53 protein-coding genes and 1 tRNA gene (1 of these 54 running past the window's edge) are annotated in these 56,512 nt (G+C 67.6%); 28 read left to right on the forward strand and 26 right to left on the reverse strand.

Going from position 1 to position 56,512, the window contains the following annotated elements; translation table 11 throughout:
* Positions 1-44: 44 nt before the first annotated feature.
* Together ACFWNN_RS25470 and ACFWNN_RS25475 are read right to left on the reverse strand one after the other, a co-directional pair.
* Positions 45-782: an FkbM family methyltransferase gene (locus ACFWNN_RS25470; RefSeq protein WP_382442427.1), complete on the reverse strand. Its 738-nt coding sequence runs from the start codon at positions 780-782 to the stop codon at positions 45-47.
* A gap of 10 nt (positions 783-792) precedes the next feature.
* Entirely contained in the window at positions 793-1,467 is a 675-nt protein-coding gene (locus ACFWNN_RS25475) for a hypothetical protein (protein ID WP_382442428.1), read from the reverse strand.
* A gap of 335 nt (positions 1,468-1,802) precedes the next feature.
* On the opposite strand from ACFWNN_RS25475, the gene ACFWNN_RS25480 reads away from it, so the two are divergent.
* Both ACFWNN_RS25480 and ACFWNN_RS25485 read left to right on the forward strand, forming a co-directional pair.
* Positions 1,803-1,878 (forward strand) — tRNA-Arg (locus ACFWNN_RS25480).
* Positions 1,879-2,073: 195 nt separating this feature from the next.
* Positions 2,074-2,646, forward strand: a complete 573-nt coding sequence (locus tag ACFWNN_RS25485) for a hypothetical protein (protein ID WP_360046916.1) — start codon at positions 2,074-2,076, stop codon at positions 2,644-2,646.
* Positions 2,647-2,704: 58 nt separating this feature from the next.
* Here ACFWNN_RS25485 and ACFWNN_RS25490 read toward each other — a convergent pair whose 3' ends face one another.
* The 8 genes from ACFWNN_RS25490 to ACFWNN_RS25525 all read right to left on the reverse strand — a co-directional run bounded on the left by ACFWNN_RS25490 (position 2,705) and on the right by ACFWNN_RS25525 (position 8,970).
* Positions 2,705-4,102 (reverse strand): tyrosine-type recombinase/integrase, encoded by a 1,398-nt coding sequence (locus ACFWNN_RS25490; protein ID WP_382442429.1) that lies wholly within the window; start codon positions 4,100-4,102, stop codon positions 2,705-2,707.
* Positions 4,099-4,275 (reverse strand): AlpA family transcriptional regulator, encoded by a 177-nt coding sequence (locus tag ACFWNN_RS25495; RefSeq protein ID WP_285642564.1) that lies wholly within the window; start codon positions 4,273-4,275, stop codon positions 4,099-4,101. The genes ACFWNN_RS25490 and ACFWNN_RS25495 overlap by 4 nt, the downstream gene beginning before the upstream one ends.
* Before the next feature lie 45 nt (positions 4,276-4,320).
* Positions 4,321-5,895 carry a replication initiator gene (locus ACFWNN_RS25500; RefSeq protein WP_382442553.1) on the reverse strand — a complete coding sequence of 525 codons (1,575 nt, stop codon included), beginning with the start codon at positions 5,893-5,895 and terminating at the stop codon, positions 4,321-4,323.
* A gap of 26 nt (positions 5,896-5,921) precedes the next feature.
* Positions 5,922-7,292: an FtsK/SpoIIIE domain-containing protein gene (locus ACFWNN_RS25505; protein WP_382442430.1), complete on the reverse strand. Its 1,371-nt coding sequence runs from the start codon at positions 7,290-7,292 to the stop codon at positions 5,922-5,924.
* A 511-nt stretch (positions 7,293-7,803) separates the two neighbouring features.
* Positions 7,804-8,064 carry an AMED_5909 family protein gene (locus ACFWNN_RS25510; RefSeq protein ID WP_382442431.1) on the reverse strand — a complete coding sequence of 87 codons (261 nt, stop codon included), beginning with the start codon at positions 8,062-8,064 and terminating at the stop codon, positions 7,804-7,806.
* Positions 8,051-8,311, reverse strand: a complete 261-nt coding sequence (locus ACFWNN_RS25515) for a hypothetical protein (RefSeq protein ID WP_285642567.1) — start codon at positions 8,309-8,311, stop codon at positions 8,051-8,053. Before ACFWNN_RS25515 ends, ACFWNN_RS25510 begins: the two co-directional genes overlap by 14 nt.
* Positions 8,311-8,511 (reverse strand): hypothetical protein, encoded by a 201-nt coding sequence (locus ACFWNN_RS25520; protein ID WP_090066052.1) that lies wholly within the window; start codon positions 8,509-8,511, stop codon positions 8,311-8,313. The genes ACFWNN_RS25515 and ACFWNN_RS25520 overlap by 1 nt, the downstream gene beginning before the upstream one ends.
* 3 nt (positions 8,512-8,514) lie before the next feature.
* Positions 8,515-8,970 carry a hypothetical protein gene (locus ACFWNN_RS25525; RefSeq protein WP_382442432.1) on the reverse strand — a complete coding sequence of 152 codons (456 nt, stop codon included), beginning with the start codon at positions 8,968-8,970 and terminating at the stop codon, positions 8,515-8,517.
* A 158-nt stretch (positions 8,971-9,128) separates the two neighbouring features.
* Between ACFWNN_RS25525 and ACFWNN_RS25530 the strand changes: the two genes are divergently transcribed.
* Positions 9,129-9,872 (forward strand): DUF5919 domain-containing protein, encoded by a 744-nt coding sequence (locus ACFWNN_RS25530; protein ID WP_382442433.1) that lies wholly within the window; start codon positions 9,129-9,131, stop codon positions 9,870-9,872.
* A gap of 10 nt (positions 9,873-9,882) precedes the next feature.
* The gene (locus ACFWNN_RS25535) at positions 9,883-10,356 is read left to right on the forward strand and encodes an NUDIX hydrolase (protein WP_382442434.1); all 474 of its coding nucleotides are present in this window, start codon (positions 9,883-9,885) and stop codon (positions 10,354-10,356) included.
* On the opposite strand, the gene ACFWNN_RS25540 is transcribed toward ACFWNN_RS25535, so the two are convergent.
* From ACFWNN_RS25540 to ACFWNN_RS25560, 5 genes are all read right to left on the reverse strand, one after another.
* Positions 10,341-10,907 (reverse strand): HD domain-containing protein, encoded by a 567-nt coding sequence (locus ACFWNN_RS25540; protein WP_382442435.1) that lies wholly within the window; start codon positions 10,905-10,907, stop codon positions 10,341-10,343. The two genes, ACFWNN_RS25535 and ACFWNN_RS25540, sit on opposite strands and share 16 nt — an antisense overlap.
* A 32-nt stretch (positions 10,908-10,939) precedes the next feature.
* Entirely contained in the window at positions 10,940-11,827 is an 888-nt protein-coding gene (locus ACFWNN_RS25545) for a hypothetical protein (protein WP_382442436.1), read from the reverse strand.
* Between the two features lie 105 nt (positions 11,828-11,932).
* Complete coding sequence (locus ACFWNN_RS25550) at positions 11,933-13,216, reverse strand: pentapeptide repeat-containing protein (RefSeq protein ID WP_382442437.1); 1,284 nt, start codon at positions 13,214-13,216, stop codon at positions 11,933-11,935.
* 737 nt (positions 13,217-13,953) lie between these two features.
* Positions 13,954-14,433 carry a hypothetical protein gene (locus tag ACFWNN_RS25555; RefSeq protein WP_382442438.1) on the reverse strand — a complete coding sequence of 160 codons (480 nt, stop codon included), beginning with the start codon at positions 14,431-14,433 and terminating at the stop codon, positions 13,954-13,956.
* A gap of 19 nt (positions 14,434-14,452) precedes the next feature.
* A complete protein-coding gene (locus tag ACFWNN_RS25560; protein WP_382442439.1) occupies positions 14,453-14,992 on the reverse strand; it encodes a GNAT family N-acetyltransferase in 540 nt (179 codons plus the stop codon).
* On the opposite strand from ACFWNN_RS25560, the gene ACFWNN_RS25565 reads away from it, so the two are divergent.
* The 4 genes from ACFWNN_RS25565 (at position 14,991) to ACFWNN_RS25580 (ending at position 21,840) form a co-directional block, all read left to right on the forward strand.
* Positions 14,991-15,932 carry a nucleoside hydrolase gene (locus ACFWNN_RS25565; protein ID WP_382442440.1) on the forward strand — a complete coding sequence of 314 codons (942 nt, stop codon included), beginning with the start codon at positions 14,991-14,993 and terminating at the stop codon, positions 15,930-15,932. The two genes, ACFWNN_RS25560 and ACFWNN_RS25565, sit on opposite strands and share 2 nt — an antisense overlap.
* A 46-nt stretch (positions 15,933-15,978) precedes the next feature.
* A complete protein-coding gene (locus ACFWNN_RS25570; RefSeq protein ID WP_382442441.1) occupies positions 15,979-16,878 on the forward strand; it encodes an LCP family protein in 900 nt (299 codons plus the stop codon).
* Between the two features lie 260 nt (positions 16,879-17,138).
* A complete protein-coding gene (locus ACFWNN_RS25575; protein ID WP_382442442.1) occupies positions 17,139-20,933 on the forward strand; it encodes a hypothetical protein in 3,795 nt (1,264 codons plus the stop codon).
* A 409-nt stretch (positions 20,934-21,342) separates the two neighbouring features.
* Positions 21,343-21,840, forward strand: a complete 498-nt coding sequence (locus ACFWNN_RS25580; RefSeq protein WP_382442443.1) for a DUF2165 domain-containing protein — start codon at positions 21,343-21,345, stop codon at positions 21,838-21,840.
* On the opposite strand, the gene ACFWNN_RS25585 is transcribed toward ACFWNN_RS25580, so the two are convergent.
* The 3 genes from ACFWNN_RS25585 to ACFWNN_RS25595 all read right to left on the reverse strand — a co-directional run bounded on the left by ACFWNN_RS25585 (position 21,815) and on the right by ACFWNN_RS25595 (position 27,629).
* On the reverse strand, positions 21,815-23,860 hold the full coding sequence (locus tag ACFWNN_RS25585; protein WP_382442444.1) for a diguanylate cyclase domain-containing protein: 2,046 nt from the start codon (positions 23,858-23,860) through the stop codon (positions 21,815-21,817). The two genes, ACFWNN_RS25580 and ACFWNN_RS25585, sit on opposite strands and share 26 nt — an antisense overlap.
* A 227-nt stretch (positions 23,861-24,087) precedes the next feature.
* Positions 24,088-26,403 (reverse strand): LuxR C-terminal-related transcriptional regulator, encoded by a 2,316-nt coding sequence (locus ACFWNN_RS25590; protein ID WP_382442445.1) that lies wholly within the window; start codon positions 26,401-26,403, stop codon positions 24,088-24,090.
* A 2-nt stretch (positions 26,404-26,405) separates the two neighbouring features.
* Positions 26,406-27,629 carry an Hsp70 family protein gene (locus tag ACFWNN_RS25595; RefSeq protein ID WP_382442446.1) on the reverse strand — a complete coding sequence of 408 codons (1,224 nt, stop codon included), beginning with the start codon at positions 27,627-27,629 and terminating at the stop codon, positions 26,406-26,408.
* Positions 27,630-27,849: 220 nt separating this feature from the next.
* Between ACFWNN_RS25595 and ACFWNN_RS25600 the strand changes: the two genes are divergently transcribed.
* The 5 genes from ACFWNN_RS25600 (at position 27,850) to ACFWNN_RS25620 (ending at position 34,586) form a co-directional block, all read left to right on the forward strand.
* On the forward strand, positions 27,850-28,749 hold the full coding sequence (locus tag ACFWNN_RS25600; RefSeq protein ID WP_382442447.1) for an IniB N-terminal domain-containing protein: 900 nt from the start codon (positions 27,850-27,852) through the stop codon (positions 28,747-28,749).
* Between the two features lie 204 nt (positions 28,750-28,953).
* A complete protein-coding gene (locus tag ACFWNN_RS25605) occupies positions 28,954-30,765 on the forward strand; it encodes a dynamin family protein (protein ID WP_382442448.1) in 1,812 nt (603 codons plus the stop codon).
* Entirely contained in the window at positions 30,762-32,156 is a 1,395-nt protein-coding gene (locus tag ACFWNN_RS25610; RefSeq protein ID WP_382442449.1) for a hypothetical protein, read from the forward strand. The genes ACFWNN_RS25605 and ACFWNN_RS25610 overlap by 4 nt, the downstream gene beginning before the upstream one ends.
* Positions 32,157-32,171: 15 nt before the next feature.
* Positions 32,172-33,446: a PhzF family phenazine biosynthesis isomerase gene (locus ACFWNN_RS25615; RefSeq protein WP_382442450.1), complete on the forward strand. Its 1,275-nt coding sequence runs from the start codon at positions 32,172-32,174 to the stop codon at positions 33,444-33,446.
* A gap of 189 nt (positions 33,447-33,635) precedes the next feature.
* Positions 33,636-34,586: a LysR substrate-binding domain-containing protein gene (locus ACFWNN_RS25620; RefSeq protein ID WP_382442451.1), complete on the forward strand. Its 951-nt coding sequence runs from the start codon at positions 33,636-33,638 to the stop codon at positions 34,584-34,586.
* A gap of 420 nt (positions 34,587-35,006) precedes the next feature.
* On the opposite strand, the gene ACFWNN_RS25625 is transcribed toward ACFWNN_RS25620, so the two are convergent.
* Entirely contained in the window at positions 35,007-35,765 is a 759-nt protein-coding gene (locus ACFWNN_RS25625) for an NmrA family NAD(P)-binding protein (protein WP_382442452.1), read from the reverse strand.
* 74 nt (positions 35,766-35,839) lie between these two features.
* Here ACFWNN_RS25625 and ACFWNN_RS25630 point away from each other — a divergent pair, with 74 nt between their 5' ends.
* From ACFWNN_RS25630 to ACFWNN_RS25680, 11 genes are all read left to right on the forward strand, one after another.
* Complete coding sequence (locus ACFWNN_RS25630) at positions 35,840-36,184, forward strand: winged helix-turn-helix transcriptional regulator (RefSeq protein WP_382442453.1); 345 nt, start codon at positions 35,840-35,842, stop codon at positions 36,182-36,184.
* A gap of 496 nt (positions 36,185-36,680) precedes the next feature.
* On the forward strand, positions 36,681-37,397 hold the full coding sequence (locus ACFWNN_RS25635) for a gamma-glutamylcyclotransferase (RefSeq protein WP_382442454.1): 717 nt from the start codon (positions 36,681-36,683) through the stop codon (positions 37,395-37,397).
* A 66-nt stretch (positions 37,398-37,463) separates the two neighbouring features.
* Positions 37,464-38,066, forward strand: coding sequence for a DUF4232 domain-containing protein (locus ACFWNN_RS25640; protein WP_382442455.1), 603 nt, complete (start codon positions 37,464-37,466; stop codon positions 38,064-38,066).
* Complete coding sequence (locus ACFWNN_RS25645) at positions 38,067-38,543, forward strand: alpha/beta hydrolase (protein WP_382442456.1); 477 nt, start codon at positions 38,067-38,069, stop codon at positions 38,541-38,543. It abuts the gene before it with no gap.
* Positions 38,544-38,559: 16 nt separating this feature from the next.
* A complete protein-coding gene (locus ACFWNN_RS25650; RefSeq protein WP_382442457.1) occupies positions 38,560-38,991 on the forward strand; it encodes a hypothetical protein in 432 nt (143 codons plus the stop codon).
* A 239-nt stretch (positions 38,992-39,230) separates the two neighbouring features.
* Entirely contained in the window at positions 39,231-39,491 is a 261-nt protein-coding gene (locus tag ACFWNN_RS25655) for a hypothetical protein (RefSeq protein ID WP_382442458.1), read from the forward strand.
* Entirely contained in the window at positions 39,491-39,742 is a 252-nt protein-coding gene (locus tag ACFWNN_RS25660; RefSeq protein ID WP_382442459.1) for a hypothetical protein, read from the forward strand. Before ACFWNN_RS25655 ends, ACFWNN_RS25660 begins: the two co-directional genes overlap by 1 nt.
* On the forward strand, positions 39,742-42,558 hold the full coding sequence (locus ACFWNN_RS25665) for an FtsK/SpoIIIE domain-containing protein (protein WP_382442460.1): 2,817 nt from the start codon (positions 39,742-39,744) through the stop codon (positions 42,556-42,558). Before ACFWNN_RS25660 ends, ACFWNN_RS25665 begins: the two co-directional genes overlap by 1 nt.
* Complete coding sequence (locus ACFWNN_RS25670) at positions 42,558-43,001, forward strand: hypothetical protein (protein WP_382442461.1); 444 nt, start codon at positions 42,558-42,560, stop codon at positions 42,999-43,001. The genes ACFWNN_RS25665 and ACFWNN_RS25670 overlap by 1 nt, the downstream gene beginning before the upstream one ends.
* On the forward strand, positions 43,002-43,715 hold the full coding sequence (locus tag ACFWNN_RS25675; RefSeq protein WP_382442462.1) for a GNAT family N-acetyltransferase: 714 nt from the start codon (positions 43,002-43,004) through the stop codon (positions 43,713-43,715). It abuts the gene before it with no gap.
* 80 nt (positions 43,716-43,795) lie between these two features.
* On the forward strand, positions 43,796-44,803 hold the full coding sequence (locus ACFWNN_RS25680; protein WP_382442463.1) for an NADP-dependent oxidoreductase: 1,008 nt from the start codon (positions 43,796-43,798) through the stop codon (positions 44,801-44,803).
* 84 nt (positions 44,804-44,887) lie between these two features.
* On the opposite strand, the gene ACFWNN_RS25685 is transcribed toward ACFWNN_RS25680, so the two are convergent.
* On the reverse strand, positions 44,888-46,450 hold the full coding sequence (locus ACFWNN_RS25685; RefSeq protein WP_382442464.1) for an FAD-binding oxidoreductase: 1,563 nt from the start codon (positions 46,448-46,450) through the stop codon (positions 44,888-44,890).
* On the opposite strand from ACFWNN_RS25685, the gene ACFWNN_RS25690 reads away from it, so the two are divergent.
* Both ACFWNN_RS25690 and ACFWNN_RS25695 read left to right on the forward strand, forming a co-directional pair.
* On the forward strand, positions 46,449-47,024 hold the full coding sequence (locus tag ACFWNN_RS25690) for a TetR/AcrR family transcriptional regulator (protein WP_382442465.1): 576 nt from the start codon (positions 46,449-46,451) through the stop codon (positions 47,022-47,024). The two genes, ACFWNN_RS25685 and ACFWNN_RS25690, sit on opposite strands and share 2 nt — an antisense overlap.
* Positions 47,021-48,406 carry a glycerol-3-phosphate dehydrogenase/oxidase gene (locus ACFWNN_RS25695; RefSeq protein WP_382442466.1) on the forward strand — a complete coding sequence of 462 codons (1,386 nt, stop codon included), beginning with the start codon at positions 47,021-47,023 and terminating at the stop codon, positions 48,404-48,406. The genes ACFWNN_RS25690 and ACFWNN_RS25695 overlap by 4 nt, the downstream gene beginning before the upstream one ends.
* Before the next feature lie 60 nt (positions 48,407-48,466).
* Here ACFWNN_RS25695 and ACFWNN_RS25700 read toward each other — a convergent pair whose 3' ends face one another.
* The 3 genes from ACFWNN_RS25700 to ACFWNN_RS25710 are packed head-to-tail and all read right to left on the reverse strand — an operon-like array spanning position 48,467 to position 50,920.
* Positions 48,467-50,143, reverse strand: coding sequence for a WXG100 family type VII secretion target (locus ACFWNN_RS25700; protein WP_382442467.1), 1,677 nt, complete (start codon positions 50,141-50,143; stop codon positions 48,467-48,469).
* The gene (locus tag ACFWNN_RS25705) at positions 50,143-50,448 is read right to left on the reverse strand and encodes a hypothetical protein (RefSeq protein WP_382442468.1); all 306 of its coding nucleotides are present in this window, start codon (positions 50,446-50,448) and stop codon (positions 50,143-50,145) included. Before ACFWNN_RS25705 ends, ACFWNN_RS25700 begins: the two co-directional genes overlap by 1 nt.
* 19 nt (positions 50,449-50,467) lie before the next feature.
* Complete coding sequence (locus ACFWNN_RS25710) at positions 50,468-50,920, reverse strand: YbaB/EbfC family nucleoid-associated protein (RefSeq protein WP_382442554.1); 453 nt, start codon at positions 50,918-50,920, stop codon at positions 50,468-50,470.
* 129 nt (positions 50,921-51,049) lie between these two features.
* On the opposite strand from ACFWNN_RS25710, the gene ACFWNN_RS25715 reads away from it, so the two are divergent.
* Both ACFWNN_RS25715 and ACFWNN_RS25720 read left to right on the forward strand, forming a co-directional pair.
* Positions 51,050-51,958, forward strand: coding sequence for an ABC transporter ATP-binding protein (locus ACFWNN_RS25715; protein ID WP_382442469.1), 909 nt, complete (start codon positions 51,050-51,052; stop codon positions 51,956-51,958).
* Entirely contained in the window at positions 51,955-53,139 is a 1,185-nt protein-coding gene (locus ACFWNN_RS25720) for an ABC transporter permease (protein ID WP_382442470.1), read from the forward strand. Before ACFWNN_RS25715 ends, ACFWNN_RS25720 begins: the two co-directional genes overlap by 4 nt.
* Here ACFWNN_RS25720 and ACFWNN_RS25725 read toward each other — a convergent pair.
* The 3 genes from ACFWNN_RS25725 to ACFWNN_RS25735 all read right to left on the reverse strand — a co-directional run.
* Entirely contained in the window at positions 53,129-54,373 is a 1,245-nt protein-coding gene (locus tag ACFWNN_RS25725; protein WP_382442471.1) for a cryptochrome/photolyase family protein, read from the reverse strand. The genes ACFWNN_RS25720 and ACFWNN_RS25725 overlap by 11 nt on opposite strands.
* A gap of 192 nt (positions 54,374-54,565) precedes the next feature.
* Positions 54,566-55,879 (reverse strand): citrate synthase, encoded by a 1,314-nt coding sequence (locus ACFWNN_RS25730; protein ID WP_382442472.1) that lies wholly within the window; start codon positions 55,877-55,879, stop codon positions 54,566-54,568.
* 225 nt (positions 55,880-56,104) lie between these two features.
* On the reverse strand, positions 56,105-56,512 hold the final stretch of the coding sequence (locus ACFWNN_RS25735) for a carbohydrate kinase (protein WP_382442473.1). 525 nt of this gene lie beyond the right edge of the window; only the last 408 of its 933 coding nucleotides appear in the window; its start codon lies off the right edge, out of view; the stop codon is at positions 56,105-56,107.

Genomic DNA, 56,512 nt, shown 5'->3' on the forward strand with positions numbered 1-56,512 from the left:
GAGGACGCCGATCCACCCCCAGGGGTCGGCGTCCTCTACTTATTTCAGGCCCTGAACAGGTAGTTCCTGACCTCGTCGCCGATGTTGTGCGTCGGCACCCACTCGCTGCCGTGCCACGTGCTCATCCGGTACCCGCGGCCGGTCAGGAAGTCAGCGACGTCCTTCGCCTGGTACCCGAAGCGCTCCACGTGCCGTTCCTCGATCTCCAGCAGGAACGCGGGCTTGAGCCGTGCGATCGTCTCGACGGCCCCTTCGAGCACCTTCAGCTCGGCCCCCTCGACATCGGCCTTCACGAAGTCGAGCTTCATGATCCCCTGCTCCTCGACGAAGTGGTCGAGCGTGTCCGTCTTGACCAGAACGTCCAGGTGCTGGTCGAACTCCTCGTTGGACCCCAGCCCGTTCGCCCCGACCGTGAGGAACGACCGCCCGGTGACCGGACTCCCGTGCCGCACAGGCACGGACATGACCTCACGCCCCTGCTTCTCCGCCCCCAGCGCAACCGAGTGCCGCCGGATGTTGGCCCCTTCGCGCGGCCGCAGGACGTACGAAAGGGCAGGGTGCGCGAACACGAGGGGCTCCACGCTGTGCACAGTCCCAAGTGGACCAACCAGTCTGGACAGCGTCACCGTGTACAGCCCCAGCGCGGCCCCGACGTCGACGCAGACGTCTCCAGGCTTGACGACCTTGCGGAGCCCGATGAGTTCCGCCTCGGCGTAGGGCGTGAGCCGGGCCAGCGCCCGCAACCCGGCAACAACCGCGGCACTGCGAAGTTGGGTCAACACCCCAGTCAGCCTAGACGTGCCCGTTCGCATGCCGTTCGCCCGCAGGCAACCCGACCTGATCAGCGAACTCAGCAGCAACCCGGGCCCCGCCGTAAACCCCGAGAGCCTTCACCAAATGCTGCTTGAGGTCCCTCTGATGAGCGTCCTCGAGCTCAGGCATGGCCCGCTCCACACTGCTGACCAACGACTCGGCCCAATGCGTCTGCGGCTCCCGCTGAGCGATCCGAACCAGCTCAGCGAGGTGATCGGCCAGCTTCACGGCCTCCTCGACCTGGTACCCGTTGCGCTGCAACCACCAGATCGTCGCCGTCCCCACATCCGTCAGCACCTCGTCCCGCAGGTACCGGATCTCGGCCCGCTCAACGTCCCGCTCAGCCAACTTGAACGTGGAGTTCCTCAACAACTCGATGTGCTTCTTGGCCATCTCCAGGTCGTCGTCGTTGACACTGACCTTGACCTGCTCGGCCCGAGCCCACACATGAGTCCCAGGCACTTGCCGCTCAGTGGCGAGCTCGTCCCCCAACTGCACCTGCAGAGCAGCGTGATGCACCAACATCGCCTTGCCGCTGATCTCCTTGGCCCGCTGCAAAACGTGATGGATGGCAGCACTCCGAGGCGAGTTGTGCCGCAGCCCGGTAGCCAGATCCAGCCGCCACACCACAGTGAGCTTCAACTGGAAGTCCAACCCGTAAACCGCACTAGCCAACGGCGTCTCGAACTCCTGCTGATGACTGCTGGCCGGCGGCACGAACGTGAAGTCGTCAGCCCGCTTGGGCACCCGCCGCCGCCACCAAGCCTTGAGGGCACCCAGGGGTCCAGGACGGAAGTCAGGCCAAGGTCTGCTCACACGCCCTCCCTACCTGACGTTTGTGCCCGGCAGAAGGTGGCCTGCCTCACTTCCCTCCAACGGCCGCACCCCCACACCGCCCCCTCTCACAGTGCGTGAGCGGCCCTCGCGCAGGCGGTTGGCGGGGGCGCTGGTCAACTCGGTAGCGCCACCCCGCTAGACTGCTCACGCCAGCCCTAGTAGCTCAGGGGATAGAGCATCGGTTTCCTAAACCGTGTGTCGCAGGTTCGAATCCTGCCTGGGGCACCACCTTTCGCCGGGTGAAATCAAGCTCTGACCAGCGGCAACGCGGTCGGAGCTTGATCTTTTTGGTCAGTCACCGTCGGGCGGAATCTGCCCCTGTTTGCCGCCGTCTGCGAAACCACCGCGAAACCGTTTTGGGGTGCTGGGACCGCTGAGGCGCGCCTTCACCACTGAGGCTCCGGACCGCCTTACTGTCCGCCCATGAACCTGCTGACCCTGGTGGGTCCCACGATCGCCTCCGTGGTGGCGCTCACGATCGCTGTCATCGGTTGGAGGAAGCAGACCCGCCGCGACGAGAAGGAACGAACGGACCGGCTCAAGTCGCAGAAAGCCGAGCTCCTGGCCGAACTGCTTGAGCTGTGCATTGCTAACAGCGGTCTGCCCGTCGGCCGAGACGTCGCCAGGGCGAAGGCCATCCTGCTCAGGCTTCCAGGCAACATCGCGACAGTTCTCCGTCAGGCCCTCAACCTTCGGTACACGATGCACGTACCGCTCGACGAGGCCACGGCAGTACGTATGAAGTCGACAGGCCCACACGACGCGAACGACAAGTGGGAGATCTTTGACGCGGCGTCGGCACTGACTCGCGGATCCTTCAGCGCACGACGCGAGTGGATCGAAGCTGAAATCGTCTATGACATCGCCGGGCTGATGGGCGACGACCAAGACGCCGTCCTCGCGGCTTTGAAGAAGGACGTTCGCGACTTGAGCACCGCGCTTCGCGTCAACATGCGGGACCAGCAAGCAGCCACCAAGAACGAGTCGTCTGAATGACTGCAACGCGTTCAAGCCCCCTGGCGTGCTCAACCAGGGGGCTACTCGAACCGCGCAGCTACGCCGCTTCAAACAATCGCTCGATCGTCGCGTTGACCGTCTCGCGCTGCCCATCGATGCACTTTGCGTAGATCTTGAGCAGCACCTCAACCGAATGTCCTGCCCGCTCCGCGACCTCCGTCGCAGGCACCCCTCCGTTGAGCCAGAGCGACACGGCAGCGTGCCGCAGGTCGTAGGGCCGAGCAGCCAGCGGCGAGGCCACCTGAGCCGAGGTGAGTCCGTACGGTCGCGCGTCCTGCCACACCCTGTAGTACGTCGAAGACGACACCACCCCACCCTTCGGTGTCCAGAAGAGCCGACCATCTGACGCGACTCCGAACCGGTCGACATGGTTCCGAATCCGCCGCACCAGCACCGGCGGGATGGGCACAGGCCGCACATCCTTCGCGCCCCGATGCTTCAGCCCGCGTTGGTCGTGCACCTCCCCCGAGTCCGTCCACCGCTTCCCCGCCGACGGCCGAGACTCGCCGAGCATCAGCAGCCCCCAACCCTCATCGGGAAGGGTGCAGTCGTCCAGCTTGAGCCCGAGCCCTTCAGCCGGCCGCGCCGCTGCGTAGTAGCAGGTGGCAAAGAACGCTTCGAGGTGCGCGCCTCGATCAGCGTTGCGCCGCCCGACGTACGACACGGCCGTAAGCAGTTCCTCGATCTGCCGAGGATTGGCCACCACACGCGGGTCAACCTGCTCCACAAGCTTCGCGACCTTGCGCTTGATCCGATTCAACGGGTTGTCCGGGATCAACTCCCGCTCGACCGCCAACGCCAGCAGGTTGAACAGCACCGCCCGCTTCCGCGAATACACGGTTGCAGCCGCGGACTTCCCATCAAGCTTCGTCGCCAGCGCGTCCAGGACCTCCCGAACCGACACCGCGTACGTCATGTCGTACAACGGCCGTGAGTACCGAACCAGCCAGTCCACGACCTCCTGCTGTTCGCGGTCGAGCTGATCGTCACGAGTCGTCGACGGCAACAGGTGACGCGTCAGCACCCCACGTAGCTCCCTCAACTCCGGCCGGCCAGGTCCGTTCTTCACGAACGCAGCACACGCAGTCGCCAGCGCATCCACCGTGCTGCTTCGCGTCTTCGCAGCCGAGTCCGGCCACTTCATGTCCACGTAGGACTGTGCGAACTCCAAGAACGAGAAGGAGTTCTTCCGCTTCAGCTCCGACAGCGGAAGCCCAGTCTCCACATCGAACTCTTCACCGAGCCGCGCCGCCTTCATCAGGTCGGAACGCCGGTTGATCGCCTGCGCCTTGTTCGCGAACCACTCCGAGTGGCTCTTCTTCTCCGTCACCCACCGGACGCCCCACGGCTTCGGCCGCTTCTTCCCCTTGGCCGTCTTCTTCTTCGTCCAGTCGGCGATCTCCCAGAAGGTGACCTTCAGCGTCGTCTCGCTCATGCGGCCCGCCCGTAGAGGTCGTCCATCCAGTCCAGGAAGTCCGAGCGCCGACACCGCAGCTCCCCGTTAGGGAGCGGGAAGCAACGAGGCCCCTTCCCCGTCTGCCGCCACTTGTAGAACGTGTCCCGAGAGACGTCCCCGCCGAGCGCCTCCAGCATCTCCGGAACAGACATCAGTTCAGCTATCTCACGCGCCTTGCCGTTCATGATTCCCCCCGTTTACGCAGCTTGATGAGTTGCCGAACTATCTGGCGGTCCGGCAGATGCGAGCAGCGCGGCCGTGTATTCGGCCTTCCACCTGCGCCGCTCAGCGACAGCGCTCAAGAGCAGGTGCGCCCGTGGCGGCACGTTCGGATCACCGGGCTGGACGTTGTTCCAGACGACGCGCTGCGCCTGGTCCTCGGGCTTGATCCCGACGTCCGCGAGCAGTTGCCGAACAAACGTCTTCCGGTCGTGCTTGTGGTCTGCGAGCGACTTACCCGACCACTTCCGCGACACGAGCACCCGCCGACCAGCCACCCCAAGCGTGGTTCGCTTGTGCGCCTTGCCTTTGCACTTCCCAGGCACCGTGGACAACCGAGCCCCACGAGGCTGGACGCCGTACAGCAGCCACACCGCGCACTGCGGTGAGCAAGGCGTCACGGCCAGCTCCGCGCACAGTCGTTCGGCGTGGTCCTCCTGCCGCGCGGTCTGGGCGTCGAAGCACTCGTTGATGCTCTTGGTGAGGTACTTCGTCAGGTAGCCGATGTGGCGGCCAGCCTCTTGAGTGCCACCGAGGATGCCCTTGGAGTGCACCTGCACGCCGAAGCGCGCCACATGAGCCGGACGCTCGACCTCATCCAGGGCTTCTTCCCAGGTAGGCAAGGCCCTTCGAGTCTGCGGGTCCACGAAGCCCTTGACCCGCACATCCCAGGACGGCAGCTGGTCGCCGCTGTACTTGATCTCATCGTGCGCAGGCCACCAGACCTGGTGGTAGGTGGCCTCGGTGACCGCTTTCAGCTCCGCACGCGAGATCGAGCCCCGGACCGCCGCGTGCCAGTGCGGAGCAAGCCGACGCTGTGGCTCAACCGCCGAGAAGTACTGGACCTCCCAACCCACACAGCGCCTGAGGTTCTGCACGAACCGATCGAGTAGCGCGGCGAAGTGCACCGCATCCCGTGCCGCACGGCGGTAGTCGTACCGCGAGGGATCGACAGGCGTGCCGTCGCTGCGAACCTTGCCGTAGGTGTCGAGCGTCAGCGTGAGGAACGTCGAGGGCTGGTACTTGCCCCCGAAGACCTTGCCCACGGTGCGCTTGCTGACCGGCCGCCGAGGCAGGTTGGGCGCATCCTGCCGACGCCTGGTCGACCGCTTTCGCACGCCCTTGAGCGGGACTTCCAGCGAAGGGAGCGAACCGCGGACTCCGAGTTGCCGAAGTTCGGCGTCGACCTCCGCGACCTCTTCCCGCACCTCCTCCGCACCCACTTCATCGCCCTCACCGAGGGCCAGGCGGAAGGCCTTCACCAGGTCAGCCCGGTACTCAGTCAGCTCCCGCTGTTCGTCGCTCGGAGCGTCCGGAGTGAAGTCCGGTTCCTCGGTCAGGTGCCATCCCTCGCGACACTGCGCCATCCGCAGACGCCGGTTCTTCTCAGCGCAGGTCGGACAGACACTCGCGACCGTTGAGCCGCACGGGACGGGCACGATGTCCACGCGCCCGGTGTCGAGGTCGATCCGCTCCTTAGCCAATGGCCGGACACAGACGCCGTGTTCCTCAGCCACGGCCCGCACAACGTCGAGCGCGGCTGGCTGCTTCATCCGCTCCGATCGAGTCAGGTACTCAGTCACGCCGCAGCCCTCCCGTCCGTCAGCTCGGGGAACTCGTGCACGGTGGCCGGAGCGAGGTACGCACCCAGCTCGACCAGGTCCGCGTCTGTGACGTTGAAGGCCCGCGCACGCTCGGGTTCGCGCTGCCCGTCCTCCTTGCCCCAGGCCACACCCGGCGTGTTCTCGCTGATCTCGTGAGCAGCCGCACCGCGTTGCCGAACGCCGTCGCCCAGGACCATGTCCACCTGCACCGGCTCATCGAGGCGCAGTGCGACACGGGTCGTGAACAGGTGCCGAAAGCCGACGATCTCCTTGCGCGGGTCCTGGACCAGGCCGACGACGGCGTAACCAGGAGCACGCCCTTGAGAGGTGATCGTCTGGATAGCCCGCGTCGCCCGTTCGCGAAGGTTCCGGTCCGGCTGGTAGGCGATCAGGTCCGCCAGTTCGTCCACGACCAGGACCGTGAAGGGCTCCCCCGTGCTTCGCGCCCACAGTCGCCGAACACCCCGGTAACGGGTGGCCCGCTCCTTCACCTCTGCGGCGATTTCTTCAAGCAGGGCAACAGCTTCAGGACCGTTGTCGTAGACGACCTTCTCGAACGCGTCCGGACACTGCCCCAGCTCCATACCGCCCTTGGGGTCGATCCCGACCAGGCGGACCAAGCCGGCTTTGATGGCCGGAGCGAGCTGCCACACGATCGACCACAACACCGAGCCCTTGCCGGCACCAGGAACGCCGACCACGAGGACCTGCGACCCGAGCAGCCTTAACCGCCAGGGCTTCCCCGTCTCCGTACGACCGACGACCACACGCTTGAGGTCGACCTCTCCGGGGTCGGCGAGCTGCGGCACCGCGACCGGACGCGCCAGCGGGTCAGCGTGGATGAAGTCGAGCTCAAGCACGCGAGGCTTCAGCACCCGCACCCGACAGGACCGAGCGTTGAACGAGTGCGCCAGGTTGTCTCGCCGCAACTCCCACTGCTCAGGAGACTGCGCCGGGATCATCCGCACGCGCACCTTGTCCCGCCAGCCCTCCGACCGAATGCGGCGCAGCTTCGGGAGGTACTCCTTCCCGCGGACTTCCTTCGTCAGCTCCGCAAGCCGCACCACGGTCCGCCACTGCGGCACGTACACGGTGAGCCGCCGCCACTCAGTCAGCACGCGGTACCAGCCATGCCGGAGGAACGAGTCCCGGTCGAGGCCGTACCAGACCGCCAAGACACACATGAGCGACAGCAACGCGAGCACCAGCGGCGAGAGCCCGAACCGGTGATAGGCGACGTAGCCGCCGAGGCCGGCCGTGACCGCAACCGGGTACCGAACGGCCAGAACGACCAACCGCACGACCAGGCGGACCGCGAACCACAGCAGGGCAGCGGGCGCGAGCACGAGCTTGACCCAGCCGGGAAGCCATACCCACCAAGGAACCTGCGGACGTGCACCCTCGAACGGTGCGGGATCAACCCAACGGTTTCCCTTCATCGCGCACCGCCAGCGCACTTCGGGCACTGGAAGACGCTCCCCACGCTCGGGATGCGTCCAACAGGCTGGAAAGCCCCCGAAGCGCCGGTGTGCTGCGCCCGACAGGTCAGGCATTCGAAGCCCCGAGCCTGCGCCGCCGTGAGTTCCATCGTCTCCAGTGAGCCGCCATCGAGCATCACGGCATAGCTGGAAACGGTCTGCCTGGTGGAGATCATCTGATCCCCGTCTAGCGCACGAATGCGCTCAGGCTCTACGCTCATCGTTGTTCACTCCTGAGTTGGGTGGACAACGCAGGAGCGGCGAGGTTGGTAGCCGGGTTCCGCTCCTGCGTCTCACGTTCTCTTTGCACCGCAACAAGACGTGCGGCATCGCCACGTGACCCAGCCGAGTCACGCGCTCTGTCCAATAAGGACTTCTGCTACTTCTTCGCCGTCTTGGTGACCTTGATCGCCTCCCCCTTCTCGCGCTCACGGTTCGCCCAGTACATGGCCTCGTGGTGGTGGCTGCGATCGGTCTCAGCGACGCGGGCGTAGATGGCGGCGGACCGGAGGTAGTAGTCCTTCAGCACGGCGGGCGCGGACTTGGGATTGGGGAGGAGCTTGCTCAGCACGTCATGTGCCTCGCTCAGCGTCCGAGCCTGCTCAGCAAGGCCCCAGTGCATCGCCTCAACCGCGGACATCAGGATCTCCCTCCGCCAGGGCGTGCCGGCCTTCCTGACTGCCGAGGTGATCCGCCAGCTTGGAAGCTTCACGCGACAACTCCCGGCAGAACCGCATCAGCACGTCCGAACCGCCGGGGAAAGGCGGGAGCTGGATCGCGATGTTGACCGGGTCGAGGTAGATGGCCAGCGCCGGAACCTCGGGCGTCACCCGGATCATGGCCGCGCCCGCGTCTTGCCCAGGCGTACAGGTGGCGTTGAACCCCATCACTGACCACCCCGCGCCGCATCAAGGGCCGTCTGTCCCTCAGCAACCGCCTCAGCAAGCCGGGGCAGCGCTTCCGCGTCGACCACCAGGACGGCTGGGAACGCGTTGCCCAACCGGAACTCGACCCGTCCGGCGAAGACGAGCGGTTCCACCCGAATCGGCAGGTTCGCCGTCAGGTGCAGGCGCATCAAATCGGGCACGGATCACGCCGCCTTGGGTGCGGGCTTGGCCGCGACGATGGCCTTCATGCCGGTGGCCCGCAGGCTGTAGCCCAGCTTCGCCCGGCAGCGGTGACGCTCACCGACGTGGCCACCACGGCAGCCCTTGTCATCGATCCACGGCGTCACCGTCAGACCCTCGAACATCGCCGGGCGGATGTCCGTACCCGGAATCGCCTCCGGCGGGACCGGCTGGTGAGGTGCCGAAATCTTGACCGTGACCGCAGCGTCCGCCTTGCGCTCCGCAGCCTGGTCGATCACCAGGACCGACCACACGAGCTGACCGGTCTCCTTGTCCTTCTCCTGTTCGGCGAGGAGGCCCTTGGCGCGCTCCTCAGCCGACTGGAACTTGAGGACGGGCTCGACGCCCATCACGAGCGCGCCCCTCGGGAACACGAAGTCGTGACCCGCCGGGAACCTGCTCCCACCTGTGATCGCCATCGTCGTTCTCCTGACGTTTGTGCCGGTCGGGGCCGCTCCCCGACATCTCGACACCTACGACTTTCGACGAATCGAGAGGACGTCAACACCACACAACAGGACAACTACAGACGTCTCGGCTACATTGAAGTCGTCCCTAGTTGTACGGAGAGTGGGTCATGCCGAACCAACGCCTACGGGATGCGTTGCTGCGCAACACTTTGGGCCTCGATGAGGTGGCTAAGGCAACCGGCGTAGACCCGAAGACCGTCGAACGGTGGATCACGCAGGACCGGACGCCGTACCCGCGCCACCGGCACGCCATCGCCGCGATGGTCCGCGAGACCGAGACCTACCTCTGGCCAGACGCAGTCGCGCCAGAGAAGAAGAAAGAGATCAACGAGTCCGAGGTCGTCCAGGTCTACGCGCACCGCCACGCGGTATCGCACGACATCTGGGGACACCTGATCGAGCAGTCGAAGATCAGCATCTCGATCCTGGTCTACGCCGGCATGTTCCTGGTGGACAACCCAGCCTTGATCAAGACGCTTCGCCAGAAGGCGGAGAGCGGCGTCAGGATCCGGCTGTTGCTCGGGGACCCGGCAAGCCGAGAGGTCGCGCGCCGAAGCGAAGAGGAGGGTATCGGCAAGGCAACGCTTGGCGCGAAGATCCGGAACGCCCTCGCGATCTACAAGCCGTTGGCCGAGGTGCCCGGCGTGGAGATCCGGATTCACGGCACGACGCTCTACAACTCGATCTACCGCTTCGATGACGAGATGCTTGTGAACACGCACGTGCACGGCTTCATGGCAGCTCACGCCCCGGTCCTGCACCTTCGACGGCTGTCCGGCGGCGACCTGTTCGAGACGTACGCCGAGAGCTTCCAGGGCGTCTGGGATGGCGCGAAGCCGCCGAAGTGGTAGGCAGGTAGGCATGGCTCGCACTGATCACTACAACGATCCGAACGCACCGAAGGCGACCAACATCGTCGTGGCGGTGACGGCGTTCGTGCAGGACGAGCAAGGCCGGCTGTTGATGATCCGGCGGACCGACAACGACCTGTACTCGATCCCCGGCGGAGCCCAGGACGTCGGCGAGACCATCGGCCACACGGTCGTCCGGGAGATCAAGGAAGAGACCGGGATCGACGTCGAGCCCGTCGACATCATCGGCGTGTACTCGGACCCCGCGCACGTCATCGCCTACACGGACGGCGAGGTGCGACAGCAGTTCTCCATCTGCTTCCGTGCGCGGCTGCTCGGCGGCGAACTGCGCACGAGCGACGAGTCCAGCGAAGTTCACTGGGTGAGCCGCGGAAACCTCGACTCGCTCAACATCCATCAATCCATCCGGCTACGGATCGAGCACGGGTTCGAGGAACGCTCAACGCCCTACTTCGCGGTGTAGTCGGATCGCGCCGCGCGTAGCCGTTCCTCGGTTCGCTCGACTGCGCTGACCAACTCAGGCTTGGCCTGACGGATAAAGAAAGTCACCAGATCCTCTGGGCCGTAGCGTTTCTGGATCTCTTCGATCCGATCATGCACGTTGGTGGGTTGACCATCGGGCGTGGTCGTCATATCGGCCCACCAAAGAGCGTCTCGCAGTGGTGTCTTCTCATCCTGCCACTCAGCCAACGCTGCAGACATTCCTCGGAGCTCAGCTTCTCTATACGCACACGAGTGATGCGCCACAAGTGCACACAGCCGGCCTGGAATCCCCTGGTCACGTAGGTATCGCGCTCCATCAAGCGGATGAAAACCTGTACATGCCAGCGAACGTGCGTATCCAATATCATGCAAGACCGCCGCTGCCACCAACATCTCAAGATCACTCTCAGGAAGAAGCAGGCTCAACGTGCGCGCCTTGTCAGCAACTCCTTGAACATGCGCCCAACGTCGAGGCAGTTCGTCCCGCAGCAGACCGCACGCCATGCGGAACGGCCATTCGATCAAATCCACACATCTACTATAGTCATCCAAAGCCGACAAACTCAAGAACCCGATGAGCGACGAAAACTATCCTTTACGCCTCGAAGACCTTCGTTACTGAATGTGAGCGAGTCCGCCAGGTAGTCAACAACCGACCGTACTCGCTGCTCATACCAGTCGCGCAAATGATCGATATGAACAACGTCGATTCGGAACCTTCCGCTGACGTTCTCAGAAGATAGTGTTCGCTCCAAGGTCACCTGACCAACTTCCTTGACCTCGGGATCACCATTCGCCGAAACAGCATATATCTGCGAAGATACCACGAGCACCGGAAAAATCACCTGCATTTCCCTACTGCTTCCAAGATAGCCTTGCTCTTGTCGGTCATCAAACCTCGTCTTAAGGAAGTTCGACGCCTTAGCAAGAGGATAAGTTACATCATTAAAAATGTCACCACTCGCAGCATCCCATCCCCCCGACTTCTTATTTAGTTTCACTAGCTGAACAGCTCTCGGCAAGGCCTCGGCTCGCACTCTTTGATAGCCCTGAAAGAACGTTTCCTCATCGCGATTCGCGAGTGCCATGCCCTCATCATCTATACCCAAGTGAAACCGCATCGCCTGCGTCAACGATAGGTCATCAGAAGTCAAAAACCACCGTCGCGCCCCCCAGGGTTTCGTTAGAGCCACCCAGGGCCACTGATAGTTTTTACACTCACCAAGAATATACCATGAGATTTCAAATGTTCGGTATTTCTGATCATGGTCGTATACTGAACCAACCTTGAAGAGGTCTATCTCACGACTCGTACCAAGATCAGGATCTTTAAAAGCCCATCCAGTCTCAGTATCTTCAAGGATGTTCGCCGCCTTCTGCTCAAACAGAAAACCCGTCGAAGAAAGCGCGGAGATGATCTGATCAGCTGACGGCACAGGCGGATTACCCATAGGGTTCTTCCCTTTACTCTTACAAAAATCCATGGCACCAAAGGCGAGCGACCCGCAGGGAAGAATCCAGAGAACCTACCCAACCGAACGCCACTAAAGCTACATTTAGCTACCTTCAGATTTCGACCCGTCGCGAAGCAGCACGATCCGCTCCCCATTGGAGGAAAGCTCCTCACGCCAGCCGGCCGGCCAAAACCGGTCGTTATCATCCGAGATGCTAGCAGACGCCCGAGTTAGATCCACCCTGGTCAACTGAGCTAGATCAACATCGTCTCCAAAGCTCGAACTTCGCATGTTGAAGTTACGCTTGTTAGTGGCTCCCGTAAATTCTGCAGTCCTGGCAAATTTTGCATCATCCCACTCCGAGTCACCCCTAAACACAGCCGAGCTAAAGTATGCGCTACCTTTAAAATCAGTTCGCTCAAACCAACTAGAAACATCAAACTTCGCGTGCTCAAACGAAGCATACGACCTAAAAACACAATCGTCGAAACTGGCGACACCCCGAAATCGGGTACCGCGAAAATCGCACGACCCCACAAAAGCCACGCCATCAAAATCCACCGCAGGAAGGACGCAGCCAGATAGATCAAAGTTTATCAGTGTCGCACCAGACAGACGAACTTCCTCAACCTCCCATCGCTCCTTTACGCCTATTCCACCACCCTGAAAATCCTCCTCCGGTTTCAGATGTTCACGTATCAGCCCCTGGGCTGTGCGACGGACTTCTATCTCCTCGCGTACTTCTACAGCAAGCTCGACATTAACTTCAGAGCGATTCTTCGCAAACGTCCTAATGTAAGACTCCATCGACTCAATGGGGCCATTCAAGGGCATGCGAAGGTAAGCGCATATGACATTGAATACAATTGAGCGGAACCCGGGATCATCGTCTGCAAGCCGCTCTAACGTATAGAGAGCACCTAAGCGAACCGGCGCTTTATCGCTACCCAACTGCTCAACAGCGCTATTGTACATTTCATTCACGCGACGCTGAGAAGCATCTTTTTCCGAATTCGAAGCTAAGCGTTCTTGATGCTTCTCGGTCGTATCAGCCACGCGTTCCTGATGCAACCTAGTGACTTCGGCAACTTGAACCTGAAGCTGATAAGTTTGCTCCCTATTGAGAATATCTCGCTCGGTTGACCTTTGTCTCCTAATTGCAAGCCAGAGCGCCACAGCCCCTCCGGCTCCAATCCCGAAACTCAAAGCTGTACGAACTGCATCAAGTTTCGCTTTCGCAGATTCTGTATCAAGCGAAATTCCTGGCCACCAAAGGACGCACACAAGCGCCGCTACGGTCACCAGCAACGTGCCTGCAACTAGCGCAATCTCAGCTCGAACGCCGAGCGCCGTGGTCTTGGATTTCTCCGCGGCAGGTTGAGTCATACTCGAAGTATCGGCAGCAAGACTTCGAACGTTAGTACGGTACGACTGCCGAATTCGGCTCTACAGGATCAAGGCCGCCGTTGGCGGCGCGCTCCGCGCGTACGGCAAACACCTTCCATCCCGGCACTCCCGGCATCCGCTTCGCTGCGCCGGTCGGCCGGGCGGCGCAGCGCGCCGTCCTCCGGCCTTGCCCCACCGACGAGCTCGACCCATAGAGCCACGCCGGCCAGCAGCTCCCCACGAGCGCCGTCAGGGTCACCGCGGACTTGCCGGTCCTGGCGCTCGACTGCCGCGACGGCTGCGCCGCCTTGCCACCGATCATGAGCACGCGTCGACGGGGCTCCATGCCGACAAGGAGACTGCACGCCGACAGCCCGACCTCCGAGCATGACGAACGGCCGGCATCGACGCGTCAAGGCTGGAGGACGTACCTTGACTCGACGGCACCGGCCGCGTGCAGGCTGAGGATCGGGCTGATGGCCGGGAAGTGGCAGGACGCGAACCGCGAAACCATCGCGAAATGCGGAACCCAAGCGCCACAACGGAAGCAGCCGAAGCCGCAGGTCAGCAGGTACAACGAGCGTTAGCCCTGTCGTCCCTTCCTAAACCGTGTGTCGCAGGTTCGAATCCTGCCTGGGGCACCACCTTTCGCCGGGTGAAATCAAGCTCTGACCAGCGGTAACGCGGTCGGAGCTTGATCTTTTTGGCGAGGTCGCCGTTCGCTGAGCCCGGGGAGGTCAGGCGCCTGAGCGGACGTGGGCGATGTAGGGCTCGTAGGGCGTCAGGTCTTGGTGTGGTTCGTAGGTGCTGAGGTAGTAGTAGTCGGCGATTATGTTCGCTTGCTGTTCGGTGTTGAAGTCGGCGAACGTCTTGTCGCGCAGGCCTTCTGCTCCGCCGTAGTTGTAGAGGTTCTTGTTGAAGAAGCCCGCCATGGCGGTGGGGAGCAGGCTCAGGATGCTGCGGCCGTGCTGGTACTGGTAGGCGTGGGTCAGTTCGTGGACCAGCCAGCGTTCGAAACGTGCCTGGTGTTGTGGGGTGGTCAGGACGCCCTTGGGGAAGGTGACCAGTTTGGGGAGGGTTCTGGCCACGCCGAAGCTGCCCAGCAGGCCGCCTTCGGCGAGGGTCAGGGCGCTGAGGTCCAGGGCGTCGCCGAACACCTTCTGGGCTATGGAGATCTCGGTGGACTCCAGGTTGCGGCGGAAGGCTGCTCGGAACATCTTCACGCTCCCGGCTCGGCTACTGGTGTGATGGTAGGCCGGTGGTACTGACGCCAGTAGTGCCCTGGGTCAGGCGGTAGCGCAGTTCCGAAAGCTCGGCGCCGCCGATGGTCTCGGTCCTCACGAAGCCATCGGTGTGGAAGCCGAAGCGTTCGTAGAAGCGGCGGGCGCGTGGGTTGTCTTCGAACACCCACAGGCCCACGTCGGTCTTGCCCGCCAAAGCTGCTGACGCCAGGGCGTAGCCGAGGCCTGTGTCGTAGGCGGTGGCCAGGACGTAGATCGCGTGCAGCTCGTGTTCGGCGTCCGGTTCGCGGGACGGGCCCACGCAGGCGAAGCCGACCACCTGGTCGTCGGCGAGGCCCACCCAGACGCCGCCGCGCGGGATGTCGCGTTCCCACATCTGTGTGCTGCGCTCGACTGAGCGGCCGTCGAGCACGGCGTCCGGGACCAGGCCTCGGTAGGCGTCTTTCCAGGCTTGGACGTGCACGAACGCCACGGCTGGGGCGTCGGCGGGAACTGCTGGACGTACCGTCACGGCATCCCCCAAGATCGAAGACATGCGGATCATCGTCGACGCGGACCCCGGCATCGATGATGCCCTCGCTTTGTACTACCTGCGTGCGCAGGCCGACACCGAAATAGTCGCCATCGGCACCGTTCACGGGAACGTGCCGGTCCACCAAGCCACCGCGAACGCCCTCAGGCTCGTCGAACGTCTTGGCATCGACGTGCCGGTGGCGATGGGCGCCGCGAAACCGCTGGCCCAGCCGCTCAGGACGGCCGAGGACGTGCACGGTCACGACGGGCTGGGCGGGCATGCCGGCGCGGAGCCCAAGACCGCCCGCTCACACGAGAGCGCCGCCGAGCAGCTCGTGAACCTGGCGCGCAGGAACCCCGGGGAGCTCGGCCTGCTCGCCATCGGGCCGCTCACCAACGTCGCGCTGGCGCTGCAGATCGAGCCGCGGTTGCCGGAACTGCTCGGCGATGTCGTCGTCATGGGTGGCGCGCTGAACGTGCCTGGGAACATCACCTCGCAGGCCGAGGCCAACTTCTGGCACGACCCGGAGGCCGCCGACCTCGTGCTCGCGGCGGGGTTCGAGAACCTCACGATCGTCGGCCTCGACGTCACCATGGCGAGCCACGCGCCGCAGGAGTGGCTGGACGCGCTCCCGCAGGACTGCTATCCGCGGCGGATCCTCGGCTTCTACGCCGACTTCTACGGCAGCTTCCTCGGCAAGAAGGGGTTCGTGCCGCACGACCCGCTGGCGGCCGCGATCCTCGTCGAACCCGGGCTCGCCACCTACCAAGAAGACCGGTTCGCGATCGAGCTCACCGGGCGGTACACGCGGGGCAAGATCGTTGCCGACCAACGGTTCCTCGCACCGGACAGCCCGTTCGGCCGTGACATCGCCCCCGAACGCACGAAGGTCAGGTACGCCACGACGGCCGACCACGCCACCTTCCTCGACCAGCTGAGGTGCGCTGTGACACAACCATGACAATTCGCCTACGGGAACCGAACAAACGCCGGGGACCGTGGAGGACATGAACGTCCACTTGAAACGATGGCTCGTGGTCTCGGGGGCCGCCGTGGTCATCGCGACGGGCGTCGTGGTCGGGGGCAGCTACTGGCGGCTCGAGAGCAATCTCAAGACCGTCGATCTCGCGAAGGAGATCACCCACCCCAGGCCTCCGTCGACGCCGGGCCGCCCCCTCAACATCCTCCTCATCGGCAAGGACGACGGCCGGTCCGACACCGCCATGGTCGTCCAGCTGAACGCGAAGGGCGACACGGCCCGCGTGATCAGCATCCCGCGCGACACGATGGTGCCGAGGCCCCAGTGCGGGGCCAACCCGCCGGCCTCGCTCGCCATGTTCAACAGCGCCTTCTCCACGGGCGGCCCCGCCTGCACGGTGGCGACGGTCGAGCAGATGAGCGGCATGCGGATCGACCACTTCGTGCAGATCGACTTCAACGGGTTCCGCGACGTCATCGACAAGCTCGGCGGCATCGACGTCACCATGCCCGAGGCGATCGACGACGAGAAGAGCGGCCTGCACGTCCCGGCCGGGCCGACGAAACTCGACGGAACGCAGGCGCTCGCATTCGTGCGCACCCGCTACAGCATCGGTGACGGCAGCGATCTGAACCGCATCAAGAACCAGCAGCTGTTCATGCGCGCGTTGAGCGAGAAACTCGCGAACGAGAACTGGCTCGGCAGCCCGCAGAAAACACTGGAACTCGCCGACATCATGACGAAGTCCATCGTCACGGACTCCGAAATCGGGTCGATCGCGAAACTGGCCGATCTCGCGGGCAAGCTCACCGCGTTGAAACCGGACGCGATCACCTACGTGACGCTGCCGACCGAGACCTACCTGCCCGACCCGAACCGGGTCCAGCCGAAGCAACCGGAGGCGGACGCGCTCTGGCAGGCGGCGTGACCTAGCAGGCAGCGCCCTGCCAGTCGTCCGGAACCTGCCCTGCTGACCACGGCTGAGGAGACCCCCAGCGCTCCTCAGCCGTGGACGCTCTGCCCCAGTCGATCACTGCCACTCCCACGGTCTCCCGCCGGTTGAAAGCATGTCCGGTCGAGGTTGTCAGACCACCTCGTTATGGTGGGTCTTCGACCGCCTGTCCGGTGCGTGCGCCGCAGCTCAGACGTGCGGTCGGAGTTTTCCGGTCCGGACGAGGAGGAGGCTGCTTGGGACCCCGTGGCGTCTTCGCGGAGCGGTTCGCGCTGCTCTACGCGGAGGCTGGCGACCCTCCGCTGAAACGAGTCACGGAGTCGGTCGCGCGTGCCCGCCGGACGGACGAACGGGGCCGGCCGCTGCGAGTGCCCGCGCAACGGGTGAGCGACTGGCGGCGCGGGCGGAACGTGCCCGCGCGGTTCAGCGGCCTGAGCGCCGTCCTCGAGGTGCTGATCGGCGAGGCCCGCAAGCGCAGGCCGCAGCCGGCGATCGACGGCCTGTACGAGGTCGACGCGTGGAGCGCGCTCTGGGAAGAGGCGCTCGCGAGCCCCGTCACCGACCCCGGGCCGCCGCCGCAGGAGGACAACGCCGTCTGCCCGTACATGGGCCTCAGCGCGTTCGGGCCGGACGACGCGAATTGGTTCTTCGGCCGTGAACGGGCGACGAACGCGCTTCTCGAAAAACTGAACGACAACGGCATCACAATGCTCGTCGGCGCGTCCGGTGCCGGTAAGTCGAGTTTGCTGAAAGCGGGCGTGCTGCCCCGGCTGAACAAAGAAGCGATCGTCATTTCGCCGGGCACCGATCCGTTGAAGGAGCTCACGCTCCAGGTGCCGGACCTGGTCCCCGCGCTGGAGGACGCCGACACCTTCGCGCAGGAGGTGCGGGTCGCGGTCGGCGACCGGGTGGTGATCGTCGACCAGTTCGAGGAGGCGTTCACCCTCGGCGGCGACGAGGACCGGCTGCGGATCTTCGTGCAGGCCCTGCACGCGGCGGCGGCGAAGACGGCGGTCGTGCTCGGCGTCCGGGCCGACTTCTACGCGCGCTGCCTCGACTTCCCCGAGCTCTCCGAGGCCCTGCAGACCAGGCAGATGGTGCTCGGCGCGATGTCCGCGGCCGAGCTGCGCGACGCCGTGACGAACCCGGCCAAGGCCGCGGGCCTGCAGCTGGAGGCCGGGCTGGTCGAGGTGATGCTGCGCGACCTCGGCACGCACAACCGCCGCGGCAAGGACGCCTACGACGCGGGCGCGCTCCCCCTGCTCGGCCACGCGCTGCTGGTCACGTGGCAGCGCAGGCAGGCGGGCAGGCTCACGATCGCGGGCTACCGGGCGGCGGGCGGCATCCAGGGCGCCGTCGCGGCGACCGCCGAACGTGCCTGGTCCGACCTCGACGAACCGGCCCGCGCCGCCGCACGCCAGCTGCTCCTGCGCCTGGTCAGGGTGGGTGACGACACGCAGGACACGCGCCGCAGGTCCAGCCGCCACAGCCTGCTGGAGGCCAGCGCCAACCTGTCCGCCACGGAACGCGCGCTCGAAGTTCTCACGCACGCCCGCCTGATCACCGCGGACGCCGGCTCGGTGGAGATCACGCACGAGGCGTTGCTCCAGGCGTGGCCGCGGCTGCGCGGCTGGATCGACGAGGACCGCGCGGGCAACCTCACTCGCCAGCGGCTAGAGGAGGACGCGGCGACGTGGTCCGAACACGGCCACGACTCGTCGTTGCTCTACCGCGGCGCACGGCTGGAGGGCGTGCGTCAGCAGCAGGACGTCACCACGGTCGCCAAGGAGTTCGTGCGGACGTCCGAGCGTCAGCACCGCAAGAGCGTGTGGCTGCGGCGCAGTGCCGTGTCGCTCGTGGTGGTGTTCGCGCTGATCGCCGCGACGGCCGCGGTCATCGCCGTGCGGCAGCGCAACGACGCGGTGTTCCGGCAGGTCGTGGCCGAGGCGGACCGGCTCACCGACACCGACCCGTCGGTCGCCGCCCAGCTGCTGCTGGCCGCTCATCGGATGCGGCCGGACGACCTGGACGTCGGGTCGAAGCTGCTCGCCAACCAGCAGACGCCGCTGGCCGTGCCGCTGGTGGGGCACACCGGGGCGGTCTACCTGACCTCGTTCACCCGGGACGGCGAGGTGCTCGCCACCGCGAGCTACGACCGGACCGCCCGGTTGTGGGACGTGCGGGACCGGTCTCGTCCTCAGCCCCTCGCGGTGATCCCCGGACACGACGGGTGGCTCAGTTCGGCGGTGTTCTCACCTGACGACCGGCTGCTCGCCACCACCGGTGAGGATCGGACCATCCGGCTCTGGGACGTCAGTGATCAGGCTCATCCGCGGCACGTCTCGACGGTCGACACCGGGAACGGGATCACCTACCTGCTGGAGTTCAGTCCGGACGGGCGGACGTTGGCCGCGGCCAACGACGACAAGACCGCCCGGTTGTGGGACGTGTCCGATCCGGCTGGCCTGAAGCCTCTCGGTGAGCCGTTGACCGGTGCCACCGCTGCGGTTCGGACGCTCGCGTTCAGTCCGGACGGGCGGACGCTCGCCGCTTCCGGTGACGACCGCACGATCCGGTTGTACGACGTCGCTTCTCGTGCGTTGATCGGCAAGCCGATGGTCGGGCACACCGACGGGCTGCACTCGGTGGCGTTCAGTCCGGACGGATCGTTGCTCGCGTCCGGGAGTGACGACTCGACCGTGCGGTTGTGGGATCCGGCTGCCCAGCAACCCGTCGGTGACGCACTGGTCGGGCACACCGGTGGGGTGTGGTCGGTCAAGTTCAGCCCCAACGGTCAGGTGCTCGCCTCCGGGTCGGCCGACGGGACCGTTCGGTTGTGGAACCTGAGCGATCCGGCCGCGCCTTCTTCTGTCGGCAGACCGTTGACGGCTCCCAGTGGCGGGGTGTTCGCGGTGGGGTTCACGCCGGACGGGCGTACGCTCGCGACCGGGGCCGGTGAGAACGCCGTGCGGTTGTGGTCGTTGCCGCAGAACATGGTTCTGGTTCGGTCGACGAACCTGGTGCAGCCTGTTTTCAGCGCGGACGGCGGGCTGCTGGTGGCCGGGGACGGGGTGCGGACTGCCCGGTTGTGGAGCATGCGGGACGGTGTCGTGTCTCTGGGGACGGTCGAGGTCGGGCCTGATCGCGGGACTATCCGGCCCAAGTTGCGGCCGGACGGGAAGGTGCTCGCCACCGCCAACGGGCTGACGGATCAGTCGGTGCGGTTGTGGGACCTGAGCAATCCTGCCGCGGTCACTCCGCTTGGGGCACCGCTCGTGCTCGGCACGCGGTTCAGTTCCACCGTCGGGTTCTCGCCGGACGGGCGGATCATGGTCACCGGCAACGACGACAAGTCGGTGCGGTTGTGGGACGTCAGCGATCCGGCCCGTCCGAAAGCGCTCGGCTCGCCGTTGGTCGGGCATCGGGAGTACGTGAACGACGTCGCGTTCAGTCCGGACGGGAAGACGTTGGCCACGGCCAGTTCCGACCGGACGTTCCGGTTGTGGGACGTCAGCGATCCGGCTGCCGGCCGGCCGATCGGGCAGCCGGTCGCGGGGAACCTGGAGCCGGTGCAGCGGGTGCTGTTCACGCCTGACGGGAACACGGTGATCACCGGGGGGACGGACAGGACGATCCGGATCTTCGACGTTCGGGATCGGGAGCGGCCTCGGGCTTTGAGCGTGCTGCGGGGGCACGGGCAGCAGGTCAGCTCGTTGTCGATCACGTCTGACGGGAAGACGTTGGCCAGTGGTAGCGCGGACAAGACTTTTCGGTTGTGGGACATCAGCAACCCGGCTGAGGCTGCGCCTCTTGGGCAGCAGATGGCGTTGGCTTCCGGGGGTGAGCCGTCTGTCCACTTTCGACCTGACAGCCGGGTGTTGCTGACCAACGGTGGGGATGGGGTTTTGCGGCTTTGGGACATTGATGTGGAGCATGAGGTTGCTCGGATTTGTGGGGCTACTCGGGGGGCGTTGACTGAGGAGTTGTGGCAGTCGCGGTTGCCTCAGGTCGAGTTTCGTTCTCCTTGCTGACGGTTGGTCGCGGGTCGGGTCACCTTTGTTGTGTGGTTGCGTTTGGTGCAAAGACTTTGACGAGCGTGGTCCAGTCATCGCCGCTGCGCGACGATAGAGATTGGGGCTTGACTTCGGGGCCCTTGCGAGGCGCTCATCGGCCGGAAAAGGCCGGGCTGAAAAGCGCCCGGCCGAGCTCGAGAAGCTAGCACCTCGCACCCAAAGTCAAGCCCCAATCTCAAGCGTGCGTGGCTGAGTTTGTGCAGGCACGTCACGACACCGCTTTGACGATCCGCGCGCTCTGTCGGGCTCGCCTTCGGCTTCGCGAGTGGAGTGGCTTCGCGGGTGTTGTGGGGCTTCGCGTTGGGGGCGGGTGGCTTCGCGGGTAACTGGTCTCACTCGGTGCGGTCTGTCCGTTACTGTCCGCAGCATGCGTCTTCTTGCTCGGGTCGGCAGCTTGCGCGCGGTCGTGGCGGTGACCGTTGGGTTCGTCGCCCTCAACATGATTCTGGTGGTCCTCGGCAACGTCACGGACTACGGCACCAACGAGGCGTTCGTGAAGCACGTGCTCGCCATGGACACCACGTTCGGCGAGGGGTTGAAGTGGCGGGCCATCACCAGCTCTGCTGTGGTGACGGTCGTCTACGTCGCGATCATCCTCTGGGAGGCGGTGTCTGCTGTGCTGCTCACCGCCGGGACGATCGCGTACGTCCGCGACAAGGAGGACAGTGCGCGGAAGTTCGCTTCTGCTGGGTTGATGATGATCGTGGCGTTGTTCTTGGGCGGGTTCATCACCATTGGTGGTGAGTGGTTCGCCATGTGGCAGTCGAAGGACTGGAACGGGATCAGTGCCGCGTTGCGGATGGTGACCGTTGCCGGGTTCGCGTTGGTGCTGGTGCACCTCAGGCCTGGGAAGGCCACTCCGTAGTCGGTTCCACGCAGAAGGCCGGGCCCACGCCCGCGTCTGCTCCCAGTTCGGTCCACCAGTCGTGTTGCTCGGCGTCCTCGATCGCGTCGATGACCACGAGGCCGCCTGCCTCGTGGACGAAGCCGATGAGGTCGCTGAGCACGTGGGAGACCAGGTCGTCCGGTTTTTGGCAGCGGCCCTTCATGCGCACTGCCCGGACTCCCAGGGAGCGGACCAGTTCGATTTCGGCCGTGGAGCCCTGGAAGTCCCTTGCGCCGATGTGGATTCCCATGTCGGACAGGAGGTCCAGGTTGTCGGCTGCCTCGCTGTCCTCGGAGGCGAGGACGTGGACCGGGAAGCCCAGGAGCAGGCGGCCTGCCTGCAGGCCGGTGTCGGCCAGGATTCGGCGGACGTCTCGGACGAGGTCCGGGCTGTTGGCCATGCTCTCGGTCAGGCAGACGGCGAGCATTTCGTCGTGGGCGCGCGCTGTTTCGGCTGCTGTGCGGAGCATCCACTCGCCCAGCGGGAGCATCAGGCCGGTGTGTTCGGCCATGGAGACGCACTTCTCGTGCGGGATCAGGCCCGCGTCTCGGTGGCGCCAGTTCAGTTCGGCCTCGACGCAGATGCGGGCCGTGCCGTCCAGGCGCATGACCGGGTTGAAGACGACCTCGATCTCGCCGCTCTCCCAGGCTCCTGGCATGACGGCGGCCAGGGCGAACTCCTCCTGTTCGCGCTTGTCCTGGGTGGCGTCGTGCAGGCCCCACTGGCGGCGGCCGCTGCGCTTCGCCCTTCTCAGGGTCATGTCGGAGGCGCGCAGGACTTCGGCCGGGTGGTCTCCCGGGTGCAGGCGCGGGAGGACGCCGATGGTGGCGGAGACCGCCACGCCCTGGTCGTTGAAGTAGACCGGTTCGGCCAGTTCGTGTTCGATCGTCCGGATCGTGGTGTCCACGTCCGGGGTTTCCGGGCCGTTCTCGACCAGGACGGCGAACTCGTCGCCCTCCAGGCGGGCGACCATCGCCTTTTCGCCGGCGAAGACGGAGCTGAGGCGTTCGGCCACCAGTTTGAGGACCTTGTCGCCGATCTCCCTGCCCAGGCCGTCGGTGATCACGGCGAACGCGTCGAGGTCCAGGTGGTAGAGGGTCACGCCGTGCTCGATGTCGCTGTGCAGGAGCGATTCGAGCCTGGTGGTGAGGTACTGGCGGTTGGGGAGGCCGGTCAGGGCGTCGTGCAGCGACTGGTACTGGAGGCGGCCGCCCAGGAGGGTCAGCTGGCTGTCGTCGTCGATCATCACCACGTAGTGGCGAGGGTTGTCGTCGGCGTCCTTCTGGACGGTGGCCGCGAGGAGGACGCGGAAGTGCTCGCCGTCCCGGTCGATGAGGCGGGGGCGTTCTTCCACTCGGCGCATCCGGCCGTAGCGCAGGCCCGCCAGGGCGTCGTTGATCAGCGGGAGGTCCGCCGGCGCGATGAGGTCGGTCAGGGTCATGCCGTCCACGTCCTCGCGGCGCAGGATGGTGCACAGCGCTTCGTTGGCGCGCACCAGGTCGCCGTCGAGGCTGACCATGGCGATGCCGGTGGACGAGTGGGCGAAGATGTCCTCGAAGCGTTCCTCGCTGGCCTGGAGGTCCAGCTGGACCGCTCGGTTCGCGCGGAGGAGCGCCTGGCTGACGCTTTCCTGCTGTTCCAGGACGAACGCCTGGATCGCGGCCGTGTAGGCGGAGGAGACGGCGCCGATCACCAGGGCCGCGGACGAGGCGTCGGCGCCTTCCTGCACCACGAACTCGGCCAGTACCTCGATGGAGACGGTCAGGCTTTCGGCGCCCACGCAGTGGATCTCCACCAGGCGCCTGCCCACGAGGGAGGCGACGGCCGGTTCCTCGGTGAGGGCCTCGGCCACGACGTTGAGGAGCTCGTGCAGTTCGTCGGTCAGCTTCGCGGCCGACAACGGGATGTACGCGGTGCGGCTGACCTTGTGCGCCCAGTCGCGCGCCAGCTCGTCACGGCCCCGTGGGCGTGACGGTCTCGCGTCGTCCTGGCTCGGCAAATCGATCCACCTGACCTGCTCGGCGAGCAACGGTGGGGAAGCCTACAGCCAGCAACCCTCACCGTCCCCTTGCACGGCCTCGTTCCCCCCAACGGGGGCATAGCCACCTCGTAGCGTTACAAGTTCCTTGCGCTCGATCGGACCAATTTTCTCATGACCACGCCAAACCCTCACCTCTCCATCGAGGGAAAGGCGGTCAGCGGAGGGTTGGCGACGGTGAGCGGGCGTCAGGAACCGATGATGTGCCGCAGCTGCGCCAGGAGGTCCGAGCGCGAGGTGGAGCCGAGGCGCTGCCGCATCCGCGCCATGTGGTGCTCGACGGTCTTGGCCGAGATGAAGAGGCGGTCGCCGACCTGCTTGTAGGTCATGCCCTCCAGCACGAGCTGCGCGACCTCGCGTTCGCGGTCGCTCAGCTTGCCCGCGTCCTCCGCCACCGGAACGACATCGGCCTCGGCGGCGCGGCGTGCGGACACCGGACGGCCCTGCAGCAGACGGGCGCAGTCGAGCAGCCGGACCATCGCCTGGCGGTCGGCCGTGCGGATCGCCGCCTGGCCCGCGAGACGCGACGCGTCCCACCACAGGCCCACGGCGTGCAGGCTGCGCGCGGCCTCCTCGACGCGGTCGGCGTCGACCTCGCCCGCCACGACGTCCAGCCAGCACTCGGCCGCGGCGGACAGGATCGCGCAGTACCGGCTGCGGTCGCGCACGGCGCTCAACGCGCCGGCGTGTTCCTCGGCGGCCGCGGTGTTCTCGTCGATGATCGCCGCGTGCAGCAGGCTCCAGTGCAGCTGCGTCGACCACAACGGCGGATTTCCCAGCGACCGCAACAGGGCCGAGGCCTGGGCGAGGTGCGGGGCCAGGCGTTCCTGGTCGCGCAACCGGGCCGCGGCCGCGGCGAACTCCCCCAGCGGCAGGAGGCTGAACAGGTCGACGGGATGCCGCAGCACGGCCTCGCAGGCCTGCTCCCACGTGCGCCGCAACGTGGCGAGGTCGCTGTTGCGCCGGGCCACGCCGACCTCCAGCGCCACCGCGAAGATCCAGTCCCGCGGCTCGAACGCGCCGCGCACCGACATCAACGTCTCGCGCGCCACGGCCAGGTTCCCGCGCAGCATGTGCAGCCACGCCTGCAACAACCGGTGCCGCACCGACATCAGCACGCCGCCGGTCCCGGTCTCCACGGCCCGGTCCAGCACGGACTCGGCCACGTTCGGCTCGCCGCAGTGCACCGCGACCAACGCGGCCAGCGCGGCGGGGCTGTCCGGCAGCAGGACCGCTCCCCCGGCCGGTTCGAGCATCGACGAAGCACGCACCAAAGTGGACAGTGCGGTGGTCTCGGCCCCGACGACGGACTGGCGAACGCCCTGCAACATCAGGGATGCCGACCCGCCGAGCATCGTCGGCGGCTGCGGCGGCGTCTCCTCGAACAGGTGCCCGGTGCCGATCAGCCCGATCCCGGCGAACGCCGACGCGTACGGCGTCGCGGCCCACCGGAACAGCTCGGTGCTGCGCGCCAGCTGGCCGCGGTGGGCCAGCGCGACCGCCGCCACCTCGGCCGCGGTCCGCCGATGCGGTGAGTCCGGAACGCTGATGACCTGGTCGGCGAGCCGCAACGCGCCGTCGAGGTCGCCCGCCATCGCGGCCGCCGTCGCCCACGAGGCCGCGGTCTCGGCGGACGGCGTGCCGCCCCCGGTCGAGGCCTTGAACAACCGCGCGGCCAGCGCGGGATCGGACGGCAACGCCTCGCGCGCGGCCGCGACGAAGATCGGCCCGCCGATCCCGGTGTCCAGCAACGGCCGGACCAGGTCGAGCACCGGCCCGCCACGTTCCAGTTGCAGCCGCGCCAGCTTCTGCCGCACCGCGATCCGCCGCTCGGCCCTGGTCAACGCCCCGACCGCGCGGTGCGCGAGCGGCAGCAGCGTGCCGTCCTCGGCCAGCAACCCGGTCGCCCTGGCGGCCTCGATGATGTCGCTGACCTCGTCGAAGTCCTTGTCCAGCAACGCCGACAGCAGGTCCAGCCGCTGGGCCGCACCGGCCTCGGCGGCCAGCAGGAACTTCTGCAGGTCGGCGTCCAGCCAGTCGAGCTCGGCGCGGAACGCGGCGAGCACGTCGGCGGAAACCTCGGACACGGCCCCAAGGCGTTCCACGAACAGAGGAACGCCACCGGTCTGCGCGAACACGAAGTCCGCCACGGGTTTGGGAGCGTTCAGCACCTCGCGGACCTGGTCGCGTGTCAACGGCGCCAACGGCACCACAACAGCACCCCGGCTCAACTCGGCCAGCGCCGCGCGACGCGGCCAAGGCCGATAGGCCAGCACCAACAGCGGTTCGGCAGCAAGCGCGCGCAGAGCGGAATCGTCCAGCAGGTGCGCGTCGTCAACCACGCGCACGGCGGTGTTGGTGATCTCCGAAAGCAGCGCTGTCTTGCCGTAACCACCAGGCGCCGCAACGACAACGCGCAGGCTTGTGCCCGGTTCCGCGTCGTTGATCCGGTCGAGCACACCTCGCACGGAGGCGTCCAGCACCAACCTGGCTCGCGTGGTCACGCTCAACGGCCGTCCTCATCGTCATCTCGGGATCGGGAGCTGGAGCTCGAACGGCGCCCGACGGGCTTGAGCACGTTCGTCACGCGCTTCACCCGCCTCGGCGGCAGCTCCAGCGGGGACACGTCCACCGGCGGGCGGGGCGGTGGAGCGGAGAACTCGTCGTCGTCGGGGCTCGGCACCTCGCCGACGGGGAAGCGCAGCGAAGCTTCACGGGTGTGGACCAGGACCGACGTGTCGAACGGTTCGGGTTCGACCTCGGGTCCCAGCAGGACGAGCCGCGCCGCGACGGCGAGGCCCTTGGCGACGGAGTGCTCGGGCGCGGCCTCGGCCAGCACCCGGCAGTCGACGGTGGACGACAACGCGTCGCCGATCACCGTCATCCGGCAGCCGCCGCCGACCAGCAGCACGGCGTCGGGCTGCACCGCCCCGACCGCGCGGACGAACGTGCCGACCAGGTGCTCGACGGCGGGACGGACCTCGTCGACGAACTCGTCGCGCCCGATCTCCACCCCGCTGACCACCACGGACTGACCGGACGGCCCGAACGCCCGCTTCGCCGCCTCGCACTCGGCGGCCGACACGAGGGCGTCCTTGCCCGCTCGTCCGCGGACGAGCCCGAGCAGCAGGTCGTCGAAGTCGGCGCCGGTGTGGTGGTCGACCCCGTCGACGTGGGTGACCAGCTCGAACGTCCGGTTCTGCGCGCGCTTGACCACGGAGGCGGAGAACGCGTGGCTGCCCAGCGAGAACACCGCGAGCGACGCGTTCGGCGTCACGCGGGCCCGCACGGCGTGGTTCTCCGCGGCCGCCAACGGCTCGGACACGAGCGTCACGTCGTTCAGCCCGACGGCCCGAAAAGCGGTGTAGAGCTGGCCCCGGCGATAGGGGCCCCACCCGGCCGGGTGGCTCACGGCGAGGTGACGGGGCTGTTCACCCTCCCGGGCGACGACCTCGCCGACCACCCACATGACGAGCAACGCGGTGAGCTCCTCGGCCGGGCACAGCTCGGGACCCAGCGAGAACGGCACCGCGTCGCCGACTCGGCGGGCGAAGCCGGAGGCGCTCCAGCCGGGCACGCCGCGCTCGCCCACCGAGAACGTTCCCGCGTCCGTGAGCTGCAACAACGACGGCACCACCAGGACGATCTCGGCATCCCTGGCGCCGTCGAGGCGGCACACGGCAGCCGTCGTGCGGGTGGTCCCGACATCGACTCCGAGTACGTACGCCAAAGCTCTTCCTCACCTGTTCGCAGCAGCGACCAGTACCTACACGGGTGAACAAGAGACGCTCAAGCGCGGCCCCTAATCCCCTAGGGGGTCAACGAGCGTCACCCGTCTGGGGAACGGGGATTGACTGGGAGTGATCCCCGATGCTGCGCGAGCACGGCTCTCATAGCTTTCAGCTCGCACACCCCAACTGATACGACGTGCCTCTACAGGAGCTCCTTCGATGACCCAGCCCAGCAACCTCCACGACTTCGTGCTCAACCTCCTGAGCGACCCGAGCCTCAAGGCCGCGTTCGCGAACGACGCCCAGGGCACCCTGGAGCAGGCTGGCCTGGCTGACATCACCGCGCTCGACGTGCAGGAAGTCATCCCGCTGGTGCTGGACCTGGTCCCCGCCGTCGACGGTCTGCCCACCGTCGAGAGCCTGGACCTGAACCTGCCGGCCGACGACCTGCTCGCCGAAGGCCCGCTCGGCGCCATCAGCCAGCTGCAGGCGGTCGCGTCGCAGCTGACCTCGTCGGGCGTGAGCCTCAGCGACCTCCACACCTCGTCGGCCGGCGTGCTCGCCGCGGACGCGGACGGCCTGAACCTGCTGATCGCCAACAAGGCCCTCGGCGACTTCACCACGGCCGGTCTCGGCCTGGGCGGCGACTTCTCCGCCGTCAGCGACGTGACCTCGGTCCTCGACCAGACCGCGTCCCCGCTGACCGGCACGGTCCTCGACGTGGCCGACACCGCCACCGCGACCGTGGACGCGCCTCTCGACGGCGTGACCTCGACGGTCCCCGGCCTCGACGGCGTCCTCGGCCAGCTCGGCGGCGTGACGGGCCTCGCCCACGACGCGCTCGGCGTGCTGGGCGGCTCCGACGCCAACCTCGGCGTCGTCAACGTCAGCGGCCTCGGCGACCTCGCCAACGGCAACCTGGACGTCCAGTCCCACGACACCATCACGCAGGTCACCAGCACCGCGACCGGCGTCGTCGACACCGCCACGGGCCTCACCGGCACCGCGACCGGCCTGGTCGGCGACCACTCCCCGGTCGGCGGCGTCCTCGGCACCGTCACCGACGTGACCCACAACGTCCCGGTCGTCGGCGACCTGGACCTGGGCCTGCTCGGCTGAGCCACCCTCCCCGACGCGGACCGGCCCTGTCTTCCGGACAGGGCCGGTTCGTCGTCTCAGCCGTTTCGCAGCCTGACAAAACGTTGAAAACGGTTCACGTCTTGCTCGGTGAGCAACGTCACCGTCCTCCCGAACTGCCCCATCCGCCCGAACGAAACCGGTATTGCGTTCGAGGCTTTCACCCAAGGGGGTGAACACGGCACTATGAGTCAGGTGATGGCACCGCCCTGGCTCGACGTGCTCGACGAGACGATCGGGGCCTGCGTCACGCACCGGAGGCCCGATCTGGAGGCCCGGCTGCGCGAAAAGCGGGCACAGCAACTCGACCCCAAGTTGCGCGTTCTCGTCGTCGGCGAGTCCAAACAAGGCAAGAGCCAGCTCGTGAACGCGTTGCTCAACGCACCTGTGTGCGCGGTGGGCGACGACATCACGACGACTGTGCCGACCTTCGTCCAGCACGCCGACACGCCGTCGGCGGCTCTGGTCCGCAACGCCTCGGCGGGCGGATCGATCTTCCACACCCCGACCGAGCGCATCGCCGTGCCGATCGACCAGGTGACGAAACAGGCGACCGCGCAGCACGTCGTGCGGGCCGAGATCGGCATCCCGCGCGCGTTGCTCGACAGCGGCCTGGTCCTGATCGACACCCCCGGCGTCGGCGACACCCGGTCCGCGCACACCGCCAGCACGTTCGCGACGCTCATGCAGGCGGACGCGGTGCTGATGGTGTCCGACGCGACCGGCGAGCTGACGTCGGCGGAGATGACGCTGCTCAAGAAGGTCATGGAGGCCTGCCCGAACGTCACGGTGGTCGTCACCAAGATCGACCTCGTGCCGTCGTGGCGCAGCGTCGTGGAACGCAACCGGGCGTTGCTCGCCCGCGCCGGCGTCCGCGCGAAGCTCATCCCGGTGTCCTCCGCGCTGCGGTTGCGGGCGGCGAAGACCGGCGACCAGCGCCTCAACACCGAGTCCGGGTTCCCCGAGCTGGTGACGTGCGTGCAGAGCGACATCGTGGCGAGCGCCGACCTCCTGGCCCGGCGTGCCGTGGCCATGGTCGCGTCGTCGGCGATCACGCAGCTGGTGACGCCGTTGCGCGAGGAGCTGACGGCCCACGACTCGTCCCACACCGTCGCCACGATCTCGACGTTGCAGGAGGCCCAGCGGCGCGTGGACGAGCTGCGGCGGCGGTCTGCGCGCTGGCAGAACGTCCTCAACGACGAGATGGCCGACCTGATCTCCGACGTCGAGTACGACCTGCGCGACCGGACCCGCAAGATCCTGCGCGAGGTCGACAAGACCTACGACGAGGCCGATCCCGCGATCGGCTGGGACAAGTTCGAGCAGTGGCTGGAGGACAACCTCAACGAGGCCGCCACCACGAACTTCTCCTGGCTGATGGAACGCGCGGAGTGGGTCGCGGCCAAGGTGGCGCGGAACTTCCCCGTCTACCGCGAGGACCTGATCCCCGGGTCGGTGCTGCCGGACGACCTGCTGGAGCCCGCGAGCAGGCTGGAGAAGCCGAAGATCGAGCCGTTCTCGGTGCCGCAGAAGCTCTTCACGGGTCTGCGCGGCTCGTACGGCGGTGTGCTGATGTTCGGTCTGGTCACGTCGCTGGCGGGCATGCCGCTGATCAACGTGATCTCGCTGGGCGCCGGCGCGCTGTTCGGCGGGAAGTCCATTCTGGACGAGTCCGACCAGCGGCTGAAGCGCCGCCAGGCCGCCGCGAAGGCCGCCGCGCAACGGCACGTGGACGACTTCTTCATGAAGTTCTCCAAGGACGTCCGCGACTCCGGCCGGCACATCCAGCGGTCGCTGCGCAACCACTTCAGCAGCCTCGCCGAGGAGCTGCAGGAGACGTTGCTGGAGTCGGCCCGCAGCGCCAAGCGCGCGGTGCAGGACGACCAGACCGAACGCGAGCGCCGGCTGCGCGAGGGGCGCAAGGAGCTCGACCGGCTCGTCCTGCTGTACAAGAGGGTTCAGGCACTCGGGGGTCCCGCTATGGAGCTCACCGCGTGACATTGGACCGCGTCGTCTGGTCGATGCTTCAGGAGGCGCTCGGCGTCTACCGCGACAGCCCGCGCGCCACGGCCTGGTTGCGCTCGCACGTCGAGCGCTACACCGAGCCGGTGCGGATCGCGGTCGCCGGGCGGTCGCGGATCGGCAAGTCCACCGTGGTCAACGCCCTGATCGGCGACGAGTTCACGCCGCAGGGCGCGTTCGTCTGGTACCGCGGCGGTGCGGAACCGCGGGCGCACGTGTTCGCCGGGCCCGGCCGTCCGCACGAGGTCGCGATCGGGCGGCGCGGCAGCCGCAACCACGTGGAGACCGGGCAGTTCGACCGCTCCGACCGGGTCGTCGTGGACTGGCCGGCGCGGACGTTGCGGGACGTCGTGCTGATCGACACGCCCGCCGAGGCGACGCCGGAGCAGGTGCTCGGGGACGCCGACGCGTTGCTGTACCTGATGCGGCACGTGCAGGACGAGGACCTGAAGTTCCTGCAGTCCGCCAACGACCACCCGATCGCGCGGACCGCCGCCGTGCACACGGTCGCGGTGCTGGCGCGGGCCGACGAGATCGGCGCGGGGCGGATCGACGCGCTGTCGTCGGCCAAGCAGATCGCTCGCCGCTACCGGCGTGATCCGGCCGTGCAACCGTTGTGCCAGAACGTGGTGTCGGTCGCCGGGCTGCTGGCGGTGGCCGCGAAGACGTTGCGGGAGGACGAGTTCGCGGCGCTGCGGGTGTTGTCGTCGCTGGGGCGCGAAGAGCTGGAGGACCACCTGCTGTCGGCGGACCGGTTCGTCGGGGAGCAGTTCCCGGTGGTCATGGAACCCGCTGTGCGGCAGGCGTTGCTGGAGCGGTTCGGGATCTTCGGCGTCCGGCTGATCACCGCGTTGATCAGGCAGGGCTTCGACTCGCAGGTGAAGCTGACCGGGCAACTGGTGCAGCGCAGCGGGCTCGGCGAGCTGCGGGACTCGATCGCGGTCCACTTCGTCGAACGGCGCGAGGTGCTGAAGGCGCGGTCCGCGTTGCTGGCGCTGGACGTGCTGTTCCGGATGGAACCGCGGCAGAACTCCCGCAAGCTGATGGCCGACCTGGAACGGGTCGTGGCCTCCGCGCACGACTTCCGCGAGCTGCGGCTGGTGGCGGCGCTGCAGTCCGGCCGCACGAAGCTGCCCGCCGAGCTGCAGACCGAGGCGTTGCGACTGGTCGGCGCCGAGGGCGTCGCGCCCGCCGCCCGGCTCGGGTTCGAGTACGAGGCCGACGCCGGTGAGCTGCGGGAGGCGTTGCTGGACGCCCTGCTGCGGTGGCAGGCGCAGGCGGCGGACGTGCACGCCTCGTTCGACCACCGGAAGGCCGCCCAGATCGTGGTGCGCACCTGTGAGGGTCTGCTGCCGCAGTTCTCCTGAGGCACGATGGATCACATGGAACTCGTGCGCTGGGAGGACTCGCACTTCGGCTACATGCTCCGGTGGGCCTCCGATCCGCGGATGACCGCGTTCGTCGGCAACGGGATGCCCTGGACCCCTGACTACGTGTCGTTGCGGCACGCGCAGGCGTTGGAGCACTGGGAGGTGCACGGGTTCGGGCTGCACGTCGTGGTCGTGGACGAGGTGGTGGTCGGGCTCGCGCAGATGCTCGACGGGGATCTCGGGGAGATCGAGATCGGGTACTGGATCGACCCCGCGTGGTGGGGGCGCGGGATCGCGACCCTCGTCGCCGGCGAGCTGCGGGACAAGGCGCTGGCGATCGCCGACCGGGTGGTGGCGGGGACCGATGCCCGGAACGCCGCTTCTCAGCGGGTGCTGGAGAAGGCCGGGCTGCGGTACTTCACCAGCAAGGTCATCGATGGAAGGCTTCAGCACTGCTTCGCGTTGCAGCGGGGTATGAGCGACAAGGGTGTCCTGCGGTACAGCGCTTTCACGTCCGATCCCGCCGGTGGGAATCCGGCAGGGGTGGTGCTGGACGCGTCCGAGCTGAGCGACGTCGAGATGCTCGGGATCGCCGAGCGCGTCGGGTACTCGGAGACGGCGTTCGTGCTGCCGCGCGGTCCTCGGGAGTTCGGCGTCCGGTACTTCAGCCCGAAGGCCGAGGTGCCGTTCTGCGGGCACGCGACGATCGCGACCGCCGTCGCACTGGCGGAGCGTCTCGGGGACGGGCCCTTCGTGTTCCACACTCCCGCCGGGGAGATCCGCGTGTCCGCCGCCGACGGGACGGCCACGTTGACGAGCGTGCCGACCAGCAGTGCTCCTGCCGATCCCCTGCTGGTGTCCGCTGCTCTGGACGCGTTGGGGTACAAGGAGATCGGGGACCTGCCGGTGCACGTCGCGTTCGGCGGGGCTCGGCATCTGGTGGTGCCGTTGCGGGACCGTGAGCAGTTGCGATCGTTGTCGTACGACTTCGACGCGTTGCGCGACCTGATGCTGGCGCACGACCTGACGACCGTGCACCTGTTCTGGCGCGAGTCAGCCGCGTTGGTGCACGCGCGCGACCCGTTCCCCGTGGGCGGGGTGGTCGAGGACGCGGCGACCGGTGCTGCCGCGGCGGCGTTCGGCGGGTACTTGAGGGATCTCGAAGGGCCGCAGCGGTTCGTGATCTCGCAGGGCGAGGACATGGGGCGGCCGTCACGGCTGGAGGTCGACGCGACGAGCGAGGACCGCCGGGTGTCGGTGACGGGTGCGGCCGTGGTCATCCCGTAGCGCGTTGGGCTCGACGCCGCTGCCCCGCAGCGCAGGGTACGAGGCAGCAGCGTCGAACCGAGGGGTGCGCACCCTCCCGCACCGGACCCGTTGAGCGCTGCCGCAAGCGCCGGGCCGGAAGATCGATCGAAGCCACTATGCCCCGATCGAAGGGTGGTGGCGCATTCAGAAGGGGGATACAAGGTCTTTATGCCCGAGCTGGAGCTTCGCCACCTCCGTGCGGTACGGACCATCGCCGAGGAAGGCAGCGTCACCAAGGCCGCCACGCGCCTAGGCCTCACCCAACCAGCGCTGTCCGCGCAACTGCGGACGGTGGAACGACTCGTCGGAGGCCAGCTGTTCGACCGGACCCGCAGCGGCTGCGTCCCCACCGACCTGGGCCGGCGCGTGCTGGGGACGGCGCGGCTGGTGCTGGACGAGATGGCCCAGCTGATGTCGACCACGCAGGCCGTGGACCGGCGCGGGCCCTTGATCTTCGGGTGCATCCCGATCCTCTACTTCGCCTCGCTCGTGACGGAGCTGCGCACGTTGAACGCCGACGTGCGGGCCGAGGTGCGCCCGTCGTCCGCCGAGATCGTGGACATGCTGGAGGGCGGGCAGGTCCACGTCGCGTTGTTCGAGTTCTTCGACGGGATGCACGCCCGTGACCTGGCCGGGATCGAGCTGCGCAAGCTCGTGACGGAGCCTGCCTTTGTGGCGTTGCCGGAGACCGATCCCTTGGCGGCGTTCGACGAGGTGGACCTCGGGTTGCTGGCGGACCGGGACTGGGTCACGCCGCCCAAGCAGCAGATCGGGTCGCGGACGCAGATGTTCCAGGTGTGCGCCGATGCCGGGTTCGTGCCTCGGCTGACGCATCACACCGGGGAGGCGAGCATGGCTCGCGGGCTGGTGGCCGGTGGGTGTGTCTCGTTCGCTGCCGCGCCTTCCCGGGGTGGGGAGGGGATCGTGATCCGGCGGTTGCGGGGAATGCCGTTGATGACCGACATCTTCGTGGCCACGCGGAGGGATTCGCCGGTGGCCGGGCGGGCGCACGAGGTCTTCGCTTGTGCGGCAGAGGCTTATCGGTCCGTGCTGGACCGGAATCCGGAGTACCGGAAGTGGTGGGACGCGCATCCGGAGGCGCATCCGGAGTTCACCTGAGCCCGTTGGAGTGCCGGGTTCGTTGGTGTGTTCCTGTTCCAGCGGGGTTGGTTGCGTTCCGTTGGTTGGGCTGCGGTTGCGAGGGTTGGTTGCGCGGGTCTCGACGAAAGACCTGGGGTGTGCGATTGGGGCTTGACTTCGGGGCCCTTGCGAGGCGCTCATCGGCCGGAAAAGGCCGGGCTGAAAAGCGCCCGGCCGATCCGCGAGGGGTAGCACCTCGCACCCAAAGTCAAGCCCCAATCGCCTTGAGCGGTGGAACCGGCTCTGTGGCGGGCATCAGCCCGTTCGGGCTCGCCTTCGGCTTCGCGTGCCAGGTTTCGTAGGTGGTTGGCGTGCGTTGACGGCTGTCCGGTTGCGTGCGCGCGCCTGGCCAAGACGGTGGTCGCCTTGCGTTGACGACTGCGGTTGGTTGGGGTGCGCTCAGACCTTGATCGGGGTGGTCGGGCGGCCCAGGAGCTTTTCGAGGTCCGGGCGCACCTCGCCGAAGGTGCCGATGCGGATGTTCTTGAAGAAGTCCACGAGGAAGGCCGGGACGCCCGCGGCGATGAGGTCCTCGTCGCTGACGTCCTGGTACCTGTCGCCCGCCAGTTCGGGGAAGGACCAGCTCGTCGAGCCGGTGAGCTCGTAGGTCTGGTTCTCGTGGCCCGGGGTGGTGAGGGCGACGGCGGCGGCCTCGGCGAACTCCTCCCTGGGAGCGCTGGCCACTCGGCCGTCCTTGGTGGAGATGGCGACGGTGTCCTGGGCGAGGGCTCCGAGGTAGTTCTCGTGGTACATGCCGTTGCGCAGGAAGGTGTACGGGATACCGGTGGCCTTGATGACCTCTTCGGTGGCCTTGTGGACCTCGGCGGCGAGCGACGGGGACGTGGTGGCGTCGGTGAGGCTCGTGTAGAAGATGTGGCCCACGCCGTGTTCGACGGCCTTGGCGATGGCGTTCTTGTGCTGCTGGATGCGGGTGGCGGAGTCGTGGTCGTCGGCGGAGACGATCAGGAGCTTGTCCACGCCGCGGAAGTTCAGGGATTCGAGGTCGTTGAAGTCGCCCTGGCGGACCTCGACGCCTTCGAGGGTGAAGTTGGACGGGGTGCGGACCGAGACGATCACCGGCTCGGTGGTGCGCTTGAGGGTGTGACGGACTGCTGCGTTGCCGAGTTGGCCGGTGGCTCCGGTGATGAGGATCGTCATGCGGCAAGAGTGGAGTTAGTGCTAACTTTTGGTAAGTACCCACTTTGAAGTCAGGTACTTACGTGGAGGTGAGCATGCAGGTCACGATGTGCCCTGAGCGGGCGATCATGGAGCACGTCACAAGCCGATGGGGTGTGCTGGTGCTCCAGGCCCTGTCGAACGGGGAGGCCTGGCGGTTCAGCGCGCTGCGGCGGGAGCTGGAGCTCGCCAGCGAGAAGATGCTGACGCAGACGTTGCGGACGCTGGAGCGGGACGGGTTCGTGCACCGGGAGGTGTTGCCGGTCATTCCGCCGCACGTGGAGTACACGCTGACGCCGTTGGGCAAGGGGGCCGCCTCGCACCTCGTGGCGCTGGCCGAGTGGATCGCGGCGCACCAGGTCGAGGTCGCCGAGGCGCAGGCCGGCTATGACGGCTCCTGAGGCTGGCCGGAGACCGAGGAGTCAGAGATCGGGTCAGTCACTCGTTTGCGCAGTGAAAGTTCTCACTTGAACCCTGGTTTTCAGGGGTAGAGGTCGGATGGGTCACGATTAGGGGGCGCAATCTGCCCCCTGGGACTGGCAAGATGTACCAATGGCCCAACCGTTCACCGACGAAAGCCATCCGGCGGAGCCCTATCCGGGCACTCGTCCAGACCACTGTTTCGTCCACGTCGACGAAACCGGCTGGCCAGTGCGCCCGGACCTCACGATGGAGTCGGGGTGGCGAGTTGAGCCGGAGAACGTCGATCTAGACCAATGGCTCGCTGACCTTGGTGAGCCGCCGTTGGCCGGTCGGATGCCGGTGCTGGGGTACGGAAGCAATGCGAATCCGAGCAAGCTGACCTGGCTTCGTGAAGAGCTCGGACTTGAGGGCCCCGCGGTCGTGCTGCGCGCACGGTGCGAGGGCCTTTCTGCTGTCTGGGCCGCGGGGTTGCGGATGCGCGACGGGCAGCGTCCGGCGACGTTGGCCGGTGCGCCCGGCGTGGTGGAGGAGCACTCCATCTGGTTCGCGACGCCCGAGCAACTGCGGGTTCTCGACCGGTGCGAGGGGCGCGGGCTGCGGTATCGGCTCGTGCGTGTCCATACCGGGCGTGTGGTGCTCTACAACGGTGGCGTCATCGACAGCGTTCTGGCGTACACGGCGGGCAACAAGAAGCGGATGCCCGTGCTCTTCAACGGCCGTATGGTCCGGTGCGCGGACGTGTCGCAACGTGGTGCGCGCGTGCTGGGCGAGAGGCCTGCCATGAACGACGGACTGGACGTGACCGAGGTCCACGGCGACCCGAGCGCGGACGACTGGCCCGAGCTGCTGTTCGTCTACGGCACGCTCAAGCCGGGCGCAAGCGCTTGGCACCTGATGGAGCCGCACGTCGTCGAGACCGAGGAGACGCACCTCCCCGGCACGTTGTTCGACACCGGGCTCGGCTATCCCGCGCTGCGGCCCGGTTCCGGGCTCGGGGTGCCGGGGCACGTGCTGCGGCTGAGGTCCCCCGAGGACTCGCTGCCGTTGCTGGACGAGTACGAGGGCGACGACTACCGGCGCGTGCGGGTCGTGCTGCCGGACGGGCGCATCGCCTGGACGTACATCTGGACCGCCGAGGTGCAGGGCATGCCGGAACTTCCGGACGGATGGGACGTCCACCAGATCCGGTGAATTTCCGGCACGTTGTGTTGGTCAGTTGATATTTGGGCACATCCTTCGGTGGTAGGAGGTGCACCCATGAATCGACGGTTGATCGGCTGCGGACTCGGACTGCTGGTGCTCGCTTCCGTGACGGCCTGCGGCGAGAGAACCTCGGGCAGCGGCTCGGCCCAGACGTTGCCGACCACGACGCCGCCCTCGTCGTCCGCCGCGCCGTCGTCGTCCGCCGCGCCCGAAGGCAACTCCGGAGCGGCGACCCCCGCCGTGAAGCGGTGCGACTCCACCGTGCTGAAGGGCGAGGTCGCGCCCACGGACGCCGGCGCGGGCAACCGGTACGGCAAGTTCGTCGTCACGAACTCCGCCACGATGCCGTGCACGCTCAGCGGCTACAGCGGTTTCCAGCTGGAGAACGCCTCCGGCGCGGTGCCGACGAAGCTGGAGCGCAAGGCCGACCCCGGACCCGTCCCGATGACGCTCGCACCGGGCGGCAAGGCGTCGGCGAACCTGCACTGGGGTGTCATCCCGTCCGGCAGCGAACCCGTCGAGGGACCGTGCCAGCCGGAGGCGTCGAAGGCCGCGGCGATTCCACCTGACGAGACGGCGCCGCTCACCGTGCCGTGGACGCTTGGCCCCGTGTGTTCCGGTGGCCGGATCGAGATCAGCGCCTTCTACGCTTCGTAGATGGACGCACCTGGATGGCTCGCCGTGCTGCCGCACGGCGAGCGCATCGCCTTGTCGCTGCGCTCGGCCGGTGTGCCCACGACCGTGACCGACCGGATCGAAGCGGTGGTGCAGGCCGCCGACCGGCCCGTCGTCCTCATTGGACACTTCACCGGCGCGCCCGCCGCGGTCCGGTTCGCGCAGACCCACACCGGCCTCGCCGCACTGGTGCTGATCTCCCCCGTGCTCGGCATGTGGGACGGCGCGTCCGCCGACCTCGCGGACCTCATGGACGAGGTCAGCTTCGGGCCGTCGCTCGGTGACCTGCCGACGTTGTGGCTGCACGGTTCGGACGACGAGATCGTGCCCATCTCCGACACCCGCGCGGGCACCGACCGCATCCGCGGAGCGGCGTTCGAGGAGCACGTCGCCGACGGACTGCTGAGCGACGGCGAGGCTGTCACTCGGGTGCTGGAGTTCGCCCGAAAGGTCATCTGACACCATTTCGGGTGCCATGGACCAAGACGACCTCGTGCTGCTGATCACCGTGGTGGTCGAGGCGGCGAACGAGCCCCAGGCGCGTGCCGCGTGCGACGCGCTCCTCACCCGTGCGGGTGCCCAGATCGTGGACGCCCGGGACTGCTCCGACGAGGAGCCAGGCTGCTGGGCCGTCGTCATCACGCGGCCGAGCACCGAGAAGGCCACCCACAACGTCGCCGCGGCGCTCGCGCGGGCCGTTCGCACGTTCGTGCGCGGACTGGGTGACGACTTCCCGACGCCGAGGGTGGCGTGCGAACCGCCGACGGCGTGGACCGTGCTGGACGAACCCGAGCTGATCAGCAGGCTCGTGCCGGGCGCCGAACGCGTTCTGGTGGAGGTCTGGGCCGGAGATGACCCGTTCGGTGCAGGCACTCCGCGTGACAACTCGCCCAGCAGGCCGTCTTGATTCACCCGGCCGGTCGGCAGTTCTCCACGACAGGCTGTAGGCGGCATTGTGAGAGTCATGACACGCGTGAGCAAGGGGCCAGCAGCGCGCTCAACTGATCATTAAATCAAGGCCCGTTCGAGTGGATTCAGGCATCCACCCGGTTAGCCGATCTTCGCTCTCAACTGTGAAAATCTGGGCACAATCTCTACTAAGGGTGGTCGTCAGACCATCTTGTTCCGGAGGGTTCGGGAGCCGACATGGCCAGCATCGAAGAGGTCCGTGCCGCAATTGCCCAGGCGATCGACAAGGCGGCTCAAAGCCAGTCGGCCCTCCAACAGGCGGCTGAGCTCGCCGAGGACGCGCAGCAACTGCTGACATCGGTCACGCAGGGCTCCGTGCAGGCGGACGTCGAGACGACGAACGCCCAGTTCGCCCAGGTCGTGTCCGGCGTGAGCGAGCTGCAGAACTTCCTCGGCGCCGGCATCTCCGGGGCCGAGGGCATCAACAGCAGGCTTTGATGGCGTCCATCGGCGAGGTTCGTGCCGCGCTCGAGCAGGCGAGCGAGATCCTGCGGGAGTCGTACCGCAACGTGCGCACCGCGCAGGAGGACCTCGACGAGGCCGTCGCGATCCTCGCCGAATCGAGTGAGAACCACCACGAATCGCTGCTTCCACCCGAGTTCGTGCGCGCGAAGGAAAGATTTCCTGATCAGCTGGAGCTGATGGTGGGAACCCTAGAGCGCATCCAACGACTCACCGTGGAGCTGTGATGAGCAGGCGGGACGACCGGCGGACGAAGATCGAGAACGCCTTCGCGGAGTTCCAGCGCGCTGTTTCGGCCGCGCTGGGCTCCGTGGCGCGCGAGCACCGGGCGCTCGCCACCGAGCACGCCAAGGACATGTTCGAGCTCACCGTGCGCGGCATGGGCGTCGACAAGGCGTTGCAGGACGTCGCCCTGCGCGACGTCACGCCGTTCCTCGTCGTCGACGAGAAGCGCCCGCAGAACCCGCGCCGGGCGCCGTTGTCGATGGCGCAGTTCCAGGAACGGCTCGACCAGATCCGCTACGACTGGCAGCAGTCGTTCCACGAGTGGACGTCGTCCGGCCCCGCCCTGCTGACCGAGCTGGTGAACTCGGTCGCCGCCGGGCCCGCGTCGGCTTCGCACGAGTCGTGGCTCGGGCATCCCGGCACGCACGACGGCAGCGAGGGCGTGCCGGAGCTGTGGCGGATCGGCACCGGCGTGGTGACGTCGGCACCCGAGCCCGTCTCGTTCCCGGTGGCCGTGCCGCTGCTGGACCAGGCGCACCTGCACATCTCGTCCACTTCGGACACTCGCCAGCAGGCGGACACGCTGGTGGAGTCGCTGTTGCTGCGAGTGCTCTCGCACTTCCAGCCCGGCCTCGTGCACGTGCACGTGTGGGACGTCGGCCAGCTGACCGGGTCGTTGCCGGGGCTGTACCCGCTGACCCGCGCGAACCTGCTGACCGTGCACGACCCGGCCCGGCTGCACGAGCTGCTGGACGAGCTGTCCGAGCACATCCGCCAGGTGCACACCAAGGTTCTCGTCGACGGCCACCTGACCGTTCGCGCGGTCAGCGGTGAGGGCCGGCGCACCGAACCGTGGCGGATCGCCGTGCTGTTCGGCAACCGCAAGGCGTTGAAGGAAGACCAGCAACAGCAGCTGCAACGCGTGGCGCGCAACGGTTTGGCGTGCGGCGTGCAGCTCTTCATCGTGGACATCCCGATCACGATCAACTCGCCGGTCGAGACGGTGTCCCTGCGCAGCGACGGTTCCGCGACCTGCACGATGACCGGCAAGGACGTCGCCGTGACGCTGGATCCCGCGCTGCCGCGCACCCTGGTGCCGCGCGCGTGTGCCGCGATCGCGGAGAAGCGCGAGGAACGCCGGTCGCGCATGGGCACGTTCGGCGACCTGCTGCCGGACCGGCCGTGGACGGAGAACTCGGCGGCCGGAGTCGTTGCGCCCGTTGGCTTCGACGACGGCGAGCAGGTCTGCGTGCAGCTCGGCGACACGTCGCCGCACGCGTTGATCGGCGGGCCGTCCGGTTCCGGCAAGACGAACTTCCTCTACGCCATGCTCGGTTCGTTGTGCGCGCGCTACTCGCCCGACGAGCTGGAGCTGTACCTGCTGGACTTCAAGGAAGGCGTGTCGTTCGCGCAGTTCGCGCCGGGCCGCAAGGACCCGTCGTGGCTGCCGCACGCGCGCCTGGTCGGCGTGAACGTCAACACCGACCGCGAGTTCGGCGTGGCGCTGCTGCGGTACCTGTCCGACGAGATGCGCCGGCGGGCGGACGCGGCCAAGCAGCACGAGGTCACCAAGCTGCAGGACCTGCGCTCCGAGGACCCGTCCGGCCGCTGGCCGCGGATCGTCGCGGTGATCGACGAGTTCCAGTACCTGTTCGGCGAACGCGACCAGGTCACCGCCGCCGCCACCCAGCTGCTGGAGGACGTGGCGCGCCGCGGCCGGTCGCAGGGCATCCACCTCGTGCTGTCGTCGCAGGACGTCTCGGGCATCGAGGGCTTCTGGGGCAAGTCGGCGATCTTCGAGCAGTTCACGGTCCGGATCGCGCTGCCCAAGGCCCGCCGGGTGCTGGCGGAGCCGCAGAACGACGCCGCCGTGGAGCTCCCCCGCTGGCACGCGGTGATCAACCACGAGTCGGGCGTGAAGCCCGGCAACGAGATCTGCCGCGTCCCGGACTCGACGTCCAAGGGCACCATGGACTTCCTGCAGAACGAGCTGTGGCGCCGCGAGCCCGGCCAGGCGCCGGGCCTGTTCGACGGCAGCAAGATCCCGCTGCTCGACGCCACGCCGGACTTCCTCGATCTGCGCCCCGGCGAGGCATCGCCTACCGTGCTTCTCGGACAGGTGATCGACGTCGCGGGCAGCGCGGCACGGGTGCGGTTCGCCCGCACGCCGGGCCGCAACATCGCGGTGATCGGTTCCGTGGTCCAGGACGCGGCCGCGGTGCTCGGCGGAGCGGCCGCGTCACTGGGCAGGCAGCACCACCCGCACGAGGCGGTGTTCACGCTCGCCTGCCTGGTCGAGGAGGCGATGCCCTCGGCGTTGCATCTGATGAAACGCCTGAACAACGACGGGCATGATGCTGAGGTGATCGGCATCGACCGGATCAGGGACGTGCTGAACGAGACGGCCGCCCGGTTGCAGTCGATCAACACGGGCCAGGCGGACGCGCCGCTGAAGCCGCACTACCTGGTGCTGTACGGCGTCGACGCCGCGCAGACGTTGCTGGAGCAGAAGGATCCGACGACGCGAACGTCCGGTGTGGACAGTCTGCGCACGGTGCTGAAGCACGGCCCGGAGAACCGCACGCACGTGCTGGGCTGGTGGCGCGGCGTCACGAGGCTGAAGGCGAGCCTCCCGCCCGGCGTGTACGACGACATCGGCGCCTGGGTGGCGTTCGACGTCCAGGGCAAGGAACTGCTGTCGCTCGGACCCGAGCAGGTGATGTCGTGGTCGCCGAGGCCGCGCCGCGGCCTGTTCTTCGACAGGTTCGAGCACTCGCGACCGCAAGTGATCATCCCGTTCGACACAGGAGAAGCGTGATGAACCCGATGATGACCTCGATGTTCGAGTCGGTCCCATCGCAACGTCAGAGCGAGGAGGTGATCGAGGTGCCGACGATCTCCGCCGTTGAGCGCTACAAGGAGATCATCGCCATCGCCACCGACGCGGCGGCCCGCCAGCGCAAGCTGGACGAGGTCAGGTGTGCCGAGCTCGCCCAGCGGATCGCGGCGACCCAGCTCGAGATCGCCGAGGTGCGCGATCGCGAGCGGGTCGTGCGGATGGGCGCCGCGCTGCACTGGGAGGCGGCGGTCGAGCAGCTCTGGAACGAACGCTGGCTGCAGATGGTCACTCCCCCGCAGCCCGACGAGTCCGTTCCCCCGCGCCCGCAGGGCGAGTACAACCGGGCGATGGATCTCGCGTACCAGGAGCTGGAGGAGTCCCTGCAGAAGCGGACCCTGTTGCGCCGCAAGCAGAAGGACTGAGTGCGCCGGTTACGCACCCCCGCCGACGTGCAGGACGCCAGCACGGACCCGTTGGTCCGCTGGGCGGCCCAGGCGTTGTCGGCCGGCGGTGCCGCCTGGGAGCACAACGGCGCCGTGGCGGTGCATGCCCCGTGCCTGACGCGCCGCCGCCGTCTGGTGTTGTCGGGTCCCGCCGAGGGCGTGGCCTCGCTGTTGGCCGCGCACGGCCGTGGCGTGGACCTGCGGCCGTTGATGGAACGGCAGCTGGCCGAGGTGGTCGAGCCGCTGATGCCCACGCCGTGGATCGAGGACAAGCCGTTCGGCTGGATGGACCGCGGCGGCACCCTCGACCTGCCTGACGACGTCTCGTGGCTCTCGTCGCTGGACGACGTCGAACCCCTGCTGCGCTCGGCGAACCCGGACTCCTGGGCGTGGCCCGGCGAGAAGGGCGTGACCCGCTGGGCGGGCATCCGCGTCGGCGACGAGCTCGTGGCCACCGCGGCGGAGGCCTGGTCGTCCGCGGACGTCGGCTTCATGATGGGCGTCGCCGTCCACCCGTCGCACACCGGCCAGGGCCTGGGTCGGCGGGTCTGCCAGTTCGTCACGTCCGCGCTGCTCAGCCTGTACGGGTGTTGCGCGCTGTTCGTGGAGAACTACAACGCCGCCGCCATCGCCGTTTACCGAAAACTGGGCTTCGAGTACCGAGACGTCACCACTCTTCTTCCTGCGGTCTGAGTCACAGTGCGGAACAGTCAGAGCTACCGGTCGGTTGAAACGGATAACTGATCCGCAACGTCAAGGGAGATGGTCCGATCATGACCAGCACCGCACTCGAAGTCCGCCTGGCCTCCCGCCCGTCCGGCTGGCCGACCGACGAGAACTTCGAGATCGCCGAGGTCGAGGTCCCCACGCCGGGCGACGGCGAGATCCTCGTGCGCAACGTGGTCATGAGCGTCGATCCGTACATGCGCGGCCGCATGAACGACGTCAAGTCCTACGTCCCGCCGTTCCAGGTGGGCGCCCCGCTCGACGGCGGTGCGGTCGGCGAGGTCGTCACCTCGAACTCCCCCGACTTCAAGCCGGGCGACCACGTCCTGCACGGCCTCGGCTGGCGCGACTACGCCGTCGTGAACGCCGGCCACGCCGTGAAGGTGGACGGCGACCTCGCGCCGCTCTCCACGTACCTCGGCGTCCTCGGCATGCCGGGCCTCACCGCCTACGCGGGTCTCCTCGCCACCGCCGAGTTCAAGCCGGGCGACACCGTCTTCGTCTCCGGCGCGGCGGGTGCCGTGGGCCAGATCGTGGGCCAGATCGCCCGTCTCAAGGGCGCCGCCCGCGTCATCGGTTCGGCCGGCTCGGCCGACAAGGTCAAGTACCTGACCGAGGAACTGGGCTTCGACGCCGCCTTCAACTACAAGGACGGCCCCGTCCTGAAGCAGCTGGCCGCCGCGGCCCCCGAGGGCATCGACGTCTACTTCGACAACGTCGGCGGCGAGCACCTCGAAGCAGCCATCGAGGTCATGAAGCTCAACGGCCGGATCACCATGTGCGGCGCCATCTCCCAGTACAACGCGGCCGAGAAGCCGGCCGGCCCGGGCAACATGATCCAGATCCTGGCGAAGCGCCTCACGCTGCGCGGCATGCTGGTGGGCGACCACAAGGCGTTGCAGCCGGAGTTCATCAAGGAGGTCGCCGCCTGGATCGCGTCGGGCGAGCTGAAGTACTCCGAGACGGTGATCGAGGGCGGCTCGCGCCAGGCGCCGGCGGCGTTCCTGGGCATGCTGCGGGGCGAGAACACCGGCAAGATGCTCGTCAAGTTCTGACCGCACAGCCGAGAGCGGCCCGCGGGTGGATGCCACCCGCGGGCCGCTCTCGGCTGGATCGGTTGCCGGAATTGAAGAATGCGGTCAGATCAGCTTGCCGGGGTTGAGAATCCCGGTGGGGTCCAGCCTGTCCTTCACCGCGCGCAGCACCGAGACGCCGACCCCGCCGATCTCCTTCTCCAGCCACGGCAGGTGGTCCCGGCCGACCGCGTGGTGGTGGGTGATCGTGCCGAGCCTGGAGAGGGCGTCGGACGCCGCGATCTTGGCCTTCGCCCACTGCCCCACCGGATCAGCGCCGTCCCTCGGAACCAGCACGGTGAAGTACAGCGAGGCCCCGGTCTCGTAGGCGTGCGAGACGTGGCACATCACCACGGGGTTCCCGAGCTCGCCGGCCAACGCCTCCCGCACCGCGTCGCGCAGCTCGGACACCGAGGACCAGTGGGTGGCGGTCTCCAACGTCTCCACGCACACCCCGGCGTCCAGCAGGGCGTCCCGCTGCCGGGGCCCGTTGAACCGCCCGTGCAGCCACGAGTCCCCCATGGCCCGCCCGAGCCGCACGACCTTGTGCCGCCGCAACACCTTCAGCGTGGCGAGCCGGTCCCGGCACTCCCACCCCAGGATCACCAGGCAGGGCTGCGCGACCCGGCGCACCCGCAGGTACTTCTTCACGATGTCGGCCTTGCCCCCGGCCAGTTCCAGGGCGACCTCGGTCTCGTCCGCATCGGACAGACGGGTGATGTCGGCCAGCGCGCCGGACTGGGCCAGGTCGCGCACCAACGCGACCCCGGCCTCCCAGCCGTCGACCACGAAGCCCTCGTACCGAGGTGAGACGGGCTTGGGCCGGACCCGCACGGACACCTCGGTGATCACCCCGAAGAGCCCCTCGGAGCCCAGCACCAGCTGCTTCAGGTCCGGCCCGGCGGCCGAGGCGGGAGCCGTGCCGGCCACCCACTCCCCGACGGGCGTGGCCATGCGCACCGACTCGACCATGTCCTCGAACCGCCCGTAGCCGGACGACGCCTGACCGGCGGACCGGGTGGCGGCGAACCCGCCGATGGTCGCCCGCTCGAACGACTGCGGCACGTGCCCGAGCGTGAACCCGTGCTCCCCCAGCAGCTTCTCGGCCTCGGGCCCGGTGACCCCGGCTTCCAGCACGGCCACCCGCGAGACCGGGTCCACGGACACCAGCCGGGACAGCCCGGCGAGGTCCAGCGCCACGACGGCCGACTTGGTGCCGCGCAGGGCCTCGACCCCGCCGACCACCGACGTTCCACCGCCGAACGGCACCACGGCCACGTCGTACTCGACGCAGACCCGCAGCACCTCGGCCACCTCGTCGTGCGAGCCGGGCGACACGACGGCGTCCGGCACCGCCAGTTCGCCCTGGCCGCGGTGGCGCAGCAGGTCGAGGTACGACAGGCCACCGGCGCGGCCGAGTCGGTCAGCGTCCTCCACGGACACCGCGCACACGGCTTCCAGCGCCGTGAAGGCGTCCTCGGACAACGCCGTCGGAGGCACGGAGACCGCCACCTCCTCGGACGGCGTGCCCAGGCCGATCCGCCCACTCAGCCAGGTGAGGGCGTGCGGCGGCAGCGGGACGGTTTCAGTGGTCCATCGGGCTCTGGTCACTGCTACAGTGTTACACATGACGTCTCAACGTCACACCCACGACGCCCTGCTCGACGCCACCCGTGAGTGTGTTCTGGAGGTGGGGGTGCGCCGGACGACCCTCACCGACGTGGCCAAGCGCGCCAGCGTGAGCCGGATGACGCTGTACCGGCGCTACCCGGACGTGGACCACCTCGTCAGGGCCCTGATGACCAGGGAGTTCGCCGCGATCCTGGCGGAGGTCGAGCACAGCGTCGGCCACGGCGACGCCCGGCAGCAGCTCGTTCAGCGCGCCACCGACGCCATCCGCCTGCTCGAAGGCAACCCGGTGATGCAACGGGTGCTGCAGCTCGACGCCGACCTGATGCTGCCGTACCTGACCGACCGGCTGGGCAGCACGCAACGGCTGGTCGAGCAGTTCCTCGTGGCGCAGATCGAGGCAGGGCACCTCGACGGCTCGATCCGGTTCGGGGACGCCAAGACGCAGGCACGCGTCGTGCTGCTCAGCACCCAGTCGATGGTGCTCAGCACGAAACCCGCCACCTCGGGGCTCGACTTCGGCGCCCTGCTGGACGAGCTCGCCAAGCAGCTGGACGGAGCCCTGAAGCCGTGAACACGTCCCTGAACGCCACCCGGCGCGCGCAGGACCTCGAAGCAGCCCAACAGGAAGTCGTCGACGTCCTCGTCGTCGGCGGTGGCGTCACGGGCGCGGGCGTCGCGCTGGACGCGGCGTCACGAGGCCTCAGGACGGTGCTGCTGGAGGCGCACGACCTGGCGTTCGGGACCTCGCGGTGGTCCAGCAAGCTCGTCCACGGCGGCCTGCGCTACCTCGCCAAGGGCGACGTGAAGCTCGCCCACGAGAGCGCGGTCGAGCGCGGCATCCTGATGACCAGGACCGCGCCGCACCTCACCCGCACGTTGCCGATGCTGTTCCCGCTCCACGGCACCGCAGGCCACTTCGTCATGTCCGGCTTCCGCGCCGGCAACGCCCTGCGCGTCGCCGCCCGCACCCCGGCCGACGTCCTCCCGCCACCCCGCCGGGTCTCCCGGCACGAGGCCCTCGCGCTCGTCCCCGGCCTCGACTCGGCGAAGCTCACCGGCGGTCTGCTCAGCTACGACGGCCAGCTGCTCGACGACGCCAAGCTCGTCGTCGCGCTGGCCAGGACGGCGGCGGGCCACGGCGCGAGGATCATCACGAGGGCAAAAGTCCTTACCTTGCAAGGCGATGGCGCCGAAGCCGAGGACACGCTCACCGGCACGAGGTTCACCGTCAAGGCCACAGCGGTGATCAACGCGACCGGCGTCTGGGCCGGCACGCTGGCCCCGGTCAGCCTGCGCCCGTCGCGCGGCTCGCACCTGGTGATCGACGCACAGCAGGCGGGGATCACCGGCACCGCGCTGACCATCCCGGTCCCCGGCGAACGCAACCGCTACGCGTTCCTGCTGCCCCAGCGCAACGGCCGCGCCTACCTGGGCCTCACCGACGAACCGGTGGACGAGATCCCGGACGTCCCGGAGGTACCGCAGTCCGATGTGGACTTCCTGCTCCGCACGGCTTCCCAGTTCCTGCAACGGAAACTCACCCAGGACGACGTGATCGGCAGCTACGCCGGCCTGCGTCCGCTGCTGGAGGCCGAGGGCACGACAGCAGATCTGTCCCGCCACCACGCCACGCTCAGGGCGCCGAACGGCGTGATCACGATCGTCGGCGGCAAGCTCACCACGTACCGGAAGATGGCGGCGGACGCGGTCGACGCCACCGGCATCACTGAAATCCCCTGCCGCACCAAGGACATCCGCCTGGTCGACGACGCACCGGAGCCGACCACCCCGATCGCGCCGGGCATCACCGAGGCCGACGTCCTGCACGCCGTGCACCACGAAGGCGCACTGACCCCGGACGACGTCCTCGACCGCCGGACCCGCACCGGCCTCGTCCCGGCCGATCGCGCGAAGGCCGAACCGGAGATCGCCGAGATCCTGGCCAACGCATGAAGAACGGGGCGCCCCCGCCAAGGGGACGCCCCGCCTCAGATCAGCGCAAGGACAGCAGGATCACTCGCCGATGACCGGCTTCGCGGCCTTGGGCGGCTCGACCAGGGACTCGCCCTCGATCTGCACCTTCCGCTTGTGCTCGTTGCTGCCGCCCTGCTGGCCACCCGCACCGGCCATCGGGGCTCCACCCATCATGCCGGCGCCCATGCCACCACCGGGGCCACCCTTGCCCGCGGCACCGGCAGCGGCCGCCGGAGCAGCGGCAGCAGCACCGCTGCCGGACGCCATCACACCGGCCGCGCCACCGAACTGCGTGGCCGAGGTGCCACCGGCACCGCCGCCACCGGCCGGGCCGCCACCGAAGCCGGCGGGCATGCCGCCACCTCCGCCGCCGCCCATGCCCTTCGGCGCGCCACCGCCGCCACCGCCCGCGCCACCCGCCGACGCCGTCGCGGCGTGGTCGGTGGTCGTCGGCCGGTACCAGTCGGCGTTCGGCGTGGTGGGCATGCCGATCGACGGCGGCTTCGTCCCGGTGTTGCCACCGGCCGTCGTCGTCGTGTCGGGCTCCCAGTGACCGGGCACCCACCGGCCGGGACCGGACGTGCCGGCGCCCGTACCCGTGCCGGGCGGCACGTAGCCGGGGCCGGAAGCGCCGCCGGAGCCCGAACCGGCGCCACCGCCGGTGTAGCCGCCCTGACCGCCCGGAGGCGTGTAGACCGGGCGCACGGCGGGGCCGGAGCCGACGCCACCACCCTGGTACGGGCCCTGGTAGCCGTCGGTGTTGCCGCCCTGGTAGCCCGGACGGACGTTGCCGACACCGTCACCGGCGGTCGGCGGGCCACCGGCGTAGCCGCCGCCCGCGCCGCTCGTGAAGGTGCCGCCGGCGCCGGCCGAAGCACGGTCCTGCTGGTCGCTGCGGATGCCGTCGAAGCCGCCGGAGGTGTTGCGGACGGAACCGCCGCCGCCCCCGCCCTTGCCCTGGTTCGCCATCGACGAGATCGCGTCGATGATCGACTCGGCGGCCTTGGCGATCTGCGAGACGGACTGGATCAGCTTCAGCAGCTTCTGCACGGAGCCGACGAGCTTCTGCAGGAAGTCGGAGAGCTTCTTCGCGTAGTTGACCGCGGTCGTGACGATGTCCGCGATCGCGCCCGCGATGGCCGCGCCGAACGTCAGGAACGAGGCCGCGAGCCACTGGATGATCTTCATGACCATGTCGGACACGGCCTGGCTGATCAGGTCCATGATCATCTTGCGGACGGTGCCGACGAGCTCGCCCGCGCCCTTGACCGCGCCCGAGATGCCGTCGACCGACTTCGCGAGGGTCTCCAAGCCGGTCGCGTGCCGCTTGGCGGCGGCGCGGTAGCCGTCGGCCGCCTTGCCCTGCCACTCGCGGGTCTGCGAGACGCAGATCTTCTCGTACTCGGTCGCGATGTCCTTGACCTGCTTGCCCGCGTTCTTGAACGACTCGGACATCTTGGCGATGGACTCGGGGCTGCCGAGCAGGATGTCGAACGGCTCGCGCAGGAAGTCGACGTGCTGGATGGCCCAGCTGAAGCCCGCGGCGAGGAAGCCGCTGAGGGGGTTCGAGCCGTTCCCGACCATGCTCATGGCCGCGTTCGCGATGCCCAGGCCGCCGCTGACCCAGTCGCCGCTCTCGATGGACTTGTAGGCGTTCGAGACGTTGTTGAACAGCTGCGCGGTGTCACCGCTGGACTGCGTCGCAGGCGCGTTCATCAGCGGGCTCCCTTGAAGCCGAACATGTTGTCGAGGTCGACCTGCTCGTACTGCTCAACCGTCTTCTTGAGCCCGCTGCCCATGTCCATCAGCGAGTTCGCGGCCTTGCCGAGCATGTCCTGCGACAGGCCCGCCTCCTGGAGGACCTTCGACGCCAGGAACCCGAGGAAGACACCGAACGCCTCAGTGGTGAGGGCACCCGGATCACACGTCTCGGTGGCCTTGCGCATCCGTTCCATGAGCCGGTCCACGTTCGCGGCGTGGGTTCTCAGCTCGTCCAGGTCGATGTTGAAGTGCTGCTGCATGCCTAACCCCCTCCTGCACTCAGGCCATGACGTCGGGCGGGTTGGTGAAGTACTCGTCGTCGGGCCGCACGTCCTTGCGCTCCAACTCCGACTTCGGTTCGTCCTCGTCGGTTCCGTCGCCCTTGAATCCGTTCGGCATCTGCGCCTTCACGAACTCGAGTGCGGGGCTGTCCCCGACGAAGTCCGTCATGATCTGCACCACTCGTCCGGAAGCGTCGCGCTGGGCCTTTGCCGAGGCAGCGAGCACGGCGGAGGCGATCTCACTGGGGTCCATGCCGCGCGCTTCGGGCTTGATCTGGAGATCGGTCAACACACCTGTTGCGTTAACTGTCACCGTGATCAGGCCATCTGGCGAGCTGGCGCTGCCTCCCACACCACCGAGCTGGTCGCGGGCCTGTTCGGCGTGCTGCTTGGCCTGCTCGATCTTGGCCCCGTACTGCTTGAGCCACTGATCCGGGTCAATGGGCTGCATGGTCACCCCCGTTGAGTGAATTGGTCGTTCGTTCGATTCGCCGTAGACGCCCGTATCGTTTCACTCGTTCCCTGCTCACCGATACTTTCAGTCCGATTACCGCCATCCGGGCTAACGAAGGGGTTCACCGTGCCTGAGGGAGTGCTGGAGATCGACAGGATCTCCAAGCGCTACGGAGAGGTCGTCGCCCTGCGGGACATGTCTTTCGACGTGCGCGCCGGCGAGCTCTTCGGGTTCGTCGGCAGCAACGGCGCCGGGAAGACCACGGCCATGCGCATCGCGCTGGGCGTGCTCGCGGCCGACTCCGGCGAGGTGCGGTGGAACGGCAGAGCCGTCGACCTCGACACCCGGCGCCGCATCGGCTACATGCCGGAGGAGCGCGGCCTCTACCCCCGGATGAGGGTGCTGGACCAGCTCGTCTACCTCGCCGAACTGCACGGCATGGGCACCAACGAGGCCCACACGAACGCGGAGAACTGGATCGCGCGCCTCGGCCTGCGCGACCGCCGCTCCGACGAGGTGCAGCGCCTCAGCCTCGGCAACCAGCAGCGCGTGCAGCTCGCCGCCGCCCTGGTGCACGAACCGGACGTGCTGGTGCTCGACGAGCCGTTCTCCGGCCTCGACCCTGTCGCCGTGGACGTGATGAGCCAGGTGCTGCGCGAGAAGGCGTCGGCGGGCGTGCCCGTGGTGTTCTCCAGCCACCAGTTGGACCTGGTGGAACGGCTGTGCGACCGGGTCGGCATCGTGAGTGCCGGTTCGATGGTCGCGAGCGGAACGGTGGATGAACTCAGGTCGGGTGGCACACCTCGCCTCGTGGTGGAGTCGCCAACGACCGACTGGGCTGCCACGCTGGACGGTGTGCGGGTGATCGAGAGGAACGGGACGCGGTGCGTCCTCGACCTCGCCGACGGCGTCGACGACCAGGTCGTGCTGCACGCGGCGCTCGCCGCCGGTCCCGTGCACGAGTTCTCCCGGCAGCGCCCGTCGCTGACCGAGCTGTTCCGCAACGTCGTGACCACCGAGGGCAGGACTGGATGACGTCGGCCCGAGCGGTCTCGCTGGTGGCGAAGCGCGAGTTCGTCACGAAGGTGCGCACCAGATCGTTCCTCATCGGCACCGCGGTGATCATCGCCGTGCTCGCCGGGTACGTGGTGCTCCAGTCGTTCCTGTTCGACGACCAGCAGCGCAGCGTGGTGGGCCTGTCCGGGCAGGCCACGCAACTCGCCGATCCGTTGCGGGAGAAGGCGAAGGCGTTCGGCATCGACCTGGAGACGCGCGACGTCACCGCCGGGGGCAACCCCGAGGAGCAGGTCCGCGACGGCTCGCTGGACGCGCTGGTGACCGGCGCGCCGCCGGTGCTGCGGATGATCGTCAAGGACTCCGGCGACCAGGTGCTGACGACGGCACTGAACGACGTGCTGCGCCAGCAGGTGCTGATCGCGCAGCTCGCCGAGACGGGTACCACGACGCCGCAGGAGATCGCGCAGAACCTGGCGAAGGTCACCGTGGACGTCACCGCGCTGGAACCCGTTGACCCGCAACGAGGTCAGCGCCTCGCGATCGGGTTGATCGTGGCCGCGCTGCTCTACTACTCGTTGCTGGTCTACGGAACGATGGTCGCGCAGGGCGTGGTCGAGGAGAAGTCCAGCCGGGTCGTCGAGCTCCTGCTGGCGACGTTGAGACCGTGGCAGTTGTTGCTGGGCAAGGTGATCGGCCTCGGCGCCGTGGGTCTGCTGCAGCTGCTGGTGATCTCGGCGGTCGGTCTGGGACTGTCGTCGGCGTTCGACGTGATCGACGTCAGCGCGTTCGGCGGCGCGGTCCTGCTGACCGGCGTGCTCTGGTACCTGCTCGGCTTCTTCCTGTACGCCACGGTGTTCGCGGCCGCCGCGTCCCTGGTGTCGCGCCAGGAAGAGCTCCAGTCGGTGCTGACGCCGATCAGCATGACGATCATCGTGGCGTTCGTGGCGGGCATCAACCTGATGATCGGCAGCCCGTCCGGCTCCACGGTCACCGTCCTGTCGCTGCTGCCGCCGTTCGCACCGATCCTGATGCCGGGCCGGATGGCGCTGGGCGTCGCGCCGACCTGGCAGGTGCTGCTCGCGGTGGTGCTGGCGTTGCTGGCGATCGCCGCGATCACGTGGCTGGGCGGCAAGGTCTACGCGAACGCCGTGCTGCGGACCGGCGCTCGCGTCAAGCTCCGCGAGGCGCTCAGGACCTGATCGCCTGGTAGCGGTCGAGCGCGATCTGGCGTTCGACCGCGTGGTCCACGATCGGCGTGATGGTGTGGGAGTCCGGTGCGTACCTCTTGACGTACGCGCCGTCCGGGTCGAACTTCTTGGCCTGCGTCATCGGGTTGAAGACGCGGAAGAACGGCGCCGCGTCCGTGCCGCAGCCCGCGACCCACTGCCAGTTGTGCTGGTTCGAGGCGATGTCGCCGTCGATCAGGTGGTTCATGAAGTGCCGCGCGCCCCACCACCACGGCAGGTGCAGGTCCTTGACCAGGAAGCTGGCCACGATCATGCGCACCCGGTTGTGCATGAAGCCCTCTTGGGTGAGCTGCCGCATGCCGGCGTCGACGATCGGGAACCCCGTGCGGCCTTCCTTCCAGGCCTCGAAGAGCTCCTTGTCGTCGTCGAGCTCCATGCGGTCGAACTTGCGGTCGTAGTTCTCGCGCGCGGTCTCCGGCTTGTGCCACAGCACGTCGGCGTAGAACTCCCGCCAGGCGAGCTCGGACCGGTACGTTCCGTCACAGTCCTGCAGGAGCGTGCGGGGGTGCAGGACGCCCCACCGCAGGAACGCCGACATGCGACTGGTCGCGTCCATGTCCGGACGGTCGCGGGTGGTGTCGTAGTCCTGCAGGCGTTCGTCGCGGAACTCCTCCCAGAGACTCAGTGCGTCGGGGAGTTTCTCCTTGATCTCCGGGATCCTGGTGCTGTGGTCCGGCTTGATCCAGTCCAGAGTGGACGCGTCGGTGTCCGCCGGCCTGCGCCAGCCGTGCTCCAGCCAAGCGTTGCGGAACGGCGTGAAGACCTTGAACGGCGTGCCGTCCTGCTTGCGCACCCGTCCGGGCGCGACGGCGTACGGCGAGCCGGACCGCACGAGTTCGACGTCGCCCAACGCCTCCTCGACGGCCTCATCGCGCTTGCGACCGTACGGCGCGTAGTCCGCGGAGATGTGCACGCTGCGGGCGCCGATCTCCTTCGCGACGCGCGGAACCGTCTTCACCGGATCGCCGTGCACGACCATCAGACGCCCGCCGAGTTCGTCGTTCAGGGCGTGCAAACAGCGGTGCAGGAAATCGATTCGCGCCTGCCCCGACGGTTTCAGCAGCCGGTCGTCGAGAACGAACAACGCGAGTGCGCGCGGAGATCTTTCCGCCGCGGCGAGAATGGCGGGATGATCGGATGTCCGCAAATCTCGGCGGAACCAGACGAGCGAGGGTTCGGAACTCACCTCTCGACGCTAAAACGCGCGGGACGGGTCTGCATGATGGGCGGCGCCGCGCGGGTGAAGCGGTCGCGCCGCGAACGTTCCGCCGGCGCATGCCTGCCCGCACGTCCGTCACGCACCACCCCCGGCAACGCGAAAGGCGCGCCACCCGGCAGGGTGACGCGCCCTCAGCTTGCCAGACGAACTAGCCCGTGATCAGCGGTTTTCCATCGCGATGAAGTCGCGCTCGGTCGGGCCGGTGTAGATCTGCCGCGGGCGGCCGATCTTGGTGGCCGGGTCGTTGATCATCTCGCGCCAGTGCGCGATCCAGCCGGGGAGACGGCCGAGCGCGAACAGCACGGTGAAGAACTTCGTCGGGAAGCCCATCGCCCGGTAGATCAGACCCGTGTAGAAGTCCACGTTCGGGTAGAGCTTGCGGGAGATGAAGTACTCGTCGCTCAGGGCGGCCTCTTCCAGCTGCTTCGCGATGTCGAGGAGCTGGTCGTCGGCGCCGAGCTTGCCGAGGATCTCGTCGGCGGTCTTCTTGATGATCGCGGCGCGCGGGTCGTAGTTCTTGTAGACCCGGTGGCCGAAGCCCATCAGGCGGACGCCGTCCTCCTTGTTCTTCACCTTGTTCACGAACGACTGGACGTCGCCGCCGTCGTTCTTGATCTTCTCCAGCATCTCCAGCACCGCGCTGTTCGCGCCGCCGTGCAGCGGGCCGAACAGGGCGTTGATGCCCGCGGAGATGGACGCGAAGAGGTTCGCCTCGGAGGAGCCGACCAGGCGCACGGTCGACGTGGAGCAGTTCTGCTCGTGGTCGGCGTGCAGGATGAAGAGCAGGTCGAGCGCGCGGACCAGGTCCGGGTCGAGGTCGTAGGCCTCGGCCGGGAACCCGAAGGTCATCCGCAGGAAGTTCTCCACCAGGCCCAGCGAGTTGTCCGGGTAGAGGAACGGCTGGCCGACCGACTTCTTGTACGCGTAGGCCGCGATGGTCGGCAGCTTGGCGAGAAGGCGGATCGTGGAGATCTCCACCTGGTTCGCGTCGAACGGCGACAGCGAGTCCTGGTAGAAGGTCGACAGCGCGGAGACCGCGGACGACAGCACCGGCATCGGGTGCGCGTCGCGCGGGAAGCCGTCGAAGAAGCGCTTGAGGTCCTCGTGCAGCAGGGTGTGCCTGCTGATCTTCTTGTTGAAGTCCTCGAGCTGCGCGGCGGTCGGCAGCTCACCGTAGATCAGGAGGTAGCTGACCTCCGCGAAGTTCGAGCGCGCGGCCAACTGCTCGATCGGGTACCCGCGGTAACGCAGAATTCCGGCGTCACCGTCGATGTAGGTGATCTCGGAGGAGCAGGAGGCCGTGTTGACGAAACCGGTGTCCAGGGTTACCAGACCGGTGGTCGACAGCAGCTTGCCGAGATCGATGCCGGACGCGCCTTCGGACGCCCGCACCACCTTCATCTCGAGCTCTGCGTCCCCGTGGCGCAGCGCGACGGTCTGTGGGTCGGTCGGCGCAGTCGTCGCGTCGGGCATTCAAGTCCCTCTCAACGCTCGGACGGGGTGGCGGCAGGCCACGCTGGGCCTGCCGTCGTCTCGGACCACCCCGTTGGGATCTGAGTCTTCAAGTCCAGTCACGCTAGTCGGCGGAAGGCCCGCCTCGCAGCAGCGGTGTGAACCGATTCTGTGAGATGGGACCGGCATCACATCCGTAATGCCAGTTTCTAGCGCGGCTACCCCACGGTAGTCCGATCCTCCGTTTTATCCACCCAGCGCGGCGGTGAGTTCGCTCGCAAAGGGCGGTTCCGCACCCGCACGGGAACATGTGATCGCCGCGGCCGCGCCGGCGTACGTCAATGCGGTCGTCCATTCCTCTTCGCCGAGGCCGCGGATCTTCTCCGCGCTCAGGGCGTCGTGGTCGTGCAGCCACGCGAGCAGGGCGCCTTGCACCGTGTCGCCCGCCCCGATCGTGTCGACCACGTCCACCTTCACGGGTGGCACGTCGACCTGTCCGGTGGCCGTGATCACTGACAGACCGTCGCCACCTTTCGTCAGGACGACGGCGGCCGGGCCCTGTGAAATCCACGTCCTTGCGATCTCGATCACGTCGTCTTCCTCGGCGAGCCACTGGGCGTCCTCGACCGAGAGCTTGAGCAGGCCGACGTCCGG

This window comes from Lentzea sp. NPDC058450 (genome assembly GCF_042721395.1).
In the GTDB taxonomy this organism is placed as follows: Bacteria; Actinomycetota; Actinomycetes; order Mycobacteriales; family Pseudonocardiaceae; genus Lentzea.

Excerpts from the sequence above, each read along its gene's own strand:
- ACFWNN_RS25485 (WP_360046916.1), top strand. The coding sequence starts at position 2,074 with ATGAACCTGCTGACCCTGGTGGGTCCCACGATCGCCTCCGTGGTGGCG.
- ACFWNN_RS25490 (WP_382442429.1), bottom strand. The coding sequence starts at position 4,102 with ATGAGCGAGACGACGCTGAAGGTCACCTTCTGGGAGATCGCCGACTGG.
- ACFWNN_RS25495 (WP_285642564.1), bottom strand. The coding sequence starts at position 4,275 with ATGTCTGTTCCGGAGATGCTGGAGGCGCTCGGCGGGGACGTCTCTCGG.
- ACFWNN_RS25500 (WP_382442553.1), bottom strand. The coding sequence starts at position 5,895 with ATGAAGCAGCCAGCCGCGCTCGACGTTGTGCGGGCCGTGGCTGAGGAA.
- ACFWNN_RS25510 (WP_382442431.1), bottom strand. The coding sequence starts at position 8,064 with ATGTCCGCGGTTGAGGCGATGCACTGGGGCCTTGCTGAGCAGGCTCGG.
- ACFWNN_RS25515 (WP_285642567.1), bottom strand. The coding sequence starts at position 8,311 with ATGGGGTTCAACGCCACCTGTACGCCTGGGCAAGACGCGGGCGCGGCC.
- ACFWNN_RS25525 (WP_382442432.1), bottom strand. The coding sequence starts at position 8,970 with ATGGCGATCACAGGTGGGAGCAGGTTCCCGGCGGGTCACGACTTCGTG.
- ACFWNN_RS25530 (WP_382442433.1), top strand. The coding sequence starts at position 9,129 with ATGCCGAACCAACGCCTACGGGATGCGTTGCTGCGCAACACTTTGGGC.
- ACFWNN_RS25535 (WP_382442434.1), top strand. The coding sequence starts at position 9,883 with ATGGCTCGCACTGATCACTACAACGATCCGAACGCACCGAAGGCGACC.
- ACFWNN_RS25545 (WP_382442436.1), bottom strand. The coding sequence starts at position 11,827 with ATGGGTAATCCGCCTGTGCCGTCAGCTGATCAGATCATCTCCGCGCTT.
- ACFWNN_RS25550 (WP_382442437.1), bottom strand. The coding sequence starts at position 13,216 with ATGACTCAACCTGCCGCGGAGAAATCCAAGACCACGGCGCTCGGCGTT.
- ACFWNN_RS25555 (WP_382442438.1), bottom strand. The coding sequence starts at position 14,433 with ATGTTCCGAGCAGCCTTCCGCCGCAACCTGGAGTCCACCGAGATCTCC.
- ACFWNN_RS25565 (WP_382442440.1), top strand. The coding sequence starts at position 14,991 with ATGCGGATCATCGTCGACGCGGACCCCGGCATCGATGATGCCCTCGCT.
- ACFWNN_RS25560 (WP_382442439.1), bottom strand. The coding sequence starts at position 14,992 with ATGTCTTCGATCTTGGGGGATGCCGTGACGGTACGTCCAGCAGTTCCC.
- ACFWNN_RS25570 (WP_382442441.1), top strand. The coding sequence starts at position 15,979 with ATGAACGTCCACTTGAAACGATGGCTCGTGGTCTCGGGGGCCGCCGTG.
- ACFWNN_RS25580 (WP_382442443.1), top strand. The coding sequence starts at position 21,343 with ATGCGTCTTCTTGCTCGGGTCGGCAGCTTGCGCGCGGTCGTGGCGGTG.
- ACFWNN_RS25600 (WP_382442447.1), top strand. The coding sequence starts at position 27,850 with ATGACCCAGCCCAGCAACCTCCACGACTTCGTGCTCAACCTCCTGAGC.
- ACFWNN_RS25605 (WP_382442448.1), top strand. The coding sequence starts at position 28,954 with ATGAGTCAGGTGATGGCACCGCCCTGGCTCGACGTGCTCGACGAGACG.
- ACFWNN_RS25615 (WP_382442450.1), top strand. The coding sequence starts at position 32,172 with ATGGAACTCGTGCGCTGGGAGGACTCGCACTTCGGCTACATGCTCCGG.
- ACFWNN_RS25620 (WP_382442451.1), top strand. The coding sequence starts at position 33,636 with ATGCCCGAGCTGGAGCTTCGCCACCTCCGTGCGGTACGGACCATCGCC.
- ACFWNN_RS25625 (WP_382442452.1), bottom strand. The coding sequence starts at position 35,765 with ATGACGATCCTCATCACCGGAGCCACCGGCCAACTCGGCAACGCAGCA.
- ACFWNN_RS25630 (WP_382442453.1), top strand. The coding sequence starts at position 35,840 with ATGCAGGTCACGATGTGCCCTGAGCGGGCGATCATGGAGCACGTCACA.
- ACFWNN_RS25635 (WP_382442454.1), top strand. The coding sequence starts at position 36,681 with ATGCGCGACGGGCAGCGTCCGGCGACGTTGGCCGGTGCGCCCGGCGTG.
- ACFWNN_RS25640 (WP_382442455.1), top strand. The coding sequence starts at position 37,464 with ATGAATCGACGGTTGATCGGCTGCGGACTCGGACTGCTGGTGCTCGCT.
- ACFWNN_RS25645 (WP_382442456.1), top strand. The coding sequence starts at position 38,067 with ATGGACGCACCTGGATGGCTCGCCGTGCTGCCGCACGGCGAGCGCATC.
- ACFWNN_RS25650 (WP_382442457.1), top strand. The coding sequence starts at position 38,560 with ATGGACCAAGACGACCTCGTGCTGCTGATCACCGTGGTGGTCGAGGCG.
- ACFWNN_RS25655 (WP_382442458.1), top strand. The coding sequence starts at position 39,231 with ATGGCCAGCATCGAAGAGGTCCGTGCCGCAATTGCCCAGGCGATCGAC.
- ACFWNN_RS25660 (WP_382442459.1), top strand. The coding sequence starts at position 39,491 with ATGGCGTCCATCGGCGAGGTTCGTGCCGCGCTCGAGCAGGCGAGCGAG.
- ACFWNN_RS25665 (WP_382442460.1), top strand. The coding sequence starts at position 39,742 with ATGAGCAGGCGGGACGACCGGCGGACGAAGATCGAGAACGCCTTCGCG.
- ACFWNN_RS25670 (WP_382442461.1), top strand. The coding sequence starts at position 42,558 with ATGAACCCGATGATGACCTCGATGTTCGAGTCGGTCCCATCGCAACGT.
- ACFWNN_RS25680 (WP_382442463.1), top strand. The coding sequence starts at position 43,796 with ATGACCAGCACCGCACTCGAAGTCCGCCTGGCCTCCCGCCCGTCCGGC.
- ACFWNN_RS25690 (WP_382442465.1), top strand. The coding sequence starts at position 46,449 with ATGACGTCTCAACGTCACACCCACGACGCCCTGCTCGACGCCACCCGT.
- ACFWNN_RS25685 (WP_382442464.1), bottom strand. The coding sequence starts at position 46,450 with ATGTGTAACACTGTAGCAGTGACCAGAGCCCGATGGACCACTGAAACC.
- ACFWNN_RS25700 (WP_382442467.1), bottom strand. The coding sequence starts at position 50,143 with ATGAACGCGCCTGCGACGCAGTCCAGCGGTGACACCGCGCAGCTGTTC.
- ACFWNN_RS25705 (WP_382442468.1), bottom strand. The coding sequence starts at position 50,448 with ATGCAGCAGCACTTCAACATCGACCTGGACGAGCTGAGAACCCACGCC.
- ACFWNN_RS25710 (WP_382442554.1), bottom strand. The coding sequence starts at position 50,920 with ATGCAGCCCATTGACCCGGATCAGTGGCTCAAGCAGTACGGGGCCAAG.
- ACFWNN_RS25720 (WP_382442470.1), top strand. The coding sequence starts at position 51,955 with ATGACGTCGGCCCGAGCGGTCTCGCTGGTGGCGAAGCGCGAGTTCGTC.
- ACFWNN_RS25730 (WP_382442472.1), bottom strand. The coding sequence starts at position 55,879 with ATGCCCGACGCGACGACTGCGCCGACCGACCCACAGACCGTCGCGCTG.